This is a genomic window from Desertibaculum subflavum, assembly GCA_003576705.1.
GTDB classification, from domain to species: Bacteria; Pseudomonadota; Alphaproteobacteria; order Ferrovibrionales; family Ferrovibrionaceae; genus Desertibaculum; species Desertibaculum subflavum.
Window position 1 is genome coordinate 1 of the sequence record QOZS01000044.1, and the last position, 45,867, is coordinate 45,867.

Consider the following 45,867-nt stretch of genomic DNA (forward strand, 5'->3'; position numbering starts at 1 on the left):
CACCACCATCGCCTCGGCGGTGGAGGAGCAGGGCGCGGCGACCAAGGAGATCAGCCGCAACGTGCAGGAGGCCGCCAGCGGCACGCAGGAAGTGTCGAAGAACATCGGCAGCGTGACGCAGGCCTCCGGCGAGGTCGGCGCGGCGGCGACGCAGATGAACGCGGCCTCGAGCGAGCTCGCCCGGCAATCCGAGGTGCTGCGCGGCGAGGTCGACAAGTTCATCGCCAAAGTGCGGGCCGCCTGACCCAAAAACGAGTGCGGCGCCGGAAGGGTGCGGGGGCCGTCGCGTCGGTGGACGCGGCGGCCCCCGCGCTTTTCGGCGCGTGGGGAAAATCGCCGGCGACCCCGACAGGTGCTGAGCCAGTGGCCTTCTCGATGAATACTTGATTGATATTTATCAATGCGTAGAAAATCAAATATCAAACAAGACCATCTTATAATAACCCCAAGTGCAGTCGGCATATTTCATTATTAATTTACAGATTTACACATTGAATAGCGCAGACATGGCCAGCCATGGACGCGGATGCATTTGCACGCGGGGCCGGCCGTCAATGGCAAGGGGTGGGCCATGTTGCGCCGTTTCGAATCGCGCACGCCGATTGCGTGGCGTCTGACGCTTGCGGTCGCGTTGCCACTGCTCGTGGTCATCGGATTGGGGACGCTCGCGATCACCGACCTGTGGCGGTATTCGGGCGACATGCGGCGGATGAACGAGCTCGCCCAATTTACCACCCGCGTCAGCGACCTGGTGCACGAGCTGCAGAAGGAACGCGGCATGTCGGCCGTGTTCCTGAACAGCAAGGGGCAACAGCTTGGCGGCGAGATACCCGGCCAGCGCAAGGCGAGCGGCGAGCGGCTGTCGGCGGTCACCGAGGCTGCCGGTTCGCTCGACCTCTCCGCCTATCCCGCCGAGGTGCGCGGCGCGATCGAGGCCGGGCTTGCCGCGACCAAGGAGCTCGACGGCAAGCGCGAGGAGATCTCGGCCCAGCGGATCAGCGGCCCCGAATCGAACAAGTTCTTCTCCGGCCTGATTGCCCGCCTTCTCGCCGTGCCGCGGGAGGCGGTGAAATCGTCGCGCGAACCGACCATCACCGCCGGCCTGCTCGCCTATTACAGCTATCTCTCGGCCAAGGAGCGTGCCGGCCAGGAACGGGCGTCCGGCGCGGTCGGCTTCGCCAGTGGCCAGTTCACACCTGAGCAGCACCGCACCTATCTGACGGTCGTCGCCGATCAGCGCGCCTTCTTCGATGCGTTCGAGGCCTATGCGACCACTGCCCAGCGCGAGCTCGCCCGGCAGACCGTCAGCGGCAAAGTCGCCGAGGAAGTCGAAACCATGCGCAAAGTCGCGGTCGAGGCCGGGCCTGGCACCGCGCTCGGCGGAATCGCCGGAACGGCGTGGTTCAACGCGACGACGGCGCGCATCAACCTGATGAAGAGGGTCGAGGACAGCCTGGCCGGCGACCTCGCCGGCGAAGCCGGAACGGCCGCCGCCGACGCGCAACGCAATCTGATCATTCAATCGGCCGTCATCGCCTTCGCGGTGGCGATCTCGCTCGGCGTGGCGGCCTGGCTCGGCCGCGGCATCACCCGCCCGATCGTCGCCATGACGGGCGCCATGCACAAGCTCGCCAGCAAGGACTGGTCGATCGACGTTCCGGCGCTGGAGCGCGGCGACGAGATCGGTGCGATGGCCCAGGCGACGCAGGTGTTCAAGGAGAGCGGCATCGAGAACGAGCGCCTGCAGCGCGAGGCCGAGCAGAACCGCGTCCGCGAAGAGGCGGCGCGACGCGAGCAGGAGGCGCGCGAGCGCGCCGCCGAGGACGAGGCGCGGCAGGCGGAAGAGCGCCGCGAGCGCGAGGCGGCCGAGGCGCGGCGCAAGGCGGAGGAGGAGAAGCGCGCGTCCGAGGAGCGTCTCCGTGTCGAGTCCGAGGCGAAACGGAAGCAGGAGATGGCGGCGCTTGCGGATGCGTTCGAGGCCTCGGTGAAGCAGGTGGTGCAGACGGTGGGTTCGGCGGCGACGCAGGTTCAGTCGAGCTCGACCTCGATGGCGGCGACGGCGGAGGAGACAACGCGTCAGGCCTCCGCGGTGGCGGCGGCCTCCGAGCAGGCCTCGGCGAATGTGCAGACGGTCGCGTCGGCTTCCGAGGAGCTGGCGGCGTCGATCAACGAGATCGCGCGCCAGGTGGCGCAGTCGGCGGAGATCGCCGGCCGTGCATCGGAGCGCGCGCGAGAGACCGGGGCGACGGTGGACGGGCTGGCGCAGGCGGCGTCGAAGATCGGCGAGGTGGTGGGTTTGATCACCTCGATCGCGAGCCAGACCAACCTGCTGGCGCTGAACGCGACGATCGAGGCGGCGCGTGCGGGGGATGCCGGCAAGGGCTTCGCGGTGGTGGCTTCGGAAGTGAAGAGCCTGGCGAACCAGACGGCGAAAGCGACGGAGGAGATCTCGCGTCAGATCCAGTCGGTGCAGGGCGCGACGCAGGAAGCGGTGGGCGCGATCCAGGGCATCGGCAAGACGATCGAGGAGATCAACCACATCGCGACTAGCATTGCCTCGGCGGTGGAAGAACAGACTTCGGCGACGAAGGAGATCAGCCGCAACGTGCAGGAGGCATCGACCGGCACGATGGAGGTGTCGCGCAATATCGGCGGTGTGACTCAGGCGGCCTCCGAGACCGGCCAGGCAACGACGGAGATGAAGGGTGCCGCCGACGAACTGTCCAAGCAGGCAGCCACCCTCTCAACCGAAGTCGACCGCTTCATCGCCAAAATCAGGGCGGCGTAGGGCATTCGCATCGACGGTCCATCGGAGGTAGACCGTCGATGCCAACCTCCAAGCTGGAAGATTGCGGCAGGGCTGACCTGAGGGCATTCGATATGCCGAGCTACCGCAGCCCGGCGCGAAAATGGTGTAGCGCTCAGACGCAAAAGCCAGGCGACAATTGTTGCCCTTCTCAGACAATCTTAACGTCCGAACCCTATAACCGAGACAAATCTGCCCAGATAGAAGGCAAATGCCCATTCTATCTGCAGAATCAATTCCCTTTTCGCACAATTTTGGGGGCGAAAGATGCTTGCGGCAATGATGAACATGACCATCAGGACGAGGCTCTTCGTCCTGCTGGGCGTACTCGGGGTCCTGATGATTGCCCTTGCCGGCGGTGGCGCATACATCGCCGCGAGTTCGCGGAGCGCGTTGTCGACGATCGTCGAAGACCGCGTGAAGCCGTTGCGCGATCTGAAGATCGTCGCCGACATGTATGCCGTCAACATCGTCGACACGACGCACAAGCTGCGTTCCGGCGCAATGACGGCGGCGGAGGCAATCAAGGCGGTCGAGGCCGCTCGCAGCCGGCTCACTGATCGGTGGGGCGCCTATGCCGCAACCTATATGGTCGGCGAGGAGCAGCGTCTCGCCACGGCGGCGAAGCAGGCGATGGGCACCGCCGATGCGGCGGCGCAGAAGTTGATCGGCCTTGCGCGCAGCAAGGACGGGGCGCCGCTCAGCGCCTTCGCCGACAAGGAACTCTACCCGGCGATCGATCCGGTCAGCGACGTCATCGGCAAGCTGGTCGATCTGCAGATCGATGTTTCGCTGCAGGAATACGAGGCCGCCGATGCGACCGCGACGAAGCTCACGAACGGGCTGATCGCCGTTGTGATATTCGGCTTCTTCATCATGGGCGGCGCGGTGCTGATGGTCGTGCGTACCATCTGCAGGCCGATCGACATGATGACCGAAGCGATGCTGCATCTTGCCGACCGCGATTGGGCAACCGAGGTACCGGCACGCGATCGCGGCGACGAGATCGGTCAGATGGCGCAGGCCGTGCAGGTATTCAAGGACAACGGCATCGAGGGCGAGCGCCTGCAGGCCGAGGCCCAGGCGGCGGAGGCGCGTCAGCGCGAGATGGAGCTGGAGGCGCAGCGCGAGCGCGAGCGCCTGGCGGCCGAGGCGGCGGCGGAGACGACGCGCAAGCTGCGCGAGCTGGAGGCCGCCATGAAGCAGGCCGAGGCGGATCGCCTGGCCGAGCAGGAGAAGCTGCGCGCCGAGGCGGAGGCGAAGCGGAAGCAGGAGATGAACGCGCTGGCCGATGCCTTCGACGCCTCGGTGAAGCAGGTGGTGCAGACGGTGGGTTCGGCGGCGACGCAGGTGCAGTCGAGCTCGACCTCGATGTCGGCGACGGCGGAGGAGACGACGCGGCAGGCCGCGGCGGTGGCGGCGGCGTCGGAACAGGCCTCGGCCAATGTGCAGACGGTGGCCTCGGCGTCGGAGGAGCTGTCGGCCTCGATCAACGAGATCGCGCGGCAGGTGGCGCAGTCGGCGCAGATTGCCAACCAGGCTTCCGATCGGGCGCGCGCGACGGGGGCGACGGTGGACGGGCTGGCCCAGGCGGCGTCGAAGATCGGCGAGGTGGTGGGCCTGATCACGTCGATCGCGAGTCAGACCAACCTGTTGGCACTCAATGCGACGATCGAGGCGGCGCGGGCGGGCGAGGCGGGCAAGGGCTTCGCGGTAGTGGCGAGCGAGGTGAAGAGCCTGGCGAACCAGACGGCGAAGGCGACGGAGGAGATCTCGCGCCAGATCGGTGCGGTGCAGGGGGCGACGCTGGAGGCGGTGGGCGCGATCCAGGGCATCGGCAAGACGATCGAGGAGATCAACCACATCGCGACCAGCATTGCCTCGGCGGTGGAGGAGCAGACTTCGGCGACGAAGGAGATCAGCCGCAACGTACAGGAGGCCTCGACCGGCACGGTGGAAGTGTCGCGCAATATCGGTGGCGTCAGCCAGGCGGCCAACGAGACCGGCGAGGGCGCGGCGCAGATGAAGGGTGCGGCCGACGAACTGTCGCGCCAGGCCGCCACCTTGGCAACCGAAGTCGACGGATTCATTGCCAGAATCAGGGCGGCTTAGATATGGCAGGGGCGAGCGAGGCTCATCTCGCTCGCCCGCCAGGCTTCGGGTGATCGACGACCCCATCGCCTGATGGAAGCGGCGCATCGAGTTCAGGACGCATGGGATCTTGTCCCCCCGTGTCGCCGCCATTCGAACAATCGGACGAACGGCAAGTCGTCGCGGCAGTGAGCCTCCCATCGCGGCGGAATGGCAAATCCAGGCCGGAAGTTCTCCGCCTCGGCCTTCCCGGTGAGCTGGAAAATTTGTCCTGCCTGATCCTGACAAATTGATGCCGGCCACCGGGCGAATGGTCAGAGGGACTGGCCGCCGTTGATTTTTTTGTTGGCCCTACTTCCATCAATGGCATACTTTACAAAGTAATAACATCTTAACGGGAGAGTGCTTGGATCGGAATCCGTTTCATTTATGCGCGTTGGGCGGAGGGCCCTCCGATGAAAGTCCGGAATTGGCGGATCGCTACAAAGATCCTGGCGGTAATTCTGCTTCTGTCTTCGTTTACGTTTCTGGTCGGCGGGCTCGGCTATTTCGGCATAGTCCATATTGTCGAAGACGCTGACATCATTAAGCGCGACGGCGACGACGTTGCGGATGGATTGCGCATCGAAGTTTATGCCAAGGGCATCAATCGCGGCGAATACCGCGTGTCGCTGAATCCCAAGCAGGAGATGATCCAGACGCTGGAAGAGCGCTCCCGGCACTACGACCAGCAGATCGCGCAGATGCTTGCCGAGATGAAGGCGCATGCCGATGACGAGCAGCAGCGCCTGATCGCGGCCATCGAAAGACGATATGCCGACTATCTGGCAAAGGCGCGAAACACCTATGACATCGCGAAGTCCGTCGCCGGTTCTGTCGCGTTGGGCGAATCCCAGTTGCGGCTGGCGGAAGCCGTCACGGGCAGCAGCGCGGCGGCCGATCAGCTGGAAGAAGCCGTCGAAAGCTACAATGCCTATACCCAGAATCAGGCGGTGGCCGCGGCCGACGATGCGCACCAGTTCGCCTGGCTGATCGAGCTGGTGATGGCCGTCGTTGCGCTCTGCGGCGTCCTTGGCGGCGCGCTGATGGGTTATCTGATGGCGCATTTCACCATATCTCGGCCGTTGGCGACGTCGATCGGTGCGGTCACGGCGCTGGCGAACAACGACATGGCGATTGCGATCGAGGGCACCGACCGCAGGGACGAGATCGGCGACATAGCCCGCGCATTGGCCGTGTTCAAAGGCAAGGCAATCGAGAACGAGCGCCTGCAACACGAGGCCGAGCAGAACCGCCGGCGCGAGGAGGCGGCCGAACGCGAGCGCGAGGCGCGCGAGCGGCAGGCGGCGGAAGAGAAGCGTCGTGCCGAGGAAGAGATGCAGCGCGCCGAAGAGCGGCGCAAGCGCGAAGCCGAGCAGGCGCAGCGTGAGGCGGAGGCGCGGGTGCGCCTCGAGGCGGAGGCGAAGCGGAAGGCGGATATGAACGCGCTGGCGGATGCCTTCGAGGCGTCGGTGAAGCAGGTGGTCCAGACCGTGAGCGCTGCCGCAACGCAGGTGCAATCGAGTTCGAGCACGATGGCGGCGACCGCGGAGGAGACGACCCGCCAGGCATCCGCCGTGGCCGCCGCATCCGAGCAGGCTTCGGCCAATGTGCAGACCGTGGCATCTGCGTCGGAAGAGCTGGCGGCGTCGATCGGCGAGATCGCGCGCCAGGTCGCCCAATCGTCCGAGATCGCCAACCGCGCCTCCGACCGTGCAAGGAAGACCGGCGCGACGGTGGACGGCCTGGCCCAGGCGGCATCGAAGATCGGCGAGGTGGTGGGCCTGATCACCCGGATCGCGAGCCAGACCAACCTGTTGGCGCTGAACGCGACGATCGAGGCCGCCCGGGCGGGCGAGGCAGGCAAGGGCTTCGCGGTGGTGGCGAGCGAGGTGAAGAGCCTGGCCAACCAGACGGCGAAGGCGACCGACGAGATCACCCACCAGATTCAAGCCGTGCAGGGGGCGACCCAGCAGGCGGTGGGCGCCATCCAGGGCATCGACAAGACGATCGAGGAGATCAATCAGGTCGCCGCAACGATTGCCTCCGCCGTCGAGGAACAAACCGCGGCGACGAGCGAGATCAGCCGGAACGTTCAAGAGGCCTCGTCCGGAACGCATGAGGTTTCGCGGAACATCAGCAGCGTCAGTCAGGCGGCGAACGAAACCGGCGCAGGCGCGGCGCAGATGAAAGGGGCCGCCGACGAGCTGTCGCGTCAGGCGGCCGTGTTGGCGACCGAAGTCGACAAGTTCGTCGCCAAGGTCAGGGCGGCGTAGCGCGCATCGCGGCGGGGGCCAGCGTGTGAGATGCCGGCCCCCGCCGTTTCCTGATGCCCAGGTGACGCCGCCGCTCGCCGCCGCTACATTCAATACAAATGCTTAACATCGTCGCCGCAAGCCTGTCCGGCGTGGCCAATCTGTGTCTGGCCGGCGTCTTTCTTGCGTTGTGGTGGTACGAGCGCAGTTCGCGCTTCAATCTCGCATGGGCGGGCAGCTTCGCAGCGCTGGGATTCGCGACGACGGCGCTGATCGCCCACCGCGAATTCGACCTCTTCGGCCTATTCGTCATCGCCATCATCGGCGTCGGCGCGGCGGCGGGCATGCTGTTCGCCGGCACGCGCCTCTATCTCGGGCGCGCCGTGACATGGATGCAGCTCGGCGTCTGGACAGTCGCTGCCTGGGCGGCGCTGGCGCTGGCGCTGACGCAGGGAGTCGCCGCCGCCAACATCGTCGGCAGCGTCCTGCTGGCGTTGCTGTACGGCTGGATCGGACTGATCTTCGCGGCCCGGCCGGGCATCGAGCGCTTCGTGGGCGGCTTCTTCCTGGCGCGGGCCGTGCTTGCTGCGAGCTATCCCGTGCTCGCGCCGCCGCTGCTCGTGCCGGCCTTCATCACCATGCATTTCCTGATCTTGGCCACCGGGCTGGCGCTCATGCTCGCCGCCTTCGCGCGCACGCGCAAGCAACTGGTGGCCGCCGAGCGCGAGGGGCGCGAGCGCGCGGCGCAGATCGACGCGCTCTACAACGATACGCCGGCCCTGCTCTCCGTGCTCGACGGCGGCGGTTACTACATCACCGCCAGCAACGACTGGCTGGCCTTCATGGGATTCGAGCGCCAGGAGATCGTCGGCCGGCACCGTCTCAGCTTCGCATCCCCGGAAGTGCAGGAGCGGGTCGCGGCCGAGCTGGTGCCGCAATTGCGGCGCGACCGTCGAGTCGACGATTTCGAGCATGAGGTGACGCGCAAGGACGGCTCGACGGCATTGCTGAGAACCTCGCTCCGGGCCCACCGCAATCCGATCACCGGCCGATTCGAGGTGATTGCGCTGTCCGTCGACCAGACGGCGCAGCGGCAGGCCGAGGAAAATGCCCGCCGCACGCAGCACCTGCTCGAGCGCATCGTCGCCGTGCTGCCGGCCGCCGTGTCGGTCAAGGATACGGAGCTGCGCTTCGTTCTCTGGAACGCCTACGCGGCGCAGCTATACGCGCTTTCGGCCGAGCAGGTGATCGGCCGACGCCTCAACGAGATCCGGGAGAGCCGGATGAGTACGGCGATGGAAAGCGAGGATCTGCAGGTGCTGCGCGGCGAAATCCCGCCGCCGCACGAAGCCCTGCTCGAGGCCGGGGGCGAGCAGCGCTGGATTCTGATGAGCAAGACACCGCTGTTGTCCGAGAGCGGCGCGGTCGAGGGCGTCATCTCGGCATCGCTCGACATCACCGAGCTGAAGCGGATTCAGACCGAGTTGCAGCAAAGCCGGGAATATCTTGTACGGGCGCAACGGCTTGGCCGCATGGGGTACGTCCGATCCGAGTATCGCACGGGCCGGATCTATTGGTCCGAGACCATGTTCGAGCTGCGCGGATTGCCGTGGCGCGAATACTTCACCACCGAGGAAGGCATGGCCTTCGTGCATCCCGAAGACATCGCAGCCTATACCGCGGCGCGGGATGCGGCGATCGCCGAGAAGCGCGAGTTCCAGGTCGAGGTCCGCGTCAATCGGCCCGACGGCAGGCTGCAATGGGAACAGGCGATCGGGCATCCGCAATTCGATGCGTCCGGCGAATGCACCGGTCTGCTGCTCGTCGTCCAGGTGACAACGGAGCGCAAGCTGGCCGAGATCGCGCTGCGTGCCTCGGAGGCGCGCTTCGCCGGCGCCTTTCACGGCAGCACCGACATGATGGCGCTCATGCGCGCCGACAATGGAGCCTTCGTCGAGGTCAATGACGCCTGGCTGCAGGGCAGCGGCTATGGACGTGACGAGGTGATCGGCCGCCGTGCCGACGAGCTGAACACCTGGGTGGACCGGGATCAGCTCGAAGACGTGCGCGGGCGCATGGCGGCAGATGGCGGCGTGCGCATCGTCGTTGCCAATATGCGGCGGAAGGACGGTGCGGTCCGCGAGGTGCGCATGTCGGGCACGCGGATCGGTGTCGGCGCCGACGCGTACTACTTCTGGGTCGGGCGCGACGTGACCGACGAGCGCGCGGCGACCCGCCGCATCGCCGCGCTAAACACCGAGAACGAGGCCGCGCTGCGCCAGATCCGCAGCATCGCCGACAACGTTCCGGTGCTGATCGCCCATGCCGATCGCGATCGCCGGTTCCGCTTCGTCAACCGCACCGGCGAGCAATGGTTCGACCGGCCGGCCTCGGAACTGGTCGGCAAGTCGCTGACCGAGGTCATGGGCGAAGGCTGGACGCGCGATTCGGCCGATGTGGTGGCGGAGGTGCTGGCCGGGCGAACGATGACGATCGAGCGGCGGATCGACTATCCCGACGGCAAGCAGCGCGATGTCGAGATCGTCTATGTCCCCGATGTCGCCGCCGACGGCAAGGTGGAGGGCTATTACAGCCTGGTCTCCGACATCACCGAGCGCCGGGCGACCGAAGAGCAGCTGCGCCACGCGCAACGCATGGAGGCAATCGGCAAGCTGACCGGCGGGGTCGCGCACGACTTCAACAACCTGCTCGGCGTGATCTCCGGCAATCTCGAGCTCGCCGACGAATCGATCGGCACCGAAGGCGAGCTGCGCCGAATGATCCGGACGGCCTTGCGGGCGACCGAGCGCGGCGCGACCCTGACCCGCAGCCTGCTCGCCTATGCGCGTCAGCAGCCGCTGATGCCGCAGGTGGTCGACGTCAACGGCCTGGTGCGCGAGATGGCCGACCTGCTGCGCCGCACCGTGCCGGAGAGCATCCGCATCGAGGTCGTCGCCGATGCCGGGCTGTGGCGCTGCGAGGCGGACCCTGGCCAGCTGCAGAACGCCCTGCTCAACCTGGTCGTGAATGCGCGCGACGCCATGCCGGAGGGCGGCCGGCTGACCATCGAGAGCGGCAACGCAAAGCTCGACGACGACTATGCGGCCGTCCACGCCGAGCTGGAGCCAGGCCAATACGTCATGCTGGCGGTATCGGATACCGGCATCGGCATGCCGCCCGATGTGATCGCCCGCGCCTTCGACCCGTTCTTCACCACCAAGGAAGTCGGCAAGGGCACCGGCCTCGGCCTCAGCATGGTCTACGGCTTCGCGAAGCAATCGCGCGGCCACGTGCGGATCTACAGCGAGGTCGGCCAGGGCACCACGGTAAGGCTGTATCTCCCGCGCGCGCTCGACAAGGCCGAGCCGGCAGCGCCGGTCCCGGAGATCCAGCCGGCGCGCGGCGAGACCGTACTGCTGGTCGAGGACAACCAGGATTTCCGCACCTTGACCTTCGCCCTTCTCCGCTCATTCGGCTATGCCGTCCTGGAAGCCAACGATGCGGAGAGCGCGCTGCGCATCCTGGAACGGCACGGCGAGGTGGCGCTTCTGCTGACCGACGTCGTGCTGCCCGGAGCGATGAACGGCAAGCGGCTGGCGGAGCAGGCCAGCCAGGTCCGCCCTCATCTCAGGGTACTCTACATGTCGGGATATACCGAGAACGCCATTCTGCACCATGGCCGGCTCGATCCCGGCGTGCACTTGCTGCAGAAGCCGTTCCGCAAGCGCGACCTGGCGGCCAAGGTCAGGGCGGCGCTGGACGAGGGGCGCGCGGCATGACAACGACGCGGCGGCTTCTCGCCATCGACGACGATCCGGATTTCGCCGACCTGGTCGCCCAGGTGGCGGGCCAGCTTGGCTATGCAGCAGTCGCGACGACCGTTCCCGCGGATTTCATGGCGCAATACCTGGGCGCGCCGCCGGACGTGATCGTGATGGACATCGTCATGCCGGAGCAGGACGGCATCGACCTGATGCGCTGGCTGGTCGCGCAGGGCTGTCGCGCCCGGATCGTCATCGTCTCCGGCTACAATCCGGCCTTCGCCAACGCGGCCAAGCTGATCGGCGAGTTCGGCGGCCGGATCGACATCACCTATCTGCAGAAGCCGGTGAAGCTCGACGACCTGCGCGCGGCCCTCGCCTGACCTGCCTCAGAGCGGGCTGTCCGGCGGGAAGGCGGGCTTGCGCTTCTCCTTGTGCGAGGCGAGACCTTCCTTCACCTCGGGCCCGGTGAAGCCGAGGAATTCCAGCGCCAGCGAAGTGTCGAAATTCGGTCCCGCCATGCGGAACCAGTTGTTCAGCGCATATTTGGTGAAGCGGATGGCGCTCTGCGCGCCTTCGGCGAGACGGGTCGCGAGCTCGACCGCCTTGGCGTCGAGCGCGTCGTCTTCCACCGCCAGGCTGATCAGGCCGATGCGCTCCGCTTCCTCGCCCGAGACGGCGTCGCAGAGCAACAGATAGTACTTCGCCTTGGCCATGCCGCAGAGCAGCGGCCAGACGATGACCGAATGGTCGCCGGCGGCGACGCCGAGCCTTGTGTGGCCGTCGATGATGCGGGCGCCCTTGGCGGCGATCGACACGTCGGCGAGCAGGCCGGCGACGAGGCCGGCGCCGACCGCGGGGCCGCGCATGGCGGAGACGATCGGTTTCGAGCAGTTGATCACGTTGTAGACGATGTCGCGCGCTTCCTTCCAGATGCGCGTGCGATACTTGTAGTCGCTGATAATGTTCTCGATCATCTCGAAATCGCCGCCGGCGGAGAACGCCTTGCCGGCGCCGGTCAGGATCGCGGCGTTCACCGTCTCGTCGGCATCGACATCGCGCCAGATCTCGGCCAGCTCGCGGTGCATCACCTCGTCGGCGGCGTTCAGCCGATCGGGCCGCGACATGGTGATGCGCAGCACGCGCGGATGCGGCCGGTCGAATTTCAGCCGCTGATAGCGGGCATAGCGATCGCTCATGGGGTTCCCTCCGTGACTCTTGCCTTGTGGTTAGGCCGGCGCCGCCCAGTCGTCAACGTCGTGGCGTCAACGTCGAGGCGTCAACGCCGCGCCGGCGACGGCAACGCCGCCGCCCGCTCGCGCAGCGGCGCCTTGACCACCTTGCCGTTCGGGTTGCGCGGCAGCGGCTCGTCGATCAGCACGATCTGGTCGGGCACCTTGTAATCGGCCAGGCGCTCGGCGAGGAAGCCGCGGAGCTCGGCCGCGTTGTCGAAGCCCGGCTTCGGCATCACGAAGGCGACCGTCCGCTCGCCCAGCACAGGGTCGGGCCGGCCGACGATGGCGCATTCGACCACGCCCGGGTGATGCGCCAACACGTTCTCCACCTCGGCGGAGAACACCTTGAATCCGGCGCGGTTGATCATGTCCTTCTTGCGGTCGAACACGCGGACGAAGCCCTCCGCATCGATCGAGCCGATATCGCCGGACTTCCAGAATCCGCCGGCGAAGTTCTCGGCATTGGCCTGCGCGTTGTTCCAGTAGCCCGGAATCACCATCGGGCCTGCGATCCAGATCTCTCCCTTCTCGCCTGGCGCCACCTCGCGGCCTTCCTCGTCCATCACCACGACCTCGCCGCAATGGACGACCTTGCCGACGCTGTCGGTGACGATCTTGCCGAGCTTCGGCGGCATCGCCGTGGTGGGCGACGTCGTCTCGGTCGCGCCATAGCCGTTGTAGAGGTCGAGATGCGGCAGGCGCTCGGCCATCGCCCGGATCGTCACCTCCGGCATCGGCGCGCCGCCATAGCCGCCGAGCCGCCAATGCGAGAGATCGAAGCTGGCGAAATCCGGCTCCAGCAGGCAGAGGTTGTACATCGCCGGCACCAGGATCACGACATTGATCCGCTCGCGCGCCATCAGCTCCAGGAAGTCGCGTGCCTTGAAGGCCGGCAGCAGGAAGGTGGTGCCGCCGACCGCGACGAAGCTGAGGATCACGGCGATCAGGCCGGTGACATGCGAAGCCGGAACGGCCAGGACCGTGCGGTCGCCGGGCTTCAGGCCGATGGCGTGCTCGAAATGCAGGGCCGAATGGATGCTGCCGAAATGCGTCAGCATCGCCCCTTTCGGCCGGCCGGTGGTGCCGGAGGTGTAGAGGATGCAGAACACATCCTCCTCCGCGATCTCGACCTTCGGCGCCAGGGCGGGCGCGAGCAGCTCCGCCACGTCGCGCGCGCCGGCGCCGCTGCCGCCCGCAGCGAATCGGTGAGCGAGATCGGGACAGGCATCGCGCGTGGGGATCTCGCCGGCAAGCTCGGCCTCGAAGATCACCGCCTTCGCGCCGCAATGACCCAGAACGTATTCGTTCTCCGGCAGCCGGTTGCGGGTGCCGATCGGCACCGCGACGGCACCGATGCGCGCCGTGGCCAGCACGGCGAAGACGAATTCGCGGCGGTTGCCGAGGATGACGGCGACGCGATCGCCCTTGCCGATGCCGAGGCCGGCGAGATTGCCCGCCACACGCTCGACCGCCCGGTCGAGCTCGGCATAGGTCAGGCGCGTCGCACCGTCGACCAGTGCCAGCGCGTTGGAATCGCGCGCGACGCTGGCACGGAACATGGCGTCGATGTTGGGCGGCCGTTCGGCGAAGCAGCGCATCACCCGATCGCCGTAATGCAGTTCGTGGCGGATCGACGGCATCGGCGCCTCCGATGTCACGGCGCTTCGGCCCGCTGCTTGGCGCGGGCGGGCTCCGCTGCGAGGGCTGCGGATTTGCGCGGCGGAATCAGCGCGAGCCAGAGCGACAGCACGGTGCAGAGCAGGGCGGCGATCTGCAGCGGGCCCATCGGCTCGCCGAACAGGATCACGCCGGCGACCACCGCCACGACGGGGATGCTGACCGAGGAGAGCCCCGCCACCTGGGCCGGCACGCGGTCGACGATGGCAAACCAGGTGGCGGTGCCGCAGGCGATCGGGATCGCGGCGATGTAGACGGTCAGCAGCGAGATCTCGAGCCGGGGCCAGGCCCATTCCGCGTCATCGAACAGGAGCGCGCCGAGCAGCATCGGCGGGATCGACAGCGCCATCTGCCAGCTGGTGATGCCGAGCCCCATGCCGGCCCAGTCGGTGCGCTTGACGATCAGCGTGCCGACCGCCCAGGCCGAGGCGGCAGAGAGTCCCGCGGCGAGCCCGATCGGCGCGCCGGCATAGGCGCCGAAGCTCGGCCACATCAGCAGCATCACCGCGGCGGCGCCGAAGCCGATCGCCGTCAGCATGCGCGGCGTGAAGCGCTCGCCGAGGAACAGCACCGAGAAAAGCGCCAGCCAGAGCGGCATGGTGTAGCTCAGCACCGCGGCGTGACCGGACGGCAGATGCGTGACGGCGATGGCCGTCGCGATGTACCAGATCGAGACATTGGCGACCGAGCTGGCGACCAAGGCCGGCCAGCGTCCGCGCGGCACCTTCAACGTGCCACGCGCCAGCGGCATGACGGCGAACAGCACCGCGGTGCCGAGCAGCAGCACCGCGACGCGGAACTGCCAGACCGACATCTCGGCCAGCACGATGCGGAACAGCGGCCAGTTGGTGCCCCAGACCAGGGTCAGCAGGACCAGCAGGATCAGGGCTTCGATCTGCGAGCGCGACACGTGCGATTTGCCAGGTTTCCGTCCCTTGAAGGGCGGACCCTAGCATCCATCGATGCCGCTGTGTCGGCGCCGGGGCGCATGGTCGGCCTGCATGTGGAGCAAGCCGCTGCAGGCGGTCAGCCGATGAAGCTGGGCGGCAGCTGCGCCAGGCTGAGATTGGCGCGCTCGAAACGCGCGAAGCCGATGCGGGTGTCGATCAGGATGCCGCCGCGCAGATTGGCGCGGGTGAAGTCGGCGCCGGTGAGGTTGGCGCCGCGCAGATTGGCGCCGGAGAGATCGGCCTCGGCGAGCCGGGCGCCGACCAGGCTGGCCGGCCAATTGGTGCCAACCGGCTTGCCCTCGGCATCGCGGCGCTCGATCGGCCCGATCGAGGCGCCGCGGGCGCGGGCGCGCGTAAGTTCGGCGCGGTTCAGGTTGGCGCCGTCGAGGCAGGCCTCGTCGAGCACGGCGGCGAGCAAGGTCGCGCCGCTCAGATCGGCGAGGCGCAGATTGGCGCCGGCGAGCTGCGCGCCGGTCAGGTTGGCGCCGGCGAGCACGGCGCCGGCCAGGTTGGCGCCGACCAGGCTGGCCCCCTGCAGGTCGGCGCCGACGAGATCGGCGCGGATGCCCTTGCGGCCGGAGCTCGCGATCCATTCCTGGTGGGCGGCCAGGACGGCGGCAAGCTTGCGCGTCGCGTCGGGGTCGCCCGGCACCGAGATCGAGGGCGGCGGATGGGCGCGCGTGAGGTCGACGCCGTCGAGCCTGGCGCCGCGCAGATCGGCGGTGTCGAGCAGCGCGTCGTCGATCGTGGCCGCGGTCAGGTTGGCGCCCTGCAGCTCGGTCTCGCGCAGATCGGCGCTGGTCAGGTCGGCCTCGGTCAGGTCGGCGCCCTGCAGCTTGGCACCGCGCAGGTCGACGCCCTGCAGCTTGGCGCCGCGCAGATTGGCGCGTTCCAGCCGCGCCCGGCGCAGGTCGCCGCTGGCCAGATCGGCGGCGCTGAGGTCGATGCCGGCGGGCTGGCCGTCGGCGGTGCGGCGGTTGCCGATCGAAGCGGTCTCGCCGAACAGGTGGCCGGACCGGCCATCCGCGCCCTGCAGCGAGACGCCGCCGAGCTTGGCATGGCGCAGCGAGGCGCCGCGCAGATCGGCGCCGTCCATCAGCGCGCGGGTGAGGTCGGCGCCGTCGAGATTGGCGCAGAAGAGGTCGGCCTCGATCAGCCGGGAGCCGCTGAGCAGCGCCTGGGCCAGGCGTGTGCCGGTCAGCTTGGCCTGCTTCAGGTCGGCGCCGGTCAGGTTGACGCCGGCGAAATCCTTCATGGTGAGGTCGAGCCGCCGCCCGCCCGGCTGCGCCTTCAGCCAGGCGGCATGCTGCTTCAGCCGCGCCGGCAGGCTGTCGTCCGGCGCCGCGCCGCGGCGCGCCCGCGGGTCGCGCTGAATGGGATTGCCGGCCATGCCTTAAGGATGGGGCAGCCTTTGCTAATTTTCGGTTGCCGGACCGTTCTGCTAGGCTCGCCGGCGGAGGGAACCCCAAAAGAACAACGAGGAACCGCCGATGATCCAGGTTCGGCCCGTGCATCCGATGGTCGGGGCGGAGATTTCCAGCGTCGACCTTACCCGGCCGCTCGACGACGCGACCTTCGCCGAGATCCGCGCCGCTTTCGCCCGGCACAGCGTGCTGGTGTTTCACGACCAGCCGGTTGACGACGAGCAGCAGATGGCGTTCTCGCGCCGCTTCGGCCCGCTCGAGGTCACCAAGGTCGGCTCGCGCGGCGCCGGCGGCCATCTCGCCTTCATCACCAACCTGGACGAAAGCGGCAAGCGCGTGCCGCTCGGCCATCGGGCGATCCTGAACCTGAAGGCGAATTCGCTCTGGCATACCGATTCATCGTTCAAGAAAGTGCCGGCCATGGCCTCGGCCCTGTCGGGGCGCATCGTGCCGCCGGAGGGGGCGGAGACCGAGTTCCTGTCCACCCGGGCGGTCTGGCGCGAGCTGCCGGAGGCGATGAAGCGTCGCCTGGACGGCATGGTCGCCTGGCATTCCTATTTCAATTCGCGTCGCCAGATCGATCCGGAGATGATGACGGCGGCGGAGCACCAGGCGGTGCCGCCGGTCAGGCAGGTGCTGGTGCGGGTGCATCCCGATACCGGCGAGAAGGCGCTCTACATCGCCTCGCATGCCTCGCATATCGAGGGCCTGCCGGAGGCCGAGGGGCGGGCGCTGCTGGCCGACCTGATGGAATTCGCGACCGACCGGCGCTTCGTCTACACGCATCGCTGGAAGCAACACGACCTCGTCATCTGGGACAACCGCTGCACCATGCATCGCGGTCGCCCGTTCGATTACGAGCGCTACGACCGCTACATGATCCGCACCACCATTGCGGGGGATGCGCCGACGGTGGCGGAGTAAAGCCCTCCCCCACGCCGCTTCGCGGCGCGAGGGAGGACTTGATGCATATCCGCCATGCGCCGCCGGTCCCTGCGACAGTTTGTCATGCACCCGCCGGCTACCTAGACTGGCCCCCAGGGTCCAGGAGGCAAGAACGATGACGCTTGCGAACGTCACGCTCGACGACAAATACACGCTGGAACAGGGGCGGATCTACGTCACCGGCATCCAGGCGCTGGTGCGGCTGCCGATGCTGCAGCGCGAGCGCGACCTGGCCGCAGGGCTTAATACCGGCGGGTTCATCTCCGGCTATCGCGGCTCGCCGCTCGGCATGTACGACCACAACCTGTGGCGCGCCCGCAAGCACCTAGCCGAGCATCACATCCATTTCCAGCCGGGTCTGAACGAAGATCTCGGCATGACCGCGGTCTGGGGCAGCCAGCAGGTCAACATGTTCCCCGGCGCCAGGTTCGATGGCGTGTTCGGCATCTGGTACGGCAAGGGCCCGGGTGTCGACCGCTCGACCGATCCGCTGAAGCACGGCAATGCGGCCGGCTCGTCGAAGCATGGCGGCGTCATCGTGCTGGCCGGCGACGACCACGGCTGCCAGTCCTCGACCCTGCCGCATCAGAGCGAGCAGATCTTCGAAGCCTCGATGGTGCCGATCTTCAACCCGGCGACGGTGCAGGAATACCTCGATTACGGCCTGCTCGGCTTCGCCATGTCGCGCTACACGGGCTGCTGGATCGGCTTCAAGGCGATCTCGGAGACGGTGGAGAGCGCGGCATCGATCGACATCGATCCGCATCGTGTGCAGATCGTCATGCCGACCGATTTCGAGCTGCCGCCCGGCGGGCTCAACATCCGCTGGCCGGATCCGCCGCTGGAGCAGGAGCGGCGCCTGCACGGGCCGAAGATGCAGGCGGTGGCAGCCTTCGCCCGCGCCAACCGTCTCGACCGCGTCGCCTTCTCCGGACCGCAGGACCGCATCGGCATCGTCTCCACCGGCAAGGCCTTCCTCGACGTGCGCCAGGCGCTGGAGGATCTCGGCATCAACGAGGCGCGGGCCCGCGAGCTCGGCATCCGGCTCTACAAGGTCGGGATGACCTGGCCGCTGGAGACCAGCGGGCTGCGCGCCTTCGCGGAAGGGCTGAAGGAGCTGATCGTCGTCGAGGAGAAGCGCGGCTTCATCGAGGGCCAGATCGTCCGCGCCCTCTACAACCTGCCGGCCGACCGGCGCCCGACCGTGGTCGGCAAGACCGACGAGAACGACCGGCCGCTGCTCGCCTCCGAAGGCGAGCTGACGCCGGGCGGCGTCGCCAAGGTGATCGCCGAGCGGCTGAAGCGCTTCACCGGCCCGATGCCGGAGATCGAGCAGCGCATGGCGCGGCTGGAGGCGAAGGAGCGGATGCTCGCCGCGCCGCCGCCCAAGCATATGCGCCAGCCGTTCTTCTGCTCCGGCTGCCCGCACAACACCTCGACGCGGGTGCCGGACGGCAGCCGCGCCATGGCCGGCATCGGCTGCCACGGCATGACGGTATGGATGCCGGAGCGGCGCACCGCGACCATGACGCATATGGGCGGCGAGGGCGCCAACTGGATCGGCCAGGCGCCGTTCACCGACGAGAAGCACATCTTCCAGAACCTGGGCGACGGCACCTATCACCATTCCGGCCTGCTGGCGATCCGCGCCTCCGCCGCGGCGGGCGTCAACATCACCTACAAGGTGCTGTTCAACGACGCAGTGGCGATGACCGGCGGCCAGCCGCATGACGGCCCGCTGACCGTGCCGGAGATTTCGCGCCAGGTCTCGGCCGAGGGCGCCAAGCGCGTCGTCGTCGTCACCGACGAGCCGGACAAGTATCCCGCCGGCACCAATTTCGCGCCGGGCACCGAGATCCGCCACCGCGACGACCTCGACAAGATCCAGCGGGAACTCCGCGACGTGCCGGGGCTGACCGTCATCATTTATGACCAGACCTGCGCCGCCGAGAAGCGCCGGCGCCGCAAGCGCGGCCTCTTCCCCGATCCGCCGAAGCGCGTCTTCATCAACGACGCCGTCTGCGAAGGCTGCGGCGACTGTTCCGACAAGTCGAACTGCGTCTCCGTCAAGCCGCTGGAGACCGAGCTCGGCCGCAAGCGCCAGATCGACCAGTCGAACTGCAACAAGGATTTCTCCTGCGTGAAGGGCTTCTGCCCGAGCTTCGTCTCGGTGCATGGCGGCAATGTGCGCCGCGCCGCGCGCCGCAAGCTGGAAGTCGTGGGCGATGATCCGTTCGCCAGGCTGCCGATGCCCACGGTGCGGCCGCTGACCGAGCCCTACGGCATGCTGGTGACCGGCATCGGCGGCACCGGCGTGATTACCGTCGGCGCGCTGATCGGCATGGCGGCGCATCTGGAAGGCCGCGGCTGCACGGTGCTGGACTTCACCGGCCTCGCCCAGAAGAACGGCGCCGTCATGAGCCATATCCGGCTCGCGCCGAAGCCGGAGGATCTGTACGCCGTCCGCATCGCCGCCGGTGGCGCCAACCTGCTGCTCGGCTGCGACATGGTGGTGGCGGTCTCGCCGAACGCGCTGTCGCGCTTCGAGCAGGGGGTCACGCGCGGCGTGGTCAACGGCTTCATCCAGCCGACCGCGGCTTTCGTCACCAACGGCGACATCGATTTCGAGCAGCAATCGATGATGAAGACGCTGAAGGACGTGATGGGCAAGGACGCGGTCGATTTCGTCGACGGCACCGGCCTCGCCACCGCGATCCTCGGCGATTCCATCGCCACCAACCTCTTCATGCTGGGCTATGCCTGGCAGAAGGGCCTGGTGCCGTTGTCGTTCGAAGCGCTCGACAAGGCGATCGAGCTTAACGCGGTGGCGGTCGAGGCGAACCGTCGCACCTTCGCCTGGGGCCGCCTCGCGGCGCATGACATCGAGGCGGTGCGCGCCGCGGCAAAGCCGACCATGCGCGAGGAAAAGCCGGTTGCCGAGACGCTCGAAGGCATCGTGGCGAAGCGCGTCGAGCTGCTCACCGCCTACCAGGATGCGGCCTATGCGGAACGTTATCGCGCCGCGATCGAAGCGGTGGCCAAGGCCGAGCGCGAGAAGGCGCGCGGCCGCACCGGGCTCGCCGAGGCGGCGGCCCGCTCGCTCGCCAAGCTGATGGCCTACAAGGACGAGTACGAGGTGGCGCGGCTCTACACCGACGGCGAGTTCCAGAAGAAGATCGCCGCTCAGTTCGACGGTGACTACAAGCTGACCTTCCATCTCGCCCCGCCGCTATTCTCGCGGCGCGATCCCGAGACCGGCCACCTGATCAAGCAGGAATTCGGTCCCTGGGCCTTCAAGGCGTTCAAGTTCCTGGCGGGCATGAGGCGGCTGCGCGGAGGCGCGCTCGACATCTTCGGCCGCACGGCGGAGCGGCGCATGGAGCGGCAGCTGATCGTCGAGTTCGAGGCGACCTTGCGCGAGCTCGCGGCCAAGCTCGATCCGCAGAACCATGCGCTCGCCGTCGAGATCGCCAGGCTGCCCGAGACCATGCGCGGCTTCGGTCACGTCAAGGAGAAGAACGTGGCGCAGGCGAAGGGCCGCGAGGCCAACCTGCTCGCCCGCTTCCGTTCGCCGGAGATGCGGGCGCAGGCGGCGGAGTAGCCGTCAGTTCGTTGCTTGGCGGCCGGCCTCGCGAGCGATCGGGTCGAGGCCTTCGCCGCCCTGTGCCAGAATTTCGGCGAGCTGGGCGCGCTTGCCCGGGTCCCAGAAGCGGCGGATATGGTCGGCCGTTCCGGCCACCGCCTCGTCATGCCCATAGGCGGCGAAATAGGCCGCGATCTGGTTGACCTGATGGACGATCTTGTCGCGCTTCACGGCTGGATGCGGTCCGGATGCGTGAACACGGTGATGGCATCGGCGCGGGCCAGCGCCACGACGGTGATGCCGGAAGCCACGGCGATGTCCAGGGCCCGGCGGGTCGGCGCCGAGACCGCGACCAGCACGCCGATGCCGGCGCTCGCCGCCTTGGCGACCAGCTCGTAGGAACAGCGGCTGGTCAGCAGCGCGAAGCCATCGTCGAAGTCCTGGCCCTTGGCCAAGCGCGCGCCGACCAGCTTGTCGAGCGCGTTGTGCCGGCCGATATCCTCGCGCGCCAGGACGATCGTGCCGTCCCGGTCGACCCAGGCGGCGGCGTGCATCGCGCCGGTGGCGGCGTTGAGCGGCTGATGCGCCGGCAGGGCGGCGAGCGCACGGTGCACCGCCGCCTGCGAAATCGAAGGCGCGGCGGAGACCTGACCGAGCGCACGATTGGCCTCGGCCAGGCTCTCGACGCCGCAAAGGCCGCAGCCGGTGCGGCCGGCGAGGAAGCGGCGGCGCTGCTTCAGCGCGGCGAAACGCCGCTCGGTGATGCGCAGGCGCGCCTCGATGCCCTCCGGCACCTCCGCCACCTCGATGTCGAGCAGCTCGCGCGGGCCTTCCAGCACGCCCTCGGTCAGGCTGAATCCGGTCGCCAGATCCTCGATGTCGGCCGGAGTCGCCAGCAGGACGACATGCGAGAGGCCATTATAGACCAGGGCGACCGGCACTTCGTCGGCGACCGGCCGCTCGATGGCATGCGCGCCGGCGGCATTGACGACGACGCCGATTGCCGCCGGTTCGGAAGCGGGAGGTGCGCTACTCGGCGGCGTCCGCATGCACCCGGCCGCCGCCATAGATCTCGATCTCGTGCCGCCGGCGCTCCTGGAACTCGGATCGGGCATTGGCGAGCCGAACCTCCACCGCCGTCACCTTGTATTCCGGGCAGTCGGTGGCCCAGTCGGCATACTCCGTGGTGACGACATTCGCCGTCGTCTCCGGGTGATGGAAGGTGGTGTAGACCACGCCTGGCTGCACGCGCTCCGAGATGCGCGCGTGCAGGCTGAGGGCGCCGACGCGGCTTGCGAGCTGCACCAGGTCGCCGTCGCGGATGCCGCGTTGCTCGGCATCATGCGGATGGATCTCCAGCACATCCTCGTCATGCCAGGTGACATTGGCGGTGCGGCGCGTCTGCTGGCCCACATTGTACTGGCTGAGGATGCGGCCGGTGGTGAGCAGGAGCGGGAAGCGCGGCCCCGTGCGCTCCTCGGTCGGCACGAAGGCGGTGATGGTGAAATGGCCCTTGCCGCGCACGAAACCGTCGACATGCATGACCGGCGTGCCCTCCGGCGCCTTGTCGTTGCAAGGCCACTGCACGCTGCCGAGGCGGTCGAGCTTGGCGTAGCTCACGCCGGCGAAGGTCGGCGTGGTGCGGGCGATCTCGTCCATGATCTCGCCCGGGTGCGCATAACCGAGCTTCAGGCCGAGCGCCTGGCCGAGCCGCATCACCGCCTCCCATTCCGCGAGGCCGCCGAGCGGTTCGATTGCCTTGCGGATGCGGCCGATGCGGCGCTCGGCATTGGTGAACGTGCCGTCTTTCTCCAGGAACGATGCACCGGGCAGGAAGACATGCGCATAGCGTGCCGTCTCGTTCAGGAACAGGTCGTGCACGACGACGCATTCCATGGCGAGCAGCGCATCGACCACGTTGCGGCTGTCGGGATCCGATTGGGCGATGTCCTCGCCCTGGATGAAGATGCCCCTGAACGTGCCGTCGAGCGCCGCGTCCAGCATGTTGGCGATGCGCAAGCCGGGCTCGGCATCGAGCGCGACGCCCCATTCACGCTCGAACAGCGCGCGCACCGGCGCCTCGGCGACATGGCGGTAGCCGGAGAATTCGTGAGGGAACGAGCCCATGTCGCAGGCGCCCTGCACGTTGTTCTGCCCGCGCAGCGGGTTCACGCCGACGCCGGCGCGGCCCAGATTGCCGGTCGCCATCGCCAGGTTCGCCATGCCCATCACCATGGTGGAACCCTGGCTGTGCTCGGTGACGCCGAGGCCGTAATAGATCGCGGCATTGCCGCCGGTGGCATAGAGCCGCGCGGCTTCGCGCAAGGTCTCGGCCGGCACGCCCGAGATCTGCGCGACGGCTTCCGGCGCGTTCTCCGGCCGCGCGACGAAGTCGCGCCAGCGGCCGAAGCTGTCGGCCTCGCAGCGCTCGGCGATGAAGGCCTCGTTCGCCAGCCCTTCGGTGATGACCACATGCGCCAGCGCATTGATCACCGCGACATTGGTGCCGGGCTTCAGCGCCAGATGATGTGCCGCAGCGACATGCGGGCTGCGCACCAGGTCCGTGCGGCGCGGATCGACGACGATCAGCCTTGCCCCCTCGCGCAGCCGGCGCTTCATCTGCGAGGCGAAGACCGGATGCGCATCGGTCGGGTTGGCGCCGATCACCATGATGACGTCGGCATCGGCAATGGAATCGAAGTTCTGCGTGCCCGCCGAGGTGCCGAACGCGGTCTTCAAACCGTAGCCGGTCGGCGAGTGGCAGACGCGCGCGCAGGTATCGACGTTGTTGTTGCCGAAGGCGGCGCGCACCACCTTCTGCAGGATATAGGTCTCCTCGTTGGTACAGCGCGACGAGGTGATGGCGCCGATCGCGCCCTTGCCGTGGCTCGCCTGCAGGCGGCGGAATTCCGCCGCGACGCGGGCAATTGCTTCGTCCCAGGTCGCTTCGCGCCAGGGATCAGTGATGCGCTCGCGGATCAGCGGCTTCGTCACCCGATCCGGGTGTGTCGCATAGCCCCAGGCGAAGCGGCCCTTCACGCAGGAATGGCCGTGATTGGCCTGGCCGTCCTTGTAGGGCGACATGCGCACCACCTGGTCGCCCTTCAGCTCCGCCTTGAAGCTGCAACCGACGCCGCAATAGGCGCAGGTGGTGAGCACGGTGCGGTCGGCCAAGCCCGCCTCGATGACGGACTTTTCCATCAAGGTCGCCGTCGGGCAGGCATCGACGCAGGCGCCGCAGGAGACGCATTCGGAGGTGATGAAATCCTCCGCCTGGCCGGCTGCGATCGAGCTGGCGAAGCCGCGGCTGTCGACGGTCAGCGCGAAGGTGCCCTGCACCTCTTCGCAGGCACGCACGCAGCGCGAGCAGACGATGCATTTCGCCGGGTCGAAGGCGAAATAGGGGTTCGAGGCGTCGCCCAGGGCGTCGAGATGGCCGGCGCCGTCATAGCCATAGCGCACCTCGCGCAGGCCCACGGCGCCGGCCATGTCCTGCAGCTCGCAATCGCCGTTGGCGGCACAGGTCAGGCAGTCGAGCGGGTGATCGGAGATGTAGAGCTCCATCACGTTGCGGCGCAGCGCGCGCAGGCGAGGCGTGTCGGTGGCTATGCGCATGCCTGGCTCGACCGGCGTGGTGCAGGACGCGGGCGTTCCCTTGCGCCCCTCGATCTCGACCAGGCAGAGCCGGCAGGAGCCGAAGGCTTCCAGCCGGTCGGTGGCGCAGAGCTTGGGAATGGCGCGGCCGGCCGCGGCCGCCGCGCGCATGACCGAGGTCCCGGCCGGAACCGTCACGTCGCGGCCGTCGATCGCGAGCGTCACCGGCGCGCCGTGGCGCGCCGGGGTCCCGTGGTCGAGCTCCTTCAGGATCGGCATGCCGACCGGACCTCCCTAACCTGCTGATATTGTACCATGTCGGTCGGGGAGCAAGGGCTCAGATCTCGGCGCTCAGGGTCGGCGCTCAGGGCTTGCCGCCGCCCACCGTTCCTTCAAGTTTTCGACCGATCATCGGCAGCTTGATGCTGAGCCGCCGCTCGCCCTCGGCCACCGGCCCGAGATTGCGGTAGACGACCAGTTCCTTGTCCTTGACCTCGATATTGGCGCGGATCGGGATGCGGGCGACCTCCTGGAAATGGGCCGAGCGCAGCACGTTCTGCAGCCGGGCCATCTGCTCCAGATCGGTCCAGAAATCGGTTTGCGCCACCACGGTATGCACGCCGTGGCTGTCGATCAGCTCGGCGATCTCGTCCTCGCTGTAATCCTGCTGCTTGACGCCGAGCTCGCGCCGCACGGCGATCTCCAGCAGCAGCTTGTCGGCGCGGAGCGTGGTCAGGTCGGGCCGGCCGGTGGCGGTGCGCATGTTGTAGATGAAGGCGCCGTCGCGATAGCCGGAGAACAGGACGATATCGCCCGGCGGGGCGATCCGGGCGGCATGCCGGGCGGCCTCGCGATAGCCTTCCAGCCGCGGCACCTCGTGCTCGGCCAGCGTGTAGCCGGCATAGCCGAGGGCGATGACCGGCGCGAGCCAGCCGAGACTGATGCGCTGCGCGACTTCCTGGCACAGGAAGCCGGCGGCCACCACGACGGGCGGCAGGATGAAGATGCTGTGCCGCGCCTCCTTCAGATCGATCAGCGAGAAGAAGACATAGCCGGTCACGAACCACAGGATGAGGAGGGGCCAATCCGGGTAGCTGTCGCGCCGGCCCGGGAGAGGCGCCACGGCGATGCCGAGCGCCGCGGCGACGGGGACCGCCCAGCCCATCTGCTCGGGCAGCTGCCGCAGGTACCACAGCCACCCTGCCAGGCTCCATTTCTCGACCGCGCGGTCCTGAATGCCGGCAACCGATTGAATGTTCGCCTGGCCGAATTTGAAGGTGAGCACGGCGAGCGGCACCAGAAGGATCAGGAAAGCCGCGGCCAGGGCGAGATAGCGCGGCCGGAACAGCTCGCCCGGCCCATGGGCGCGCCACAGCGCCATGACGAACACCAGCCCCAGAAAGCCGATCGAGATCTTGGTGTAGATGGCGGCGAGCAGCAGGAGCAGGGCCACGCCGAGCCGCCACATGCGGTCCGTCTCGACATGGCGCAACAGAAGGTGGAGCGACCAGACAGCCAGCGTCAGCGCGGGGATTTCCAGCATCACCTGCCGGCCCCACAAGGCGACGACCGGTGCCGCGGCAAGGGCGACCGCGGCGGCGCCTGCCCACCAGAAGCCGAGCCAGCGGCGGAACAGCAGCCAGGCGCCGAGCACAAGCACGCCGTGAAACGTGGCAATGCAGAGCTGCGCCACCACCTGGCTGTCGCCCAGCGCCGCATAGAACACGGCAAGAACGCCGTACAGCATGGGCGGATAGAACAGGATCGTCAGCGCCGGGTACTGTAGGTAGTAATCGACCGCGTAGTCCTGCAGCCGGTCGAGCGGCAGGTCGCGCAGCAGATCCTTGACGAAAAGACCGTTCAGGGCATGACGCGGCGCGTCCGACCACCAGAACTCGCCATGCCGCGGTGCCGTGACGTACATGGCCACCGCCAACGCGATGGCAGCCACCAGCATCAGGCAGAGCTCGACCCGGTCGGGTGGCAGCGCGGAGGCCGGCGAAAAGACGAGGCGGCGCGAGGCCGGGCGGTAGAAGCTGTTTCGCATCATCACTCCCGGGTCACAGGTCGCGCCGATGGTGCAGGTTATTGGGCCGCGGATTCGGTGAACGATGCGTATACCAATGCCGAATTACCAGTATGTATAAGGAATTGCCGGTGGAAACCCGGGAACGGTTCCGCGGCATGGAGACGGAGAACGCATGGTATCGCAGGCGGCGGCGACGGCGGCAGCGGGTGGCGACGAACCCGCCCTGCGGCCGCTTTGCGTCGATCTCGACGGTACGCTGGTTCGCACCGACACGCTGTTCGAGATGGTGGCGGCAGCTTTGCGCGACTGGCGGGTGCTGCTGATGCTGCCGCTCTGGCTGTTGCGCGGCCGGGCGGTGCTGAAGCAGGAAATGGCGAAGCGCCTGCCGCTCGATCCGGCGGCGCTGCCCTACGAAACCCGGCTGATCGACTACCTTCGGCGGGAACGGGCGCGCGGGCGCCGCGTGATTCTGGCGACCGCGACGGACCGCCGCATCGCCGAGGCGATTGCCGGCCATCTCGGCCAGTTCGACGAGGTGCTTGCTTCCGACGGCGTCACCAACCTGAAGGGTCCACGCAAGGCGGCGGCGCTGGTCGGACGCTTCGGTCAGGGCGGCTTCGCCTATGCCGGCAACGACCGGCCGGATCTGCAGGTTTGGCAGAAGGCCGGCGGCGTGCTGCTGGTGAATGCCGATTCCGCGACAGTGCGGGCGGCGCGCGCCATCGGCCCCGTCGAGCTGGAACTGCCGCGCGAGGCGCGCGCGCTGAAGGCGCTGGTCCGTGCCTGCCGGCCGCATCAGTGGATGAAGAACCTGCTGGTCTTCGTGCCCATCGTCACCGCGGGTGCGGTCGGACAGCTCGAGGACTGGCTGCTCGCCATCGCCGCCTTCATGGCCTTCTCGCTGATCGCCTCCGGCATCTATCTGCTGAACGACCTGAGCGACCTCCCGGCCGACCGCGCACATCCGCGCAAGAGCCGGCGCCCGCTCGCCAGCGGCGCGCTCGACATCCGCCTCGCCCTGCTCGCGGCGCCGGTGCTGCTCGCCGTGGGCGGCTGGGTCGCCTGGTCGACCGGCATCCTCTGGGTGCTGGCGGTCTACGTGGTCACCTCGACCGGCTACTCCATGCGGCTGAAGGAGTTCCCGCTGGTCGACATGTTCGCCCTGGCGACGCTCTACACGCTCCGCCTCTATGCGGGCGGCGAGGCCACCGGCCATCCGGTATCGAACTGGCTGCTTGCCTTCTCGATCTTCCTGTTCCTCGGCCTCGCGGCGGTCAAGCGGGTGGCCGAGCTGCAATCGCAGGCGGCGCGCGAGGGCGGGGCCAAGCAGCTCGCCCGCCGCGGCTATCTGGTCGACGACGTCCAGATCGTGACCATGATGGGCGTCGCCGCCAGCTTTGTCGCCAGCCTCGTGCTCGCGCTGTACGTACAAAATCAATGGATCGCTGGCCGTGGCGGCAGCAGCGCCGAGCTGTTCTGGCTGCTGGTGCCGCTGGCGCTGTTCTGGCAGTGCCGGCTCTGGCTCGCCACCGCGCGGGGCTACATGGACGATGACCCGATCGTCTATGCGGCGCGCGACTGGGTGTCGCGGCTGGTCGCCATCGCGGGCTTCCTGGTCTTCATCGTCGCCGACGGCCATGTCGCGCGCGCCGCCGGATGGACGCTGGGACGGCTCGGCTTTGGCGGATAGTCTTCGATCCGCATGATGTCGCCGCGGGAATTGCTGCGCTCGTTGTTCGATGCCGCCGTCGCGGCGGCCGATCCGGCCGTCTGCGTGCCGGCGCATCTCCCGGCCCGGCCGGGCGGGCGGGTGATCGTGGTGGGCGCCGGCAAGGCGTCGGCCGCCATGGCCGCCGCGGTGGAACAGGCCTGGGGCCCGCCGCTCGAAGGGTTGATCGTCACCCGCTACGGCCACGCTGTCCCCACTCGCTGGATCGAGGTGGTGGAGGCGAGCCACCCGGTGCCGGACGCCGCCGGCGCCGCGGCCGCCCGGCGCATCCTGCAGCGCGTCGATGGCCTGGGGGTTGAGGATTTCGTGCTGTGCCTGATCTCTGGCGGCGGCTCCGCGCTGCTGGCGCTGCCGGCGCCGGGCCTCACGCTCGCCGACAAGCAGGCAGTCACCACCGCCTTGCTGCGGTCGGGCGCCAATATCGGCGAGATGAACGCGGTGCGGAAGCATCTCTCTGCCATCAAGGGCGGGCGGCTGGCCGCGGCAGCGCATCCGGCGCGGCTGCTGACGCTGATGATCTCCGACGTGCCGGGCGACGACCCCGCCACCATCGCCTCGGGCCCGACCGTGCCCGACCCGACCACCTTCGCCGAGGCGCGCGCCATTCTGGCGAAATACGGTATCGCCGCGCCGGCGCCGGTGGTCGCGCATCTCGAGCGTATGGCGGAGGAATCGCCGAAGCCGGGCGATCCGCGCCTTGCCGCCGCCACGGCAAGGATCGTGGCGAGCCCGGCCCTGTCGCTGGCGGCGGCGGCCGATCGCGCGCGCGCCGCCGGCTACGATGTCGATCTGCTCGGCGACGCTCTGGAGGGCGAGGCGCGGGAACTCGGGCGCGCGCATGCCGGTTTGGCGCTGAAGGCCGCGGCGGCGGGCCGCCGCGTGGCCATCCTGTCGGGCGGCGAGACGACGGTGACGGTGCGTGGCCGTGGCCGCGGGGGCCGCAACAGCGAATATCTGCTCGGTCTGACCTTGGCGCTAAGCGAGGCCGTCGGTATTCATGCCCTTGCCGCCGATACCGACGGCATCGACGGCAGCGAGGACAATGCCGGCGCCTTTGCGGCGCCCGACACCCTGGCCCGGGCGCGTGCGAGGGGCATCGACCCGGCGGCGCGGCTGGCGGAAAACGACGCCTACGGAGTGTTCGCGGTGCTCGGCGATCTCCTTGTCACCGGCCCGACGCGGACGAACGTCAACGATTTCCGGGCGATTCTGGTAGGGTCATAAGGCCGGCAAAGCATCAGGAGGGGCGTTGAAAATGCGACGGCAGCGGTCGACCAAGATCGTCGCGACATTGGGACCGGCCAGTTCGAAGCCGGCGGAGATCCGCGCGCTGTTCGAGGCCGGCGCCGATGTGTTCCGGCTCAATTTCAGCCATGGCGTGGCGCAGGATCACAAGGCACGGGCGAGCGCAATCCGCGAGCTGGAAGGCGAGCTCGGGCGGCCGATCGGCATCCTGGCCGACATGCAGGGGCCGAAGCTCAGGATCGGCACCTTCGCCGGCGGACCGGTGACGCTGGCGCCCGGCGCGCCGTTCCGGCTGGATCTGAACCAGCGCGCCGGCGATGCGGCGGGCGTGACCCTGCCGCATCCGGAGATCTTCGCCGCGCTGGAGAAGGATCTCGAGCTATTGCTCGATGACGGCCGCATCCGGCTCCGGGTCGGCAAGTACGGCAAGGATTTCGCGGAGACCGAGGTTGTCACGGGCGGCAAGCTTTCGGACCGCAAGGGCGTCAATGTGCCAGGCGCGGTGCTGCCGCTCGCCGCCTTGACGGCCAAGGACCGCACCGACCTGCAGATCGCGCTCGACCTCGATGTCGACTGGATCGCACTGTCGTTCATCCAGCGGCCGGAGGATCTGGCCGAGGCGCGCAAGCTGATCGCCGGCCGCGCCGCAATCCTGTCCAAGATCGAGAAGCCGGCGGCGGTCGAGCGCCTGGACGAGATCATCGAGCTGTCCGATGCCTTGATGGTGGCGCGGGGCGATCTCGGTGTCGAGATGCCGGTGCAGGACGTGCCGGGCCTGCAGAAGCGCATCGTGCGCGCGTCGCGCCGGGCCGGCCGCCCGGTCGTGGTGGCGACGCAGATGCTGGAGAGCATGGTGTCGTCGCCGTTCCCCACCCGGGCTGAAGTGTCGGATGTCGCCACCGCCGTCTATGACGGTGCCGACGCCATCATGCTGTCGGCGGAATCCGCCTCCGGCGAGTATCCGCGCGAGGCGGTCGGCATGATGAACCGCATCGCCGAGCAGGTGGAGCGCGATCCGCTCTATCGCGGCATCATGGACGCGGAGCACGCCAATCCGGAAGCGACCGCCGCCGATGCGATCACCGCGGCCGCGGCTCAGGTGGCGCAGACGATCGGCGCCGCGGCGATCGTCACCTATACGACCTCAGGCTCGACCACGCTGCGTGCCTCGCGCGAACGGCCCCGGGTGCCGATCCTCTGCCTGACACCGTCGACCTCGACCTCGCGGCGGCTCAGCATCGCCTGGGGCGTGCACACGGTTCCCGGCATGGATGCGACCTCGTTCGCCGACATGGTGGAGAAAGCCTGCTCCACCGCGCTGGCGCAGGAATTCGCCAAGCCCGGCAACCGGCTCGTCATCACGGCCGGCGTGCCGTTCGGCACGCCCGGCGCCACCAACATCCTCCGCATCGCCTGGGTCAACGGATAATGCCAGCGTCCCCGCGTATCGCGCTGCTCGGCTTCGCCATCGAGTGCAACCGCTTCGCCCCTGTCAGCACCCAGGCCGATTTCGAGAGCGATGTCGATCTGCGGGATGAGGCAATCGTGGCGGAGGCGCGCTCGGCCGCGCCGGGCATGCTGCCCGACCTGCCGGGCTTCGTCGGCGAGATGGACCGTACCGGCGCGTGGACTCCAGTGCCGCTGCGCGTCGCTCAGGCGCAGCCGGGCGGACCGGTCGACCAGGGCTATTTCGACGGGCTGCTGGCCGAGATCGAAGCCGGGCTCAAGGCCGCGCTGCCGCTCGACGGCGTCTATGTCTCCGGCCACGGTGCCGGGCTCTCGACCGGCAGCGACGATCCGGATGGCGATCTCTACGTCATGGTGCGCCGCATCGTCGGGCCCGACGTTCCGGTGATTGCCGTGTTCGACCTGCATGCCAACGTCTCGGCCCGCATGGTCGACAACGTCTCCGCCTTCGTCGGCTACCGCGCCAATCCGCATGTCGATATCGGCGAGCGCGGCATCGAGGCCGCCGGGTTGATGCGCGAGGCGCTGGCCGGCACGCGCTTCGTCGCCGCCATGGCGAAGATCCCGCTGGTCGCGCCGACCATCACCCTGCTCACGAAGACTGGCCCCTATGGCGAGATCATCGCCGAGGGGCAGAAGCATGTCGGCCGTGTCATCGCCAATGTCTCGGCGATGGCGGGCTTCGCCTTCAGCGACAGCCCGAAGAACGGCTTCACCGTGGTGGTGACGACGCGTGGCGACCGCGCCGCGGCGGCGAAACTCGCCGGCGACCTGGCGCGGCGGACCTGGGAGATGCGCGAGCGCTTCCGCAAGCCTATGACGTCGCTCGACGACGCAATCGCCCAAGCCAAGGCCGTGATTGACGATCCGGCCAGGCCGGCCATCCTGTTCGCCGACGTGGCGGATAATCCGGGCGGCGGCGGGCGTGGCAACACTACTTACATACTGCGCGCGCTGCATCGGGCGGGGCTCAAGGGCGTGGTCCTGGCGGTGTTCAACGACGCGCCGCTCGCCGCAGAAGCGCACCGGCTCGGGCTCGGCGCCCGCTTCCGGGCGCGCTTCAACCGCGCCGAGGCGGATGGCTTTTCCGAGCCATTCGAGGCCGATGCCGAGGTGATCCGGCTGACCGACGGAAAATTCGTCGGGCGGCGCGGGCTCGCCCGCGGTATGTCGATGGATATGGGGCCGTCGGCGGCGCTCGATCTCGGCGGCATCGTCGTGGTGGTGATCTCGATCCGCCAGCAATGCCTCGACCCGATGCAGATCGAGAGCCTGGGGTTCGATATCGGCAAGGCTCGCCTTGTGGTGGTGAAAAGCCGCGGCCATTTCCGCGACGGCTTCGATGAGTTCTTTCCGGCCGAGCGCATCGTCGAGGTCGATTGCCCCGGCCTGACTTCGCCCGCCCTGCAGAATTTCGCCTGGACGCGATTGCCGCGGCCGGTTTACCCCTTGGACCCGCACACCAATTGGGCACCGCCGGGCCATATCAATAATTGAGACGGCCGAGTCACCGCCCAATCGTCACAGGCGCGTCAGGTCCGTTGCATCGGTAGAAGCGGGCGGCTATACCGGCCAACAACAAAGAACGTTCGTAGCGGTCCTGCCGCCGGACTCTCTAGGGAGGCGTGAATTGCGGATGGGTGGATATCCGCGCCACGAGCGATCGTGAACGGCGCGCAAGAAGCTCTATTGAGCGTGCGCGGCGTGTCGGTTCGCTTCGGCGGCATCCGGGCGCTGGACGGCGTCAGCTTCGATGTCGAGAAGGGCCGCATCGTCGGCCTGATCGGGCCGAACGGCGCCGGCAAGACCACACTCTTCAACTGCCTGTCGCGGCTCTACGAGTTCCAGGAAGGCGAGATCCGCTACGAAGGCCGCTCGCTGGTCGAGGTGCCGAGGCACGGTATCGCCTCGCTCGGCATCGGCCGCACCTTCCAGAACCTGGCGCTGTTCCGCACCATGTCGGTGGTCGAGAATGTCATGGTCGGCGGCCATTGCCGCACCTCGACAGGGTACATCGCCAACATGCTGCGGCTGCCCTCGGTCAAAGCCGAAGAGGCGCAGCTCCGGGCCAAGGCGGAGGAGCTGGTGCGTTTCCTTCGGCTTGAGCACGTGGCGGAACTGCCGGTCGGCGGCCTGCCGTTCGGCTACCAGAAGCGGGTCGAGCTCGGTCGCGGCTTGATCTCCGATCCCAAGCTCCTGCTGCTCGACGAGCCGGCTGCCGGCCTCAACCACGAGGAGCTCGACGATCTCGGCCGCACCATCATGGACATCCGCGATCGCCTCGGGGTGACCGTGCTGCTGGTCGAGCATCACATGAGCCTGGTGATGAGCATTTCCGACAAGGTGGTCGCGCTCGACTTCGGCCAGAAGATCGCCGAAGGCACCCCTGCGGAGGTGCAGAACCACCCCGACGTGATCCGCGCCTATCTGGGAACCGGTTGATGGCGAAGCTTCTCGACGTGAAGGGTCTGCGTGCCGGCTATGGCCAGACCGAAGTCCTGCACGGTCTGACATTCGAACTGGAGCAGGGCGGCATCACCACCATCCTTGGCGCCAACGGTGCCGGCAAGACCACCACCTTGCGGGCGATCTGCGGCATGGTTCGCGTGGCCGGCGACATCGTCTTCGCCGGACAGGCGATCGCCGGCAAGGCGACCGAGGATATCGTCCGCTTGGGCGTCGCCCACGTGCCGGACGGCCGCGGCACCTTCGTGCAGCTCACCACGGAGGAAAACGTCAGGCTCGGCGCCTATGTCCGCTCCGACAAGGGCCAGGTCGCCGCCGATCTCGACCGCGTCTACCACTATTTCCCGCGGCTGAAGGAACGCCGCATGCAGCAGGCCGGCACGCTGTCGGGCGGCGAACAGCAGATGCTGGCGATCAGCCGCGCGCTGATGCTGAGCCCGAAATTGCTGCTGCTCGACGAGCCGTCCTTCGGTCTCGCCCCGCTGATCGTGCAGGAGATCTACCGCATCCTGCGCGACATCAACACCAAAGAGAAGGTCAGCATGCTGCTGGTCGAGCAGAACGCCAACATCGCGCTCGGCATCGCCGATCACGCCTATCTGCTGGAGACCGGCAACATCGTGATGTCGGGCACCTCGGACGTGATCAAGAACGACGAGACGATCCGCAAATCCTATCTCGGCTATTGAGGGCAGCGGCCGCCATGGAAGCCTTCCTGCACCAGATCTTCTCCGGCCTCGCGGCGGGCGGCATCTATGCCTCGGTCGCGCTGGCGCTGGTGATGATCTACACCGCGACGCATCACATCAATTTCGCCCAGGGCGAGATGGCGATGTTCGCCACCTTCATCGGCTGGGCGCTGATCGAGTGGGGCGGACTCAACTTCTGGGTCGCTTTCCTGCTCACCATCGTGATCGCCTTTTGCGGCGGCTTTGCGATCGAACGCATCGTGCTGCGGCCGCTGCACGACAAGCCCGTGCTGTCGATCATCATCGCCTTCATCGGCCTTCTGGTGATCTTCAATGCCCTGGCCGGCTGGATCTTCGGCTTTACCATCAAGGCGTTTCCGTCGCCCTTCCCGACTTCCCCGCCCTTCGGCAACAGGTTCCTGAACTGGCACGAGATCGGCACGGTCGGCATCACCGTCGTGGTGCTGCTGCTGCTGTTCGCCTTCTTCCGCCTGACGCCGCTCGGCCTCGCCATGCGGGCCGCGGCCTTCAATCCCGAATCGGCACGGCTGGTCGGCATCCGGGTCGGGCTCATGCTGGCGCTGGGGTGGGGCCTGGCGGCCGCGATCGGTTCTGTGGCCGGCATGCTGGTCGCACACGTGGTCTATCTCGATCCCAACATGATGGCCGGCATCCTGCTCTACGGCTTCGCCTCCGCCTTGCTCGGCGGCATCGACAATCCCGGCGGCGCGGTGGTCGGCGGCTTCATCGTCGGCGTGGCGGAGAACGTGCTCGGTGCCTACGTCATCGGCACCGAGCTCAAGCTCTCGGTGGCGCTGGTGCTGATCATCGGCGTGCTGCTGGTCAAGCCGGCAGGCCTGTTCGGCCGGCGCATCGTGACGCGCGTGTGAGGGGCGACCCATGACGACAAGCGAAGCCACCGCTCCCGCCGCGCCGGTCGCCAAGAAAGGCCCGAACGCGATCGGCATCACCATCTTCGTGCTGCTCCTGTTCGCGCTGCCGCTGCTGCTGCCGGTGGTGCTGCCGCTGCTCGGCGGTATCATCACGCTGAAGCCGAACTTCATGATCTTCCAGCTGACGCTGGTGATCATCTATGCGATTGCCATCCTCGGCCTCAACATCGTGACCGGCTACAACGGCCAGTTCTCGCTCGGTCACGGTGCGTTCTACGCCATCGGCGCCTACACGGCGGCGATCCTGATGGACAAGCTCGACTGCCCATACTGGCTCACCATCCCGATCTCCGGTGTCGTGTGCCTCGTCGTCGGCTTCCTGTTCGGACTGCCGGCGTTGCGCCTGCAGGGCCATTACCTGGCGCTCGCCACTTTCGCGCTGGCGCTCGCGGTGCCGCAGCTGCTCAAGTACAACCACATCGAATGGCTGACCGGTGGCGTGCAGGGCATCGTCATCATCAAGCCGGACCCGCCGTTCGGCATCAAGGCGATCAATGCCGACCAGTGGCTCTACTATCTCGCGCTGGTGGTCGCCTGCATAATGTTCTGGCTGGCGATCAACCTCATCCGCGGCCGGCTCGGCCGGGCGATGATCGCCATCCGCGACCATCCCATCGCCGCCGAGGTGATGGGCATCAACCTCACCGTGGTGAAGTCGATGGCCTTCGGGATCTCGGCCGCCTATACCGGCGTCGCCGGTGCGCTCGGCGCCATCGCCATCGCGTTCGTGGCGCCGGACAGCTTCACCATCTTCCTGTCGATCTCCTTCCTGGTCGGCCTTGTCATCGGCGGCCTGGCTTCGATCTCCGGTGCGATCTACGGCGGCATCTTCATCCAGTTCATACCGAACGTCGCCGACGCGATTTCGAAGGCGGCGCCGTGGGCGATCTATGGCCTGTTCCTGATCGCCGCGGTCTATGTGATGCCCACGGGGGCTGCCGGCTTGATCAAGCAGTGGCAGGCCAAGCGGCGGGCCGCAAAGCAATAGGTCACAAGTGTGGAATTCCGTCGGCGGCGCGACGCCGGTTCGTCGCCGACGGAGTAATTGGCTTGGTCAATGCCGGCGGCTTTAACGGGAGTACGCAGCATGAAGGGCGTGAAGTACCTGTCATCCGCGGTGGCACTCGCTGCCGCGGCGCTAGTGATTGCGCCGGCCTGGGCGCAGAAGAAATACGATACGGGCGCGACCGACACCGAGATCGTGTTCGGCCATACCGGCCCCTATTCGGGCCCGGCATCGGCCTATGGCACGATCGGCAAGGCAATCCAGGCCTATGTCAACAAGATCAACGACGAGGGCGGCGTCAACGGGCGCAAGCTCAAGATGATCTCCTACGACGACGGTTACAGCCCGCCGAAGATCGTCGAGCAGGTGCGCCGCCTGGTGGAGCAGGACGAGGTGCTGTTCCTGTTCAACACCCTCGGCACGCCGACCAACACCGCGATCCATAAATACGTCAACGCCAAGAAGGTGCCGCATCTCTTCGTCGCCACCGGCGCGACCAAGTGGGGCGATCCGAAGCGCTTCCCGTGGACGATGGGCTGGCAGCCGAACTATCAGACCGAAGGCAAGATCTACGCGGCCTACATCCTGGAGAACAAGCCGAACGCCAAGATCGGCATCCTCTACCAGAACGACGACTACGGTAAGGACTACCTCAAAGGCTTCAAGGACGGGCTCGGCAGCGCCGGGCAGAAGCTGATCGTCAAGGAGCTCTCCTACGAAGTTACCGACCCGACGATCGACAGCCAGATCATCGAGCTCAAGGGTTCGGGCGCCGATACCTTCTTCAACATCACGACGCCGAAATTCGCCGCGCAGGCGATCCGCAAGGCCGGCGATATCGAGTGGAAGCCGCTGCACTTCCTCAACAACGTGTCGGCCTCGGTCGGCTCGGTGCTGACGCCGGCGGGGCTGGACAAGTCGGTTGGCATCATCACGGCGATCTACGCCAAGGACCCGACCGATCCGCAATGGGCCAACGATCAGGCCTACAAGGACTGGTCCGCCTGGATGGACAAGTACTATCCCGACGGCGACAAAAAGGACACGTTCAACGTCTTCGGCTACAACGTTTCCTACACGCTGGTCGCAATGCTGAAGCAGGCGGGAGACAATCTGACCCGCGAGAACATCATGAAGCAGGCGGCCAGCCTGAAGAACCTGAACGTGCCGATGCTGCTGCCCGGCATCAACGTCAATACCAGCCCGACCGACTTCTACCCGATCGAGCAGGAGCAGCTCGCCAAGTTCAACGGCAAGGTGTTCGAGCTGTTCGGCAAGGTGTATGGAGAGTGATCGTCTGATAAATAAAATAATGATCAATCGATAAAGAAAAGAAATTGGCCGTCAGCGACATCGCTGACGGCCTTTTTGTTTGACCCGAATCGACACTTGTCGTTCGATCACTTCCCAGCGACATGCGGACGCATGTCGTCACATAAGGACGCCGATGGCGTCCCCTCAATCAGGGAAGGGAAGCGCAAAATGCAGCTCGGTTCACGTTTCGGCGTCGCGGCTGTCGCCGCCGCCGCGCTGGCGCTGGCGGCGCCAGCGTTGGCGCAGAAGAAGTACGATACCGGCGCCTCCGACAAGGAGATCGTGTTCGGCCACACCAATCCCTATTCGGGTCCGGCTTCGGCCTACGGCACGATCGGCCGCGCGCTCGAGGCGTATTTCAAGAAGGTCAATGAGGAGCAGGGCGGCGTGAACGGCCGCAAGCTCCGCATGATCACCTATGACGACGGCTACAGCCCGCCGAAGACGGTGGAGATGGTGCGCCGGCTGATCGAGCAGGACGAGGTGCTGTTCCTGTTCAACACGCTCGGCACGCCGCCGAACTCTGCGATTCACAAGTACATGAACGCCAAGAAGGTGCCGCAGCTCTTCGTCGCCACCGGGGCGACCAAATGGAACGACCCCAAGGGTCACCCGTGGACAATGGGCTGGCAGCCGAACTATCAGATCGAAGGCCAGATCTACGCCAAGTACACGCTGAAGGAGAAGCCGAACGCCAAGATCGGCATCCTCTACCAGAACGACGACTACGGTAAGGACTACCTCAAGGGCTTCAAGGACGGCCTCGGCGCGGCAGGCCAGAAACTGATCGTCAAGGAGCTCTCCTACGAGGTGACCGACCCTACAGTCGATTCGCAGATCATCGAGCTCAAGGGTGCCGGGGCCGATGTGTTCTTCAACATCACCACGCCCAAGTTTGCCGCGCAGGCGATCCGCAAGGCCTACGACATCGGCTGGAAGCCGCTGCACTTCCTGAACAACGTGTCGGCCTCCGTCGGCTCGGTGCTCGTCCCGGCGGGCCTCGAGAAATCCGTCGACATCATCTCGACGCAGTACTTCAAGGACCCGACCGATCCACAATGGGCCAACGATCCGGCCTACAAGGCGTGGTCGGATTGGATGGACAAGTACTATCCGAATGGCGACAAGAAGGACGCGTCCAACGTCTACGGCTACAACGTCGCCATGGGTCTGATCCAGGTGCTGAAGCAGTGCGGCGACGAGCTGACGCGCGAGAACATCATGAAGCAGGCGGCCAGCTTGAAGAATTTTGACCTGCCGATGCTTCTGCCGGGCATCAAGGTGAATACCTCGCCCACCGATTTCGCGCCGATCGATCAGGAACAGCTGATCAAGTTCGACGGCAAGATGTGGGTACGGTTCGGCGAGGTGCTGGGCGGCAGCGGCAGCTGATCCAGCGCTCTGCATTCGTGGGGCCGCCGGGTGACCGGCGGCCCTTTCTTTTCTACTCGACGCGCACCATCGCCTTGCCGGTATTGCCGCCCGCGAGCACGCGCACCAGCATGGCCGGCGCGCTCGCCAGGCCTTCGCCGATATCCTCGCGATAGGTCAGTCGGCCCTCGGCGATCATGCGGGCGAGGTCCGCTTCCGCCTCGTCGTAGCGGCTCTCGTAGTCGAGCACGATGAAGCCTTCCATGCGCAACCGCTTCACCACCAGCAGGCCCGGCACGCCGCGCGGGCCCGGCGCCGGCGTCGCGGTGTCGTATTGCGAGACGTTGCCGCAACAGACGATGCGGCCGAAATTCGCCATGCGGAACAGCACTGCTTCCAGCATCTCGCCGCCGACATTGTCGAAATAGACGTCGACGGATTTGATGCCCAACCGCTTGAGGCCTTCGCCCACGCTTTCGGCCTTGTAGTCGATCGCGGCGTCGAAGCCGAGATCCTGGACCACGTGCCGGCATTTCGCCGCGCCGCCGGCGATGCCGATCACCTTCGCGCCCATGCCCTTGGCGATCTGGCCGGCGATGGAGCCGACGGCGCCGGCGGCGGCGGAGACCAGCACCGTCTCGCCATTGCGCGGCCGGCCGATCTCCGCCATGCCGAACCAGGCCGTCTTGCCGGTAATGCCGAGCACGGAGAGCAGCGCCGTGGGCGGATCGAACATCCGTCGCTTGCGCAGGTTCCTCGCAGCCGTCACCGCGAAGCGCCGCCAGCCAGTGGCGCCCTCCACGATGTCGCCGGCCCGGAAGGAAGGATCGTTCGACCGCACCACCTGGCCCAGCGCGAAGCCTGCCATCACATCGCCCGGCTTGACCGGCGCCACATAGGTCGGCACCGGACTCATCCACGCGCGATTGGCCGGGTCGATGGAGAGATAGAGCGTGCGCAGCAGCACTTCGCCGGGGCCCGGCTCCGGCACCGCCGCCGCGCGCGCCTCGAAATGGTCCGGTGACAGCCGCCCATCCGGCCGCCGCGCCAGGATGATCTCAAGATTTTCCATCTTCCCTCCCCGTTGACTTCACCACCAACGCCGCCAAGAGAGCGAAGGAGCGCAATGAAGGTCGATGGGCGCAAAGCGCTGAAACTGCCTTCGCGTCCCTTCGCGCTCTTGGCGGCCTTCGCGGTTAATCCCGTGGCCCGAGACGGGCCTCCAGGGCAGCCAGTCGTTCAGAGAGGCGCTCGTTTTCCTCGCGCGCCTTCTCGGCCATGGCCTTCACCACTTCGAATTCGTCGCGCGTCACCAGATCCATATCGGCCAGCATCTTTTCCAGTCGGGCGCGGAAGGCGGCCTCCACTTCGTGGCGGGCGCCCTGCATGGCGCCGACGGCCGAAGCGGCCATGCGGGCCAGATCGTCGAGAATGCGGTTCTGCGTCTGCATCGTCGTCCCTCTACATAGGCAGCGGCGCGGCGCGCTCGACCAGGGCGCCCAGGTCGATGCCGCGCGGCAGCACGCCGTAGTGACCGGGCGCATCGCGCTCGATACGGCTCTGGATGAAGGCATCGGCGACGGCGCTCGGCGCATGGCGTACCAGAAGCGAGGCCTGGAACACCAGCATCAGCCGCTCCACCGTGCGGCGCGCCCGCGTCTCCGCCTCGGTCGGATCCTCGAGCTCGGCCTGCAGCGCCGACATTGCCTGGTCGAGACGCCGGTCCGCGCCGCGCGCCTGCTTCAGTTCCGCCGCTAGCACGGCGCGCGTCTCCGGCGAGCGCTCCAGCGCACGCAGCACGTCGAGGCACATGACGTTGCCGGAGCCTTCCCAGATCGAGTTGACCGGCATCTCGCGGTACAGCCGGCCCATGATGCCTTCCTCGACATAGCCATTGCCGCCCAGCACTTCCATCGCCTCGGCGGCGAGCCCGGGCCCGCGCTTGCAGATCCAGTATTTCGCCGCCGGCGTCATCAGGCGGCGGAACAGGGTCTCGCCCTCTTCCGCCTGCGCATCGAAGGCGCGCGCCAGGCGAAGCATGCAGGCCGTCGCCGCCTCGACCTCCAGCGCGATATCGGCGAGGACGTTCCGCATCAGCGGCTGGTCGACGAGCTTCCTCTGGAACACCGTGCGGTGCGCCGTGTGATGCAGCGCATGGGCGAGGCATGCCCGCATGATGCCGGTGGTGCCGAGCCCGCAATCGAGCCGCGTATAGGTGCCCATTTCCAGAATGGTGGGTACACCGCGGCCTTCCTCGCCGAGCAGCCAGCCGGTGGCGGCGTGGAACTCGACTTCGCTCGACGCATTCGACTTGTTGCCGACCTTGTCCTTCAGGCGCTGGATGCGGATTGCGTTCAGCGAACCGTCGGGCAGAAAGCGCGGCAGGAAGAAGCAGGAGAGCCCGCCGGGTGCCTGCGCCAGGACCAGGAAGCCGTCGCACATCGGGGCCGAGAAGAACCATTTGTGGCCGGTGACGGCGTAGGCGCCATCGCCCGCCGGTTCGGCCTGGGTCGTATTGGTGCGCACATCCGACCCACCCTGCTTCTCGGTCATGCCCATGCCGACCAGCGCGCCCGTCTTCTCCGCAATCGGGCGGAAGCGCGCGTCGTAGTTTGGCTTCAGGACGCGTTCGAGGAAGGGGCCGGCGACGCCGGGAAACCGGCGCAGCGCCGGGACGGAACCGAAGGTCATGGTGAGCGGGCAGAGCGCACCCTGCTCGACCTCGGCGAACAGCATGAAGGCGGCCGCACGCGCCACATGCGCGCCGGGCCGTGGATCGGCCCAGGGCCCGCTATGCAGCCCCTGGCCGCAGCCGATCGCCATCAGCCGGTGCCAGGCCGGATGGAACTCCACCTCGTCGCGCCGGCGGCCCTTCAGGTCGAAGGTCTTGAGGGTCGGCGTGTGCCGGTTGGCGAGATAGCCTAGCTCCATTGTCTCGGGCTTGCCGAGCAGCTCGCCGAAGGCGGTGAGCGACCGGTCGGCCCATTTAGCCCCTTCGCGCCGCACGCCTTCGCGCAGGGCCATATTGCCGGCATAGAGGTTGTAGGCCTCGAGCGGCGGCGACTGATTCAGGACCTCATGGGTCTCGAAAGGGGCGAGCATCGGCAACCTCCCGGGCGGCTGGCGGGATAGTACCGCCAAAGGCCATGGGATGCTTGACCCAGGGCAATCGTCCGACCAGGGCAATCTTCCGAAACGTCGCTCCGGCTAGCCCTGCGTGATCGGAATGTGCCGCGGCTCGGCGGCCACCCGGCCAAGCCAGGCGCGCACCGCCGGATAGGGGGTGAGGTCGATGCCTGCCTGATCGGCCACGTGCGTATAGGCGTAGAGCGCGATGTCGGCGATCGAATAGTGGCCGCCGACGAAGAAAGGCGCCGTGGCGAGATGCGTCTCCATCACGGCGAGCGCGGCCCGGCCGCGCGCCTGGCGCTCCGGTAGCTCGGATCGGCGCGGATTGTCCGGCGCCAGGTGGCGCAGGATATAGCGCGGCGTCGCCACATAGGGCTCGTGGCTGTACTGCTCGAAGAACATCCACTGCAGGGCCTGCGCCCGGCCTAACCGGCCTTCCGGCAGGAAAGGCGTGTCCTCGGCGAGATACCAGATGATGGCATCGGATTCGGCGATGATGCTGCTGTCATCTAGTTCGAGCGCGGGCACGCGGCCGTTCGGATTCTTGGCCAGGAATGCTGCCGTCCGCGTCTCACCTTTGTCGATGTCGAGCTCGATCCGCCGGTACGGAATGGCAAGCTGGTGCAGCAGCAGCCGCGCCTTGTAGCCATTGCCGGAATCCATGTAGTCGTACAGCGTCAGCATGGTGACCCCCTTCGGGCGGTGCCGCGGGAGATTGCGCCAGGCCGAACCGCGCGCAAGCAAGTCTTTCTCGGCGCCAGACTTAGATTTCCTTATGCTGCGCGGATGGCCCGCAAGCTGCCGCCGCTCAACGCGCTCCGTGCCTTCGAGGCCGCCGCCCGTCAGGGCAGCTTCGTCGCCGCGGCGGCGGAACTCGGCGTCACGCCGGCGGCGGTGAGCCAGCAGGTCAAGGCGCTGGAAGCGCGCATGGGCACCGCCATGTTCCGTCGCCTGCCGCATGGCCTGGTCCTGACCGAGACCGGCGCGCGCCTGCTGCCGACCTTGAGCGAGGCGTTCGATCGCGTTGCGGAGGCGACGACGGGCCTTTCGGCGCGCGCACCATCCGGCGTGGTCACCATCACCCTGCTGCCGGCGCTGGCGGCCGGGTGGCTGGTGCCGCGGCTCGGCCGGTTCCGCCGCGCCTATCCGGAGATCGACGTGGTGCTGCGCACCGATCGTCGGCTGCTCGATTTCGGCCGCGAGGATGTCGATCTCGCTATCCGCTTTGGCTGCGGCCCGTTCCGCGGCCTGGTGGCGCATCATCTGATGGATGAAGACGTGACGCCGGTGGCAAGCCCGCGCCTGCTGCACGCGCGCGGGCCGATCCGCGGCCTCGCCGACCTTGCGGGCGAAGTGCTGCTGCACGATACCGACGCGCATCCGGCGCAATGGTGGATGAGCTGGCGGGCATGGTTCGCCGCGGCCGGCTTGCCGGAGGACTTGGCTTCGCGCGGGCTGTCGTTCAGCGATTCCTCGGTCCTGATTGCCGCCGCCGTGGCGGGGCAGGGCATCGCGCTCGGGCGGTTGCCGATGCTGGAGGAGCATCTCGCGGAAGGGCGCCTCGTGCCGGTGCTGCCGGAGGTGAGGCGCGCGGAATGGTCCTATTGGGTGGTGGCGCCCGCGGCGCATTTCGCCCGCGCACCGGTCCGGGTGTTCCGCGACTGGCTGCTCGCGGAACACCCCCGGCGCTGAGCCGCCTTCAGCCGGCGGCGATGTACTGGCGGAGCGATTCGGCCTCCGCCTCGGTCTCCATCAGCCGGTACTTCACGACGTCGCCGATCGACACGATGCCGGCGAGTTTTCCATTCTCGGTGACCGGCAGGTGGCGGAAGCGCCGTGTCGTCATCTCACTCATGACGCGATCGATGCTGTCCTCAGGACGGCAGAACACGACGTTGCGCGTCATCACTTCGGCGACGCCCAGGGCGACCGCGCCGGCGCCGTGGCTCGCCAGTCCGCGCACCAGATCGCGCTCGGAGAGAATGCCGGCCACCCGGCCGGCGCGATCGAGCACGAGGACGGCGCCGATACCCTCGCGGGCGAGCATCGTTGCCGCCTCGCCGACGGTGGCATCCTCCGGCACCGAGACGATGCGGTTGCCCTTCTGCTTCAGGATCTGGGACACGTTCATGTCGGTTCCCTCCACATCGGCGTAAGAGGGCCCGACCGGGCGGATTTTCTGCCGCTTCTGCCATCGGGCCCGCTGAAAGCCCAGAAAGCGTCACCTAACTGCGTATGGAGGAATGATGCGCCGCTTCCGCAGGCAGCGCAATCGAGTTGTCGGTAACCTTATTTAATCAGCTTACTCGCCGTTGGCCGCAACCAGCGTGGCGCGGGCGCCCCTTGCCTCCAGGTCGCGGATGGCGTCGCGGAAGCGCTGCAGCTCGCGGCCTTCCAGCACCCGCCCGGTCGGGAAGCGCACGGACATCGGGTTGATCTGCTTGCCGTCGCGCAGCACTTCGTAATGCAGGTGCGGCCCGGTCGACCGGCCGGTGGTGCCGACATAACCGATCACTTCGCCCTGCCGCACCCGGCGGCCGGCGGCGACATCGCGGCCGAAGGTCGACATGTGCCCGTAGGCGGTCGAGAAGGTGCCGTTGTGCCGGATCCGCACATACTTGCCGTAGGCGCCGTTCCAGCCGGCCATTTCGACCACGCCGTCGCCGGCGGCCTGGATCGGCGTGCCGGTGGCGGCGCCGAAATCGACGCCCTTATGCATGGCGGTGAAGCCCAGGATCGGGTGCCGGCGCATGCCGAAGCTCGAGGTCAGCCTGGCGCCGTCGATCGGCGTGCGCAGCAGCGCCTTGCGCACGCTCTGGCCCTTGTCGTTGAAGTATTCCGGCTCCTTGGAATCGCTCGGGCTGTAGCGCCAATAGCGCAAGGTCTGCCCGGACAGCGTCATCGAGGCATAGAGGATGTCGCCGTCCTTGGCGGCGCGGCCGCCGGCATCGAGCATGCGGTCGAACACCACGTCGAAACCGTCGCCGGGCTGGATCTCGCGCTGGAAGTCGACGTCGTAGCTGAACAGCTTGATCAGCTCGTTCAGCACGGGCATTGGCATGCCGTGCCGGCGTGCGGCGAGGAACAGCGAATCGTCGATCTTGCCGGTGGCGCGTGCCATCGCCGGCGTCAGCTGCACGACGGTCTGCTCGGCCTTGAACTCGCCTTCGGCGGTGCGGCGGACGGCGACGCTGCGCTCGACCGACGGCGCGAAGGCGATCTCGGTCAGCTTCAGGGCGCCCTCGTCGCGGGCGAAAGTGAAGGTCAACTCCTGGCCGATCGACAGCTTGCGCGGGTCGTACAGGCGACGCAGCGCGCTCACCACTTCCTGACTTTCGCCACGGTCGACGCCGGCACTGACCAGCAATTTCATCAGGGTGTCGCCGCGGCCGACCGCCAAGGTGCGGGAGACCTGGTCGGCGGCTTCGGCTTCGCCGTCATCCTCGGGCTCGCCCAGCCGGAAGCCTTCGAACGGCGCGGCATTGGGCGTGTGGACCTTGTAATCGAGGCCGGCCCAGTCGAGCGTGGGATGCGGGAAGGTGGAGCGGGCATAGGCGACGAAATCGTCCGCCAGATTCTGCATCGCGGCGGCAAGCCGTGCCTGCACGGCCGGCGAGGGCCTGAGCGCGTTGGGCTGTTGCTTGATCAGCCAGGCAAGCGCCGCGCTGGCGATGAGGCCGGTGGCCAGCACGGCCACGGCGCCGAAGCGGGCAACCGCCAGGGCACGGCCCCTGCGTTCGGCGGCAAATGACTGAAAATGGCGGGTTTGGCGCACGATCCCCCGGCCTTTTGTGACGTCCCCTTCGGACGGGTTGCAGATTGGCCGGACGGTGTTGTGGTTGTCAACCTTAACGCCGCACGACGGTGCGAAGCTAAGTGTCCATCGGACCACGTTAATTTATCGTTGCGCGGATTTTTGTGAATCGTCGTTGACAAGCCGGCGACGCCCGACCTATAAGCCGCGCCCTGCCTGGGGGCGACCTTGGGCACCGCTCTTTTACAAGTGAATAGACGGAAGGGGGACGTGGCTGGCGGGTCCTGAGTGATGGGATCTGTTGGTTTGCGTTCCTTGAAATGCGATTGCCTGGGTTGGGTTTGGGTATCCTGGA

Annotated in this window: 32 protein-coding genes and 1 pseudogene; 19 read left to right on the forward strand and 14 right to left on the reverse strand. The window is 67.4% G+C overall.

Features of this window, described 5'->3' with window-relative positions; all coding sequences use genetic code 11:
* The 6 genes and pseudogenes from DT074_RS20370 to DT074_RS20395 form a co-directional block, all read left to right on the forward strand.
* A pseudogene (locus DT074_RS20370) lies at window positions 1-244 on the forward strand (methyl-accepting chemotaxis protein); the annotation flags it as partial.
* Window positions 245-571: 327 nt separating this feature from the next.
* The gene (locus DT074_RS20375; RefSeq protein ID WP_162915045.1) at window positions 572-2,788 is read left to right on the forward strand and encodes a methyl-accepting chemotaxis protein; all 2,217 of its coding nucleotides are present in this window, start codon (window positions 572-574) and stop codon (window positions 2,786-2,788) included.
* Between the two features lie 306 nt (window positions 2,789-3,094).
* On the forward strand, window positions 3,095-4,918 hold the full coding sequence (locus DT074_RS20380) for a HAMP domain-containing methyl-accepting chemotaxis protein (RefSeq protein ID WP_162915046.1): 1,824 nt from the start codon (window positions 3,095-3,097) through the stop codon (window positions 4,916-4,918).
* 434 nt (window positions 4,919-5,352) lie between these two features.
* Window positions 5,353-7,212: a methyl-accepting chemotaxis protein gene (locus DT074_RS20385; protein WP_368744801.1), complete on the forward strand. Its 1,860-nt coding sequence runs from the start codon at window positions 5,353-5,355 to the stop codon at window positions 7,210-7,212.
* Window positions 7,213-7,310: 98 nt separating this feature from the next.
* On the forward strand, window positions 7,311-10,970 hold the full coding sequence (locus DT074_RS20390) for a PAS domain S-box protein (RefSeq protein ID WP_119421711.1): 3,660 nt from the start codon (window positions 7,311-7,313) through the stop codon (window positions 10,968-10,970).
* Window positions 10,967-11,335 carry a response regulator gene (locus DT074_RS20395; protein WP_119421712.1) on the forward strand — a complete coding sequence of 123 codons (369 nt, stop codon included), beginning with the start codon at window positions 10,967-10,969 and terminating at the stop codon, window positions 11,333-11,335. The genes DT074_RS20390 and DT074_RS20395 overlap by 4 nt, the downstream gene beginning before the upstream one ends.
* A gap of 6 nt (window positions 11,336-11,341) precedes the next feature.
* On the opposite strand, the gene DT074_RS20400 is transcribed toward DT074_RS20395, so the two are convergent.
* The 4 genes from DT074_RS20400 to DT074_RS20415 all read right to left on the reverse strand — a co-directional run bounded on the left by DT074_RS20400 (window position 11,342) and on the right by DT074_RS20415 (window position 16,204).
* The gene (locus tag DT074_RS20400) at window positions 11,342-12,151 is read right to left on the reverse strand and encodes an enoyl-CoA hydratase/isomerase family protein (protein ID WP_119421713.1); all 810 of its coding nucleotides are present in this window, start codon (window positions 12,149-12,151) and stop codon (window positions 11,342-11,344) included.
* Between the two features lie 80 nt (window positions 12,152-12,231).
* Window positions 12,232-13,827, reverse strand: coding sequence for a class I adenylate-forming enzyme family protein (locus DT074_RS20405; RefSeq protein ID WP_119421737.1), 1,596 nt, complete (start codon window positions 13,825-13,827; stop codon window positions 12,232-12,234).
* A 14-nt stretch (window positions 13,828-13,841) separates the two neighbouring features.
* Window positions 13,842-14,774 (reverse strand): DMT family transporter, encoded by a 933-nt coding sequence (locus DT074_RS20410; protein WP_119421714.1) that lies wholly within the window; start codon window positions 14,772-14,774, stop codon window positions 13,842-13,844.
* A gap of 116 nt (window positions 14,775-14,890) precedes the next feature.
* Window positions 14,891-16,204 carry a pentapeptide repeat-containing protein gene (locus DT074_RS20415; protein ID WP_119421715.1) on the reverse strand — a complete coding sequence of 438 codons (1,314 nt, stop codon included), beginning with the start codon at window positions 16,202-16,204 and terminating at the stop codon, window positions 14,891-14,893.
* A 100-nt stretch (window positions 16,205-16,304) separates the two neighbouring features.
* Here DT074_RS20415 and DT074_RS20420 point away from each other — a divergent pair, with 100 nt between their 5' ends.
* Both DT074_RS20420 and DT074_RS20425 read left to right on the forward strand, forming a co-directional pair.
* On the forward strand, window positions 16,305-17,162 hold the full coding sequence (locus DT074_RS20420; protein WP_119421716.1) for a TauD/TfdA dioxygenase family protein: 858 nt from the start codon (window positions 16,305-16,307) through the stop codon (window positions 17,160-17,162).
* A 106-nt stretch (window positions 17,163-17,268) separates the two neighbouring features.
* Complete coding sequence (locus DT074_RS20425; RefSeq protein ID WP_438503700.1) at window positions 17,269-20,784, forward strand: indolepyruvate ferredoxin oxidoreductase family protein; 3,516 nt, start codon at window positions 17,269-17,271, stop codon at window positions 20,782-20,784.
* Between the two features lie 3 nt (window positions 20,785-20,787).
* Here DT074_RS20425 and DT074_RS20430 read toward each other — a convergent pair whose 3' ends face one another.
* The 4 genes from DT074_RS20430 to DT074_RS20445 form a co-directional block, all read right to left on the reverse strand.
* Window positions 20,788-20,997: a formate dehydrogenase subunit delta gene (locus DT074_RS20430; protein ID WP_119421718.1), complete on the reverse strand. Its 210-nt coding sequence runs from the start codon at window positions 20,995-20,997 to the stop codon at window positions 20,788-20,790.
* Window positions 20,994-21,815: a formate dehydrogenase accessory sulfurtransferase FdhD gene (fdhD, locus tag DT074_RS20435; RefSeq protein WP_119421738.1), complete on the reverse strand. Its 822-nt coding sequence runs from the start codon at window positions 21,813-21,815 to the stop codon at window positions 20,994-20,996. Before fdhD ends, DT074_RS20430 begins: the two co-directional genes overlap by 4 nt.
* The gene (fdhF, locus tag DT074_RS20440) at window positions 21,796-24,639 is read right to left on the reverse strand and encodes a formate dehydrogenase subunit alpha (protein ID WP_119421719.1); all 2,844 of its coding nucleotides are present in this window, start codon (window positions 24,637-24,639) and stop codon (window positions 21,796-21,798) included. The genes fdhD and fdhF overlap by 20 nt, the downstream gene beginning before the upstream one ends.
* 85 nt (window positions 24,640-24,724) lie before the next feature.
* Window positions 24,725-26,407 (reverse strand): glycosyltransferase family 39 protein, encoded by a 1,683-nt coding sequence (locus DT074_RS20445; RefSeq protein ID WP_162915047.1) that lies wholly within the window; start codon window positions 26,405-26,407, stop codon window positions 24,725-24,727.
* A gap of 154 nt (window positions 26,408-26,561) precedes the next feature.
* On the opposite strand from DT074_RS20445, the gene DT074_RS20450 reads away from it, so the two are divergent.
* The 10 genes from DT074_RS20450 (at window position 26,562) to DT074_RS20495 (ending at window position 38,650) form a co-directional block, all read left to right on the forward strand.
* Entirely contained in the window at window positions 26,562-28,079 is a 1,518-nt protein-coding gene (locus tag DT074_RS20450) for a UbiA family prenyltransferase (RefSeq protein WP_119421721.1), read from the forward strand.
* 15 nt (window positions 28,080-28,094) lie between these two features.
* Window positions 28,095-29,342, forward strand: coding sequence for a glycerate kinase type-2 family protein (locus DT074_RS20455; RefSeq protein WP_119421739.1), 1,248 nt, complete (start codon window positions 28,095-28,097; stop codon window positions 29,340-29,342).
* A 31-nt stretch (window positions 29,343-29,373) separates the two neighbouring features.
* Entirely contained in the window at window positions 29,374-30,792 is a 1,419-nt protein-coding gene (gene pyk, locus DT074_RS20460; protein ID WP_119421722.1) for a pyruvate kinase, read from the forward strand.
* Entirely contained in the window at window positions 30,792-32,327 is a 1,536-nt protein-coding gene (locus tag DT074_RS20465) for a M81 family metallopeptidase (RefSeq protein ID WP_119421723.1), read from the forward strand. Before pyk ends, DT074_RS20465 begins: the two co-directional genes overlap by 1 nt.
* Window positions 32,328-32,495: 168 nt before the next feature.
* Window positions 32,496-33,272, forward strand: a complete 777-nt coding sequence (locus tag DT074_RS20470) for an ABC transporter ATP-binding protein (RefSeq protein ID WP_119421724.1) — start codon at window positions 32,496-32,498, stop codon at window positions 33,270-33,272.
* The gene (locus DT074_RS20475) at window positions 33,272-33,985 is read left to right on the forward strand and encodes an ABC transporter ATP-binding protein (RefSeq protein ID WP_119421725.1); all 714 of its coding nucleotides are present in this window, start codon (window positions 33,272-33,274) and stop codon (window positions 33,983-33,985) included. The genes DT074_RS20470 and DT074_RS20475 overlap by 1 nt, the downstream gene beginning before the upstream one ends.
* A 14-nt stretch (window positions 33,986-33,999) precedes the next feature.
* Window positions 34,000-34,875, forward strand: coding sequence for a branched-chain amino acid ABC transporter permease (locus DT074_RS20480; RefSeq protein WP_119421726.1), 876 nt, complete (start codon window positions 34,000-34,002; stop codon window positions 34,873-34,875).
* A 10-nt stretch (window positions 34,876-34,885) separates the two neighbouring features.
* On the forward strand, window positions 34,886-35,926 hold the full coding sequence (locus tag DT074_RS20485; RefSeq protein WP_119421727.1) for a branched-chain amino acid ABC transporter permease: 1,041 nt from the start codon (window positions 34,886-34,888) through the stop codon (window positions 35,924-35,926).
* A gap of 99 nt (window positions 35,927-36,025) precedes the next feature.
* Window positions 36,026-37,237 (forward strand): ABC transporter substrate-binding protein, encoded by a 1,212-nt coding sequence (locus DT074_RS20490; RefSeq protein ID WP_368744804.1) that lies wholly within the window; start codon window positions 36,026-36,028, stop codon window positions 37,235-37,237.
* 189 nt (window positions 37,238-37,426) lie between these two features.
* The gene (locus tag DT074_RS20495) at window positions 37,427-38,650 is read left to right on the forward strand and encodes an ABC transporter substrate-binding protein (RefSeq protein ID WP_119421729.1); all 1,224 of its coding nucleotides are present in this window, start codon (window positions 37,427-37,429) and stop codon (window positions 38,648-38,650) included.
* Between the two features lie 52 nt (window positions 38,651-38,702).
* On the opposite strand, the gene DT074_RS20500 is transcribed toward DT074_RS20495, so the two are convergent.
* The 4 genes from DT074_RS20500 to DT074_RS20515 form a co-directional block, all read right to left on the reverse strand.
* Window positions 38,703-39,701, reverse strand: a complete 999-nt coding sequence (locus DT074_RS20500) for an NADP-dependent oxidoreductase (protein ID WP_119421730.1) — start codon at window positions 39,699-39,701, stop codon at window positions 38,703-38,705.
* Window positions 39,702-39,825: 124 nt separating this feature from the next.
* Window positions 39,826-40,080 (reverse strand): accessory factor UbiK family protein, encoded by a 255-nt coding sequence (locus DT074_RS20505; protein WP_119421731.1) that lies wholly within the window; start codon window positions 40,078-40,080, stop codon window positions 39,826-39,828.
* Window positions 40,081-40,090: 10 nt separating this feature from the next.
* The gene (locus DT074_RS20510; RefSeq protein ID WP_119421732.1) at window positions 40,091-41,731 is read right to left on the reverse strand and encodes an isovaleryl-CoA dehydrogenase; all 1,641 of its coding nucleotides are present in this window, start codon (window positions 41,729-41,731) and stop codon (window positions 40,091-40,093) included.
* A gap of 105 nt (window positions 41,732-41,836) precedes the next feature.
* Window positions 41,837-42,442, reverse strand: a complete 606-nt coding sequence (locus DT074_RS20515) for a glutathione S-transferase family protein (protein ID WP_119421740.1) — start codon at window positions 42,440-42,442, stop codon at window positions 41,837-41,839.
* Between the two features lie 102 nt (window positions 42,443-42,544).
* Here DT074_RS20515 and gcvA point away from each other — a divergent pair, with 102 nt between their 5' ends.
* Window positions 42,545-43,450 (forward strand): transcriptional regulator GcvA, encoded by a 906-nt coding sequence (gcvA, locus tag DT074_RS20520; RefSeq protein WP_119421733.1) that lies wholly within the window; start codon window positions 42,545-42,547, stop codon window positions 43,448-43,450.
* A 7-nt stretch (window positions 43,451-43,457) separates the two neighbouring features.
* Here gcvA and DT074_RS20525 read toward each other — a convergent pair whose 3' ends face one another.
* A complete protein-coding gene (locus DT074_RS20525) occupies window positions 43,458-43,889 on the reverse strand; it encodes a CBS domain-containing protein (RefSeq protein ID WP_119421734.1) in 432 nt (143 codons plus the stop codon).
* Window positions 43,890-44,060: 171 nt separating this feature from the next.
* Window positions 44,061-45,533 carry a M23 family metallopeptidase gene (locus DT074_RS20530; protein ID WP_162915048.1) on the reverse strand — a complete coding sequence of 491 codons (1,473 nt, stop codon included), beginning with the start codon at window positions 45,531-45,533 and terminating at the stop codon, window positions 44,061-44,063.
* Between the last annotated feature and the right edge of the window lie 334 nt (window positions 45,534-45,867).

Bases quoted from the DNA above. Each gene is read 5' to 3' on its own strand.
- fdhD (WP_119421738.1), bottom strand. From the start codon at position 21,815: ATGCGGACGCCGCCGAGTAGCGCACCTCCCGCTTCCGAACCGGCGGCA.
- DT074_RS20415 (WP_119421715.1), bottom strand. From the start codon at position 16,204: ATGGCCGGCAATCCCATTCAGCGCGACCCGCGGGCGCGCCGCGGCGCG.
- fdhF (WP_119421719.1), bottom strand. From the start codon at position 24,639: ATGCCGATCCTGAAGGAGCTCGACCACGGGACCCCGGCGCGCCACGGC.
- DT074_RS20455 (WP_119421739.1), top strand. From the start codon at position 28,095: ATGTCGCCGCGGGAATTGCTGCGCTCGTTGTTCGATGCCGCCGTCGCG.
- DT074_RS20495 (WP_119421729.1), top strand. From the start codon at position 37,427: ATGCAGCTCGGTTCACGTTTCGGCGTCGCGGCTGTCGCCGCCGCCGCG.
- DT074_RS20505 (WP_119421731.1), bottom strand. From the start codon at position 40,080: ATGCAGACGCAGAACCGCATTCTCGACGATCTGGCCCGCATGGCCGCT.
- DT074_RS20525 (WP_119421734.1), bottom strand. From the start codon at position 43,889: ATGAACGTGTCCCAGATCCTGAAGCAGAAGGGCAACCGCATCGTCTCG.
- DT074_RS20510 (WP_119421732.1), bottom strand. From the start codon at position 41,731: ATGCTCGCCCCTTTCGAGACCCATGAGGTCCTGAATCAGTCGCCGCCG.
- DT074_RS20375 (WP_162915045.1), top strand. From the start codon at position 572: ATGTTGCGCCGTTTCGAATCGCGCACGCCGATTGCGTGGCGTCTGACG.
- gcvA (WP_119421733.1), top strand. From the start codon at position 42,545: ATGGCCCGCAAGCTGCCGCCGCTCAACGCGCTCCGTGCCTTCGAGGCC.
- DT074_RS20380 (WP_162915046.1), top strand. From the start codon at position 3,095: ATGACCATCAGGACGAGGCTCTTCGTCCTGCTGGGCGTACTCGGGGTC.
- DT074_RS20490 (WP_368744804.1), top strand. From the start codon at position 36,026: ATGAAGGGCGTGAAGTACCTGTCATCCGCGGTGGCACTCGCTGCCGCG.
- DT074_RS20420 (WP_119421716.1), top strand. From the start codon at position 16,305: ATGATCCAGGTTCGGCCCGTGCATCCGATGGTCGGGGCGGAGATTTCC.
- DT074_RS20385 (WP_368744801.1), top strand. From the start codon at position 5,353: ATGAAAGTCCGGAATTGGCGGATCGCTACAAAGATCCTGGCGGTAATT.
- DT074_RS20480 (WP_119421726.1), top strand. From the start codon at position 34,000: ATGGAAGCCTTCCTGCACCAGATCTTCTCCGGCCTCGCGGCGGGCGGC.
- DT074_RS20405 (WP_119421737.1), bottom strand. From the start codon at position 13,827: ATGCCGTCGATCCGCCACGAACTGCATTACGGCGATCGGGTGATGCGC.
- DT074_RS20515 (WP_119421740.1), bottom strand. From the start codon at position 42,442: ATGCTGACGCTGTACGACTACATGGATTCCGGCAATGGCTACAAGGCG.
- DT074_RS20475 (WP_119421725.1), top strand. From the start codon at position 33,272: ATGGCGAAGCTTCTCGACGTGAAGGGTCTGCGTGCCGGCTATGGCCAG.
- DT074_RS20445 (WP_162915047.1), bottom strand. From the start codon at position 26,407: ATGCGAAACAGCTTCTACCGCCCGGCCTCGCGCCGCCTCGTCTTTTCG.
- DT074_RS20400 (WP_119421713.1), bottom strand. From the start codon at position 12,151: ATGAGCGATCGCTATGCCCGCTATCAGCGGCTGAAATTCGACCGGCCG.
- DT074_RS20465 (WP_119421723.1), top strand. From the start codon at position 30,792: ATGCCAGCGTCCCCGCGTATCGCGCTGCTCGGCTTCGCCATCGAGTGC.
- DT074_RS20395 (WP_119421712.1), top strand. From the start codon at position 10,967: ATGACAACGACGCGGCGGCTTCTCGCCATCGACGACGATCCGGATTTC.
- DT074_RS20450 (WP_119421721.1), top strand. From the start codon at position 26,562: ATGGTATCGCAGGCGGCGGCGACGGCGGCAGCGGGTGGCGACGAACCC.
- DT074_RS20390 (WP_119421711.1), top strand. From the start codon at position 7,311: ATGCTTAACATCGTCGCCGCAAGCCTGTCCGGCGTGGCCAATCTGTGT.
- pyk (WP_119421722.1), top strand. From the start codon at position 29,374: ATGCGACGGCAGCGGTCGACCAAGATCGTCGCGACATTGGGACCGGCC.
- DT074_RS20485 (WP_119421727.1), top strand. From the start codon at position 34,886: ATGACGACAAGCGAAGCCACCGCTCCCGCCGCGCCGGTCGCCAAGAAA.
- DT074_RS20500 (WP_119421730.1), bottom strand. From the start codon at position 39,701: ATGGAAAATCTTGAGATCATCCTGGCGCGGCGGCCGGATGGGCGGCTG.